We start from the raw sequence: 57,671 nt of genomic DNA, 5'->3' as shown, positions 1-57,671 counted from the left end.
TGTAACGAATGGGCACATATGCCCCGCATTCTTTGTCGAAGGTCGCAGACCGCTAGCAAGCGGTAGGTCTCGCGACAAAAAAGAGGGCCCCGACGGGACCCTCTGATCAGGCATGGCGGGATGTAAGGGACTTGAACCCTCGACCTCCGACGTGACAGGCCGGCGCTCTAACCAGCTGAGCTAACACCCCGTTCATTTGGTGCGGAAGCTATTCTACCCAGAAGCCCTCCCCACTGTCTAGGGCAAAGCATGAAAAAGTTTCGTCCATCCACGCTCCATAACTACGCGAGCGACACGGCGGTCGTGGTGCCGGCGTCATCCGTGACCAGCAGGTCCGACCCCGAGAGCTCGACCTTGACGATCTGGCCCGGGCCGCCCACCGGACGCTCGTCGGCATCGACCACCTGCGCGCCCACCGAGCCCGTGCCCACGGTGTAGGCGAGCACGTCCCAGCTTCCGTCAAGGTTCTCCGGAATGATGATCGCGCCGTTGTAGAGCACGAGCTGGACGGGCGTGCCCGAAAGCTGCATGTAGGTCTCGCCTGACTGGGCGTCTGGCGTCTGGCCCACGAGGGCGTACGTGCCGTCGTCCTGCCGCCTCAGCGAGAAGGTCGTGCCCTGGTAGGTCAGGGTGCCGTCTGCGGCGGTCTGGGTCTGCTGGGTCCTCTGCTGGGGGTCCGGCTCGTCGGGCGGCGCGACGAGGCAGCTGCGCAGGAAGAGGAGGCCCAGCACGATCATGAGGCCCGCCGCCACCATGATGAGCCAGTGCTTGCGCAGCTGCGCCATGAGGGAGGGCGCGTCGTCGGCCCCCCCCTGCGAGCGGCCCAACACCCGCGGGCGGTTGCGGCCGGTCAGGCGCATGTCGTCTCCCAGCCCCGTCCGCCTCCATGACGACGTGGAGTCGGGGGATATCCTCCCGATGTTGTCCCTCGTCTCCACCGTGGCGCCCTCCCCCGACGCGATGCGGCTGAACGCCCCCGTCGATTGGGGGTCGACACCGATGGGGCGTGGGGCGCCCTGCTCGTCCAGGGGGCCAACCGTGGGCAGGCTGGACGAGAGTCGTGCCCTGTCCGTTTTTGCGTGGGCGGCGTGCTTCCCCCTTCGGGGGGCGGCGTTGACGTCTTGGGCCATTGCCAGACCTCCTTGCGCGTTGGCGCCGGGCTGGCCCGGCGTGTTGCCTATATAGTACGCCGCTCCTCGATGGCGCGGCCCAGGGTCACCTCGTCTGCGTATTCAAGATCCCCGCCGACCGGCAGGCCGCTGGCGAGGCGTGACACCCTGACGCCCAGAGGGGCGATGACCCGCGCGAGGTAGGAGGCGGTCGTCTCGCCCTCGACGTCGGGGTTGGTGGCCAGGATGACCTCGTCGACGCCGCCGTCGGCCAGACGGACGAGCAGCTCGCGCACGTGGAGCTGGTCGGGGCCAACCTTGTCCATGGGCGAGATGACACCGCCCAGCACGTGGTAGAGGCCGTGATAGCTCCCCGTGCGCTCGATGGCCGAGACGTCGCGGGGCTCCGAGACCACGCAGATGGCGGAGCGCTCGCGCGACGCGTCGGCGCAGATGTCACAGGTGTCTCGCACCGCGTAGGAAAAGCAGATGGGACAAAAGTGCACCTGCTGCTTGACCTGCATGATCGCGGACGAGAGCCGGCGGGCCGTCTCGACGTCCGACTCGAGGAGCCAGTAGGCGATGCGCTGGGCGGACTTGGGGCCGATGCCGGGAAGGCGCCCCAGCTCGTCCAGTAGGCGCTGAAGCGCACGGGCGTCCTCTGACGGGCGCAGTCCGCCCGCATCTCCTAGCAGCGACACTAGAAGAGCCCCGGCATGCTCATGCCGCCGGTGACGGCGCCCAGCTGCCTGTTTGCCGCCTCCTTGGCGCTCGAGAGGCATTCGTTGACCGCCGCGACGACCGTGTCCTGCAGCAGGTCGACGTCCTCGGGGTCAAGGGCGTCAGGGTCGATGGTGACGGACGTGATGCGCATGTCGGCCGTGCCGGTGACCTTGACCAGGCCGCCGCCGGCAGACGCGGACACCTCGATCTGGCCGAGCTTGTCCTGGGCGTCGGCGAGCTGCCTCTGCATCTTCTGCGCCTGCTTCATCATCTGCTGCATGTTCATGGGAGTCCTCCTCGGACGCTGGTTCTGCCGCGTGTGAGAGCCTCAGCTTACCTCACTCGCGACGAGTCCGCCCCATGGCGCCGTCCTCGCCACCGGGCTTCTCCACGCTTACCGTGACGCCCTCGCCAAACACCTCCGTGAGCATCGCGAGCAACCCCTCCATGCCGTCAGGCGTCGATGACGTCGCCTGCGGCGCAGGGGTGGGGGCGCCGGCCGCCGGCTGGCTCGAAGACGACGGGGCCCCGGCCGCCCGAGAGGAGACGGGCGCACCATCCGGCGCGTAGGTCTGGGTCTGAGCCTGTGCCGTGGCAGGCGTCTCTCGCTCGTCCGGGCAAGGGCGCGTCGCCTGAGAGGCGGGGGCGAAAGAGGTGGGGGGCGACGGCTCGCGGGGCGGCCCCTCCTCAAAGGGAACCTCCCCATAGCTCTCCAGGGGCACCTCCTCATAGGCGGGGGCCTGGGCCTGCCCGGCAGAGTCGGGGGCCGTCCGCGCGGGAGTCACCGGACCGGCGGGGGTGGAGGGGGCCAGCGGAGGCACGCTCGGCGCGTCCGTGACGGGACGCGGTGCGTCGGGGCGGGGTCGGTCGTCGCTCGCCGGGGCTGGACGCGCGGACGGGGACGACGCGCCCCGCGCCGTCGGGGCGAGGCCGAGGCCCGCGGAGCGTGCCTCGACATACACAAGCTGCCGCGCGCCAAAGACGGAGGCCACCGCCTCGTCGACGCCTTGACGCACGTCGGTGCGCTCGAGCATGTTCATGACGAACGAGGAGCCCTTGGGAAGCTGGATCAGGAGCCTGCCGCCGGTGTCCTCGCGGGCGACGGACGCCCTCAGCAGCGAGGCGCGCGAGGGGTTGGTCCTCAGCAGGACGTCCACCACCTGCCGCCATCTGCGCTGAAGCTCGCCCGCATCCGTCACGGCGGCCCTCTCGGGCGACGCCGCGGGCGGAGGCGAGACGGGCGCGGGTGGCACGTCGGGACGATCCGTCGGGACGGGCGCGGGGGTGCCGGGTGCCGGCTGGTCCGAAGACGACGGGGCGCCAACCGCCCGAGGGGGGGCGGGCGCGGACTCCGCCGTCCGCGATGCCGCGGGAGCCGCCCTCGCCGGCGAGGGCGCCGTCATGCCGCCCCTTTCGACAGCGGACGCATCGGCGCCGCCGTCCGAGGCCCCGGCGTCGCGAAGGCGTGCCGAGAGGGCCACGACGGTCCCCTCGAGCTGGGCAAGCTGGTCCGCAAGGGCCTCGAGCGTCAGGTCCGCCCGGGGGCGGGCGATGCGGGTGAGCGCCACCTCGAGGGTCAGGCGCTGGTTGGTGGCCACGCGCATCTCGTTTGAGGCGTCATTCAGGACGGCGAGGGCATGGGCGACGCAGTCGGGAGAGCCAAAGGCGAGCGCCTCGTCATGCCTTTGCGCACGCCCCTCGTCGTCAAGGTCGAGCGCCAGGGCGTCCGGACCCGCAACGCTGACGACGTACACGTCCCTCAGGTGGGCGGCGAGCTCACGGGAGAACTGCAGCAGGTCGCGCCCGTCGTCCACGAGCCTGGAGACCTTGTCGAATATGCCCGGCACGTCCCGGCGCGCGATGGCGCAGGAGAGCTCCACGAGCTGCGAGGTGGTCACCTCGCCCAAAAGGTCGCGGGCGGCGTCGAGCGAGACGTTGCCCCCGCCAAAGGTGGAGAGCTGCTCCAGCGTGGAGAGCGCGTCGCGCATGCCGCCGCGAGCATGACGAACCACCAGGTCGAGGGCCGCCTCGTCGTAATCGAACCCCTCGCTGCCGCACACCTCCTTAAGATGGGCGAGGATGGCGTCGTGGCCGATGGGGCGAAAGTCAAAGCGCTGCACGCGCGAGAGGATGGTCTCGGGCACCTTCTGGGGGTCGGTGGTGCACAGCACGAAGACCACGTGAGGGGGCGGCTCCTCAAGGGTCTTGAGCAGCGCGTTGAACGCCGCCGTCGTGAGCATGTGCACCTCGTCGATGACGTACGCCTTGTAGCGGCCGCGGACGGGTGCGAAGGCGACGCGGTTGATGATCTCCTCGCGCACGTTGTCGACGCCCGTGCGGCTCGCGGCGTCAAGCTCCAGCACATCCGGATGCTCGCCCGCCGCTATGAGGCGGCACTGCTCGCAGCTGCCGTCGGGAAGGTGCCCCGCACCCCGCTCGCAGATGAGGGCCTTGGCGAGGATGCGCGCCATGGTGGTCTTGCCCGTGCCGCGAGGGCCGCAGAACAGGTAGGCGTGGCTGATACGCCCCTCGAGCACCGCATGCTCGAGGGTGGACACGACATGCTGCTGGCCCACCACGTCCGCAAAGGTCTGCGGACGGTACTTCCGATAGAGAGATTCCATGGCACCTCCGGCTCGCCATACTCGGATTACCAGTATAGCGATGAGCCAAAGGGCGGCGCGCGGCAGGCACGCATGGCAGCAGATGCACGGGCGGGATGACGCCGTGCGGACGCGACGGGCGATAGGCTCGCGCCTTATGCCCCCATCCGCCTCTTGAGCCTCAGGGCCGCCTCATGCGGGTCCTTTGCGCTTACGATGGCACGGCCGACGAGAATGACGCTGGGCCTCTCGGCGACGACCCGGTCGATGGTGTCGGCGTTGACGTTTCCCACGACCCCCACCTCCGCCTGGGGCAACAGCTCCCTCAGGTCGTGCAGGTCTTTCAGGGGGGTGGCTTCGCCGCCCTCCCCCCGATCCGACACCAGGCTCCTCTCGTCGGCGACGCGACTCAGCCCCGAGGGGACCACGAACGCGTTGATGCCCAGGGCGACGAGCTCCCGCGCACGGGCAGCCACCTTGTCGGCGCCCGCGAGGTCGGCGATGACCGTGCCGCCGCAGGCGTCCGCGACGCGGCGCACCGCCCGGAAGGCCTCGTCCGAGGCGACCCCCAGCACCGACACCGCATCGGCCCCATATGAGAAGCAGGTGCGCGCCACGTAGCCGCCGCTGTGAAAGATCTTGGCGTCGGCCAGCACCAGCTTGTCGGGAAAGGCATGCTTGACGTGGCGCACGAGCGACAGCCCCTCCTCCACAAGAAGCGGGTAGCCCACCTCGACGACGTCAACGACGTCCTGCGTCGCGTAGACCAGATCGAGGCAGTCCTCCACGTTGGGGACGTCAAGCGTCAGCTGCAACCTCATCGTTTGTCTCCTTCTCGCGAGAGCGGTCGAACCGCCCTGGGAACCATCAGTCAGTCGCATCCACTATTGCGCAGGTTAGCTGGCGAATCGAGCTTTTGCTCGGGTGACGGCTGCGCGACGGACGCAAATGGGTGATACTGGTGGGCATGGATACCACATTTGCCGAGCTCGGGCTAAACGAGCAGATACTTGAGGGCGTCGCCGCGCTGGGGTTTGCGACGCCAACCCCCGTGCAGCGGGAGTCCATCCCCCAGATCCTGGCAGGCCGCGACGTCGTCGCCTCCGCGCAGACCGGCACGGGCAAGACCGCTGCCTTTGCCCTGCCCATCCTCCAGGTGATCGCCGACACCTCGCGTCGCGCGCGCCTTGAGCGTGAGGGAGAAAGGGGTGCGGGCGACACCCCGCCATCCGGGGCCTCACCTGCTCCGGACGACATCGCCGCGGACCCGACGCCTGCCGGGACCGACGAGGACGGGCCGACCGTGCTGGCCGACGCCGTCAAGGGTCCCGGCTCCGTCTCGATTCGCGTGGACGACGAGGGCAGGCCGGTGCGCCGTCGGCGCAGGCACCATCGGCGCCGGGCCACGGCGAGTGACGGGGAGACCAGCGAGGGGACCCCTCGGCCGCAGCGCACGGCCGATGCTGCGAACCCGGCCGAGAAGGCGCCCTCACGACCCGCCGACAGGCGCAAGGCTCGCCGGCGGCGCTCGTCCTCACGCAAGGGGGCGCCGTCTCGCGACGTTTGCGCCGCCGACCCCAACGCGCAGCCATTTGGTCCCTTTGCGCTGGTCGTCACCCCCACCAGGGAGCTCGCCTCGCAGATCGAGCGGGTCGTCTCGGTGGTCTGCGAGAAGACGGGGCAAAAGGCCGTCGTCGTCATGGGCGGCACCAAGTTTGACCGTCAGATTCGCGAGCTTGAGGCCGGCTGCGACCTGCTCGTGGCCACGCCGGGTCGTCTCATCGACCTGTTCGAGCATCAGCACGTGCGCCTCGACGAGGTCCGCTGCCTGGTGCTTGACGAGGCCGACCGCATGCTCGACATGGGCTTCTGGCCCAGCGTGAGGCGCATCGTCGCCGCCTGCCCGCGCGAGCGGCAGACCCTGCTCTTTTCTGCCACCATCCCGCCGTCCATCAAGGGCACTGTGGACGCCATGCTCAACGACCCCGTGAGGATCGAGATCGCCCGCGTGGGAGAGACCGCCGACACCGTTGACGAGCACCTGTGCTGCGTGACGCAGGGACAGAAGCTGCCGCTGCTCGAGGCCCTCGTGGCAAGGGGCGGCGCGTCGGGGCAGGTGCCCGAGCGCGTGCTGGTGTTCTGCCGCACCAAGATGCGCGCCGACATGCTTGAGACGCAGCTCAAGGCCAACGGCAGGCGCGTGGGCGTCATGCACGCCGACCGGCCGCAGCGCGCGCGCGAGCGCGCCCTGAGCGAGTTTCGCTCCGGCAAGCTCCAGGTGCTCGTGGCAACGGACGTCATGAGCCGCGGCATCGACGTGAGCGGCATCGACGCCGTCGTGAACTTTGACGTGCCCATGGACCCCGAGGACTACGTCCATCGCATCGGCAGGACCGGGCGCGCCGGGGCGACGGGCCACGCGTACACGTTCGTGGCGCCCGACGAGATAAGCCCCCTGCGCGAGATCGAGTACTTTACCAAGAAGCTCGTGCCTCTGTGGGACCTCGAGGGCTTCTCGTACGACGAGGGGCGCATCCTGCCCAACCCCGCGCGCTCGACCGAAAAGCCCACGCGCAGGCTCTTCAGCGGCTCGCGCGGGCGAAGCCGCGGCGGCAGGTACGGGAGGCACTACTAGCCCCCGGCCCCGGCGGGGCAGGCCGCGCGACAGGCCGGGCGGCCCATCACCTACGGCGGAAGGCAGCTCCCATCATGAAGCAGGCACGGCAGTTCCCGCGCGTCATCGTCACCAAGAAGGCAGCCCGCGCGCTCAAGGGCGGCCACCTGTGGGTGTACGCCGGCGAGGTCATGCGCCTGGAGCCGGCGGCGGACGGGAGGCTGGCCGTCGACGGCGACGTCGTGGACGTGCTGGAGGAAAACGGCACCTGGCAGGGGGCGGGCCTCTTCTCGCCCGCCTCGACGCTGCAGGTCAGGATTGTGAGCAGAAACGCCAACGACCGCTTTGACGACGCCTTCTGGAGGCGGCGCCTCCGGTGGTCGTGGGAGCACCGAAAGACGACGATGGGTCGTCGCCTCCTGCCGGGCGCCGAGCCTGACACCAACTGCTGCCGCATCGTGTTCTCCGAGGCGGACGGGCTGCCGGGCCTGGTGGTCGATCGCTATGAGGACGTGCTGGTGACGCAGGTGGGCACCGTGGGCATGGAGCGTCTGAGGCCCGTCATCTACCCCCTGCTGCTGGACGTCCTCGCCGACGACGGCGTGCGCATCCGCGGCATATTCGAGCGCAACGACGCCCCCTCCCGGGCCAAGGAGGGCCTTGGGGCCTATAAGGGCTGGTACGAGGGAATTCCCGGCATCGCGGGCGGGGCCTCGGCGGCTGCGGGCGCGCACGTTCTCGCGCACGAGAACGGCATCGCCTACGACATCGACCTCGAGAACAGTCAGAAGACGGGCTTCTTCCTGGACCAGAAGTACAACCGTCGGGCGGTGCGCCAGATCGCGGACGGCAGGCGCGTGCTTGACTGCTTTTGCCACGTGGGGCCCTTTGGCCTGAACGCGCTTGCCGGCGGGGCGTCCTACGTGCGCTTCGTGGACGCGAGCCAGACGGCGCTTGACCTGGCGCGCCAGAACGCCCGCAGGAACGGCTGGCTGGAAGACGGCCGGGACGCAAACAAGAACGTGGGTTTTACCTGCGCAAACGTCCTGGAGTATTTGCCTCGCATGATGGGGGACCCCACGCTGCCGAGCGCGGAGGGAGGCCCCTTTGACCTCATCGTGCTCGACCCGCCCGCCTTCACCAAGAGCCGGCGCACCATCAGGCACGCCGCGCGCGGCTATCGCGAGGTCAACGAGGCCGCCCTGCGCCTGCTGCCGCGCGGGGGCTATCTCGCCACCTGCAGCTGCAGTCACTTCATGACCCGCGACGGCCTGGCCCAGGCCGTCGCCGAGGCGGCTCACGGGGCGCAGGTCCAGCTCAAGCAGGTCGAGGAGCGACAGCAGGCTCCTGACCACCCCATCCTGTGGGGCATGCCCGAGACGCACTACCTGGACTTCTTCGTCTTTCAGGTCGTCTAGGCGCCGACGGGCTAACGATACTCCAGCTCGCCGAAGTCCTCCGCGAGGATGGTCGTGAGCGTGCCGACGTCAAGGTTGCCGCCGCTCACCACCAGGGCCACGTTGCGGCCGCCGACCTTCTCGGGATGGTCGTGCACGGCGGCGACCACCATCGCGCTGCCCGCCTCGAGGGAGAGCTGCTCGCGCTCGATCATGTACTTGAAGGCGGCGCGGATGGAGCGCTCCGTCACGAGGACGAGCTCGTCCATGAGCGCGGGCAGCATGTCAAAGGCGATCTGCCCCACGCCGCCGACGATGGCCTCGCACACGGTGTCGCCCGCGGTCGGGTAGCGGCCGTAGCAGACGCCGTCTTTAAGCGACTGGTACATGGCGGGACACGCCGCCGTCTGCACGCCCACGATGCGCACGTCGGGCCGTATGCTCTTGGCGGCCAGGGCGATGCCCGTGATGAGACCTCCCCCGCCGACGGGCACGACGATGGTGTCGATGTCGGGATTCTGCTCAAGTATCTCGATGCCGATGGTCCCCTGACCGCAATAGACGCGCGGCTCGAACTCGTAGGGGTCCACGAAGAACATCTCGTTGCGGTCGATGTAGTTGATGCCGAGCGTGATGGAGTCGTCGTAGTCGCAGCCCAGGGCCATGGAGCGAGCACCGTAGTAGCGTATGCGGTCGGTCTTTGAGCTGGGCGTTCCCACGGGGACGACCACCAGGCAGTCAGGGATTCCCAGCTCGCGCGCCGCATAGGCCACGGCGACGCCATGGTTGCCCGTGGACACGGTGCCCACCCCGCGCCCGCGCTCGAGCTCGGTGAGCTGCGCCATGGTGTTGAGGGCGCCGCGGACCTTGAAACTCTTGCCCAGCTGCTGGCTCTCGAGCTTGAAGAAGTAGCGCCGCTCCTCGGTGTTCAGGTAGACGGACTCCTCAAGGGGCGTGCGCCTGATGCGGTCCCTGATGCGCGCGTACGCGTCCGAAACGTCACCCGCCGTGAACCATGAGCGCATCGAACCTCTCCGCCACCCTTTCATGTCTGCCGAGCGCCGTCCTCACGAGCGTGACCAGGGCGGCGTCACGGGGCGCTTTGACCTCATGCCATGCATCACGCGTGCGGGCGACATGGGAGGATTGTCGCACAGTTACCAATGCGTGCGCCGGACGATTTGGCGAGCAAGGCCATCGGCCTGACGGGTCGAGACCGCCCGCTCGCAGCGCGCGCGAGCGTCGTGTGGCATGCCTAGGGGCGCGGGCCCTCCCCCCGCCCCGAGCACGCTTCCCGACGCCGCTCGCGAAAGAAGTCCCTCAGCAGGTCCGACGCCTTGTCCGCCAGCACGCCGCCGGTCGCGTCGAAGCGATGGTTGAGGCGCGCGTCGCGGCTCAGGTCATAGAGCGACCCCAACGCCCCGCCCTTGGGGTCCGGCGCGCCAAACACGCAGCGATCGATGCGGGCGTTGACCATGAGGCCCGCGCACATGAGGCAGGGCTCCAGCGTCACATACACGGTGCATCCCGAGAGGCGCCAGTGGCCCAGCTCGCGGGCCGCCCCCACCATGGCGAGGAACTCCGCGTGGGCCGAGGGGTCCTCGTCCCGCTCGCGACGGTTGTGGCCGCGCGAGACCACGACGGGCTCGGGCGCCTCGTCCCAGGAGGCGGCGGGCCGCTCCGGGCTGACGTAGGAGGGGCTGGCAGGGTCCTTGGCCGCCTCGTACACCACGACGGCCCCTATGGGCACCTCGCCGTCGCGGGCGGCCAGGCGCGCCTCGGCAAGCGCCTGGCGCATGTAGCGCTCGTCATCCAGAGGCACCGCGATTCGTCCTTTCTCGGGGGCAGGGCGTATATGTTGTAGGATATATCCGTCGCCCGTCGGAGGGGTGGCAGAGTGGTCGATTGCAGCGGTCTTGAAAACCGTCGAGCGGCATCCCCGTTCCGAGGGTTCGAATCCCTCCCCCTCCGCCATCTGCGCCTTCTGCCGCCGCACGTCCCTACGGGCCTGATCCCGAACATCCTGGGGTCCTGGGTCAGCGCGCGGACGCTCCTGCTATAATGGGCCGTAACCATTGATTGGATGCCGGGCCAGCCATATCCCGGCCAACGAGATGGAGGTCACCATGCCCCTCGTCATCATTGCCCTGCTCGCCGTCGCCGCGGTTCTGGTCATGTGGTTCATCAACATCTACAACGGCATCGTCACCAAGGACAACCGCTGCGACAACGCCTGGCAGACCATCGACGCGCAGCTCCAGCGTCGTAACGACCTCATCCCCAACCTCGTCGAGACGGTCAAGGGGTACGCGGCGCACGAGTCCGGCACCTTCGAGGCGGTCACCAGGGCCCGCTCGGCGGTCATGTCCGCCACCTCGCCCGAGGAGAAGATGGAGGCGTCCAACGTCCTCTCCGGAACGCTCAAGAGCCTGTTCGCCGTGGCCGAGAGCTACCCCGAGCTCAAGGCGAACACCAACTTCCAGCAGCTTCAGACGGACCTCACCGACACCGAGAACCGCATCGTCTATGCCCGCCAGAGCTTCAACGACTGCGTCCTCGAGTACAACAACGCCATCGAGACCTTCCCCGGCAACATCGTCGCCGGCAGCAAGTTCAAGATGCGCCAGGGCTTTGAGGTCACCGATGCCGCGGCGCGGCAGTCTCCGCAGGTCAAGTTCTAGCCCGCACGCCCCCAAGGGCACGTCTGGCCCCGCATCCTCGTGGTGCGGGGCCTTTCTTGTCGTGCGTCGTCAAGCGAGGCCCTTGATGGAAAGGTCGCCCGCGGGCGGCCTTTTTGGACGTGCCGTTTCACGACGTTTTTGCGATGGCGCGGATGCTACCCGAGCAGCGCACGCACCGTGCCGACGAGGTCGGCCGCAGTCAGGCCGTACTCCTCCTGAAGGTAGCCGGGAGTCCCCACGGACCCAAAGCGCTCGACGACGCCGTGACGCCTGAACGGCGGCGTGACTCCGGCCTCGAGCAGCGCGGACGCGACGGCCTCGCCCAGGCCGCCTATGACGCCGTGGTTCTCGAAGGTCACCACGGCCCGCTTGCCCGCAGCCTCGGCGACGAGCAGGTCGACGTCAAGCGGCTTTATGCAGAACATGTCAATGACCTCGCAGGAGACGCCCGCGTCGTCAAGCGCGTCCGCCGCGGCGAGCGCGTCCTTGAGCAGCTGGCCCGCGCTCACCACCAGGACGTCCTCGCCCGGACGGACGACGTTGCCCCTCCCCAGCTCAAACGTCGATCCCTCCGCATACAGCTGGAACGACTCCTTTCTGCCCGTGCGCAGGTAGTTGATGCCGCCGCGCGCCGCGAACGCCTTGAGCGTCCAGGCCATCTGGACGGCGTCGGCGGCGTCGGCGACCACGGCGCCCGGAATGGTCCTCATGAGGGCGACGTCCTCGTAGGTGGTGTGCGTGCCGCCGTTGGCGCCCGCCGTGAACCCGGGATCGGAGCCCCAGATGTGTATCGTGTTGTGCGCGTAGCCGCCCGCCATGAATATCTGGTCAAACGCGCGGCGCGTCGCGAAGGGGCCAAAGCTGTGCACAAACGGCACGAGACCCTCCGAGCTGAGGCCCGCCGCCATGCCCATCATGTTGGCCTCGGCAATGCCCACCTGGACGTAGCGCTCGGGGTGTGCCTCCCGAATCTTGGTGGAGAGCGACGCGCCGCCGAGGTCCGCCTCGAACATCACCACGCGCTCGTCCTCGCGCATGAGGTCGATGAGCGTGTCCGCGAACGTGTCGCGGTAGGGCTTGCCTGCGGCGCCCACCTGTCGTGAGAGCTCAAACATCCTGCTCGCCCCCCTTGATCTGAGCCTCGAGCGCGAGGACGGCCTCGTCGGTCGCCCGTCGTATCTCGTCGTTGTTCCATTTCATGGAGTGGTTGTCGGCCGCCCGCTCAAAATAGGCGACGCCGGCGCCCTTGATTGTGTCGAGCACGATGCAGTTGGCGCTTGCGTCGTTTGCCTTGGCGGCGTCTATGGCGGCGTCTATGGCGCGTATGTCCTGGCCGTCGACGCGCTGCGTCATAAAGCCGAACGCGCTCATCTTCTGCGCGAGGTCAAAGCCCGGCAGCACCGCGGCCGTGGGACCGTCCAGCTGCTTCTTGTTGTCGTCGATGAAGACGATGCAACGCGACAGCCGGCGCCCGGCGATGAACTGGAACGCCTCCCAGCACTGTCCCTCGTTGAGCTCGCCGTCCCCCACGATGAGATAGGTGTACGCCGCCGACCCCTTCATCCTGAGCGCCAGCGCGATGCCCGCCGCCTCGGACGTGCCCTGCCCGAGCGACCCGGTGGTGGCGTCGACGCCCGGCGTCTTGAGTCGGTCGGTGTGCGAGGGAAGGCGCGTCCCGCCGTCGTTGAGGGTGAGAAGCCACTCTCGCGGAAAGAAGCCCCTCTCGGCCAGCACCGAGTACATGACCGGCCCGGCGTGTCCCTTGGAGAGGACGATGCGGTCGCGTCCCTCCCAGGTCGGATCGGCGGGGTCATGCCTCAGGTGGTGGGCGTAGAGGTCCGCCATCAGCTCGACGAGCGACAACGAGCCTCCCACGTGCCCGTAGCCGCGGTGCCGAAGCATGACGAGCACGTCCTTGCGCAGCTTGGCGGCAAGAAGCGTCGCCGCCCGCTCGGTCTGTTCGTTCACGATTCCTCCCCTCTGGCGTCCGCACGCGCGTGCGCCCCCGTTTCGCGCAAGCGTGGACCGGCCCTGCCGACGAGGCAGGACAAACCCATGAAAACGGGATCGTAGGCAAAGAGCCGCTGCGGGCCAGGCGAACTTATCGTCTATTGTTGAGAGGGCGCTAGGCCAGGTGCGCCTTGAGCTTCTCCTCGAGCTCGGCCTTGTCAACGATGTTCTTGAGGACGACCTTCTTCTCGTCGGGAATGCTCGACACGAAGTCGGCGAGATCGCCGCCCACGATGAAGAGGTCGGCGGCAGTGGGGTTGATGTCCGAGATGGTGGTGTGGTCAACCTCGATGTCCCCATGGCCGAGCTTCTTGAGGACCTCCTCGGTGTTCATGTGAACCATGAGGCTCGATCCCAGGCCCGACCCGCAGGCGCACATGATCCTCCTGATTGCCATGACGTTCTCCTTTGGTCAGGTGGCGCCGGAGTGCTACCGGCGCCACAGACGATCCATGACGTGAGTCTACCCACGCGCGGAAGGGGGCGGGACCAGGCCCGCCCCCAACGACGACGTCTACTCGCCAGCCGCGTCCTTCTTGGGGGCGACGTAGTTGTAGACGATGGGAAGCAGGTACAGCGCGACGCAGACGACCGTGAGGACCAGGCCGCCGGTGACGGAGACCATGTTGCCGAAGATGATGCCCATCCACGAGAAGTCGGCGTCCGAGAAGGTGCTGCCAACATAGCCCAGCTGGGTGAACACGGGCATGCAGATGGCCGGCAGGAAGGTGATGAGCAGGCCGTGGACGAAGGAGCCGGCCACGCAGCCCTTCCAGCCTCCCTCGGCGTTGCCAAAGACGCCTGCGGTGGCGCCGCAGAAGAAGTGGGGCACGACGCCCGGCAGGATCAGCGCGACGGGAAGGGCGGCGTTGCAGCCGATGAGGATGAGCAGGCCCACGATGCCTCCGATGAAGGAGCTCAAAAAGCCGATGATGACGGCGTTGGGCGCATAGGTGAAGGCGACGGGGCAGTCGAGGGCGGGCTTGGCGCCAGGAACGATCTTGTCCGCGATGCCCTTGAAGGCGGGGACGATCTCGCCGATGATGAGGCGCACGCCAGACAGGATGACGTAGACGCCGCCGGCAAAGGAGAGACCGCAGGTGACGCACCAGACGATCCAGTTGGTCGTGGTCTCCTGGCCGATGTTGAGCAGGACGGCGAGGTGCGCGAACTGCGGATAGTTGGCCGCGAGCTCGTCGGCGGTGATGCCGGCGGGAACGGCGCTGAGCAGGCCGCGGGCGATGGCGATGCCCGTGACGATGATGAAGAAGATCATCATGGTGAGGCCGATGGACACGGTGGTGTCACGTAGGAAGATGAGGCGCTTGGGGAAGTTGATCTCCTCGGTGCTCTTGCTCTTCTCCTTGCCAAACAGGACGCGAGCGACCTGGCCCGAGAGCCAGTAGCCGATGCCGCCAAAGTGGCCGAGGGCTATGGAGTTGCCGCCCGTTACCTTGCGGAAGGTCACCTGGCAGTACGCAGGGGAGAGGACCATGATGAGGCCCAGCAGGCAGCCGCCGGCCAGATAGAGCTCAACGCCCGTAAGGCCACCGGCGCCGCCCAGGATGACGGCGATCATGCAGGCCATGTACAGCGTGTGATGACCCGTCAGAAAGATGTAGGGCATGCGCGAGAAGCGGGCGAGGACGATGTTGAAGACCATGCCCAGCGCCATGATGATGGCCGAGGCGGTGCCAAAGTTGGTGAGGGCGTCCGCGACGACGGCCTCATTGTTGGGAACGACGCCCTGCATGTTGAAGGCGTAGTTGAAGATCTCACCAAACGCGAGCAGCGACCCAGACTGCAAAAACGCGGCGCCCGCGGAGAGCACCAAAAACCCCACGATCGTCTTGAGCGTGCCCTTGATGATGTCCTCGACAGGCTTTCCCTGCAGGCACAGGCCCAGCAGGGCCAGCAGGCCGACGAGAATGGCGGGCGTTGACAGAATGTTGATGACGAAGCCAAGTACTGCCATTATTCCTCCTCCATGTGGTAGTGGGTTGTTCGTGTCGTCCCGTCACGACGCCTTCGTCCGGCGGGGCGCTCGGCACGAGAGGTTGGGCGCTAGGCGCCAAAGTCTACGAACAGGTGATACACCTCGTCCGCCGTGGCGGCCGTGGCGGCCTTCTCGATGTTCGCGGGGTCGGCGAACATCGTCGCCAGGATGCGCATGACGTCAATGTGAGAGTTGGGATCCTGCGCCGCCAGCGTCACGAGCACGCGGACGGGCTCGCCCGGCTTGTACTCGACGCCCTTGCGACAGATGGTCACGGCAAGCTGCTGCTTGATGACTCCCTGCTCGGGACGCCCGTGCAGCAGCGCCAGATCAGGGGCGAGCGCAAAGTAGGGGCCAAACTTGTGGACGTTTTCGATGATGCCGTCAATGTAGGCGCTCGAGACGTAGCCCCCGTCAACGAGGGGCTGGACGGCCACGTGAATCGAGTCCTCCCAGTCCTTGCAGGCCTCGACGATCTGCACGTTCTCGCGCTGAAGCATGTCGCTCATCGTCACTCCCATGCCACTTCCTCCTTTCCTGGTCGTTGAGCCGGCCCGGACGAGACTCCCCTGTCGCCCTGCCGATCTCCAAGCTGGTATTTCCAACTATCTTCGTAATGCGTACACATTGTATTCCAGGTTTTCCTTTTCTTGTCAAGAAAATTCCATTAACTGAACGTTCTGCCCCCTAGGCGGGACGGTCATATGTGGGGTTTGTACTAGAATCAGGTACCTGTTTCCCGCGAGCGGGACAGCTTGCCTAAGGTAGTGCTTGTCTAGGGCACTGCGTGCCTCAGGCGGCTTTGTTCGTTTTCCTGAGAGACCGGGAGTGTCGCACCTTGTTCCGTCGCGAGCGCAGAGAGAGGATCGTCGCCCTGCTGGAGGAGCGGGGGTCTGCGACCGTGGAGGAGCTGGCCGAGCTCTGTCATGCCAGCGTCGACAGCATCCGCAAGGACCTTCAGCAGCTCGTCCGCGAAGGTCGCTGCGAGCGTTACTACGGGGGCGCCAGGCGCATTGGCCCCCCGCCCGACCAAGGGACGCCCAACCAGGGGGGTCCTTTGGGCCAGGGGGCGTTTGGCCAGGGCGCCGGTGCCGACGACGCGCACGCGAACGAGAACGAACTCATAGGCGGCCCCAGCCTCGTCCCCACGGCCCTCCCCTCGGGCACGAGACCCTGGCCGTGGGACAATCCCGCGCCCTCGACCGAGCCCGTCTCCGCCTCACGGGGGCGCCCGGACGTGGTGAGCCAGGAGGCGCGCCTCTCGGTGGCCCGTCGGGCCTATCTCGAGATCAACGACGGGGACGCCGTCTTCCTTGACGTCTCGCGCACCAACGCCCTGCTCGCGGACCTGATTGCCCAGGGCGACAAGCACGTCATCGTCACCACCAACATGATGGAGGTCATCCAGCGGCTCTCGGGCAAGCCCCACGTGACGCTCGTGAGCACGGGTGGCTACCTTAACGTGCAGCTCAATGGCTTTTTGGGATCGGCGACTATCAGTCTGCTGGAGCCGCTGCTCTTCTCGAAGGCGTTCATCGGCGCCGACGGCGTCAACCTGACGAACGCGGCCGTGACGACGGACTCCATCGACGCAGGCGAGGTCAAGGAGCGCGTCATCCATAACGCGTCCTACCCCTTCCTGCTGGCGGAGGAGCAGAAGTTCCGCATGAGCCATCGCTTTCGTTTTGCTACCGTCACGGACTTCTGCGCGGTCATCACGGACACCGATGACCCCGAGATTCTCGCTGGAATCGCGCGCCAGGGCGTTGCGGCCCTGCGAGCCCTATAAGCCGGGGGCAGACGCTCGACGACCCTGCATGCCGGCAGAGGCGGCGAGAGGCGCGCCGGCGGGGCGCCCCTCTTGGACAGCGTCTCGTAAGGCTTTGGTATTCATCCTCGTCACCGGCATACCCCCGTGTACAATTAGGAGCGGCCGGTCGGCGCAAGGCGCTCGTGCGGCCCGTCCCGTCAGCAAGGAGAAGGGTCCTTGATGAAACCTCGACCTCACAGTCGCTGACCCCTCGATGGTTCCCTGTTGGTCTCATCGTGGGGTGCCCCCGAACGCCACGGCCCGCGCGTCCGTGCGAGGCGCGCCGCGCCAGACCAACTAAGGAGCTCGCATGATCTACTTGTCCCAACTGGTGGGAAACCCCGTGTACGACCTCAACGGAGAGCGCATCGGCAGGGTCAACGACCTTGGCATCGCCACCGGTGAGGTCTTTCCCCGCGTCACGTCGCTCGCCGTCGAGGGGCCCGGCAGGACCCCCTTCATGATCAGTTGGAGAAAGTACGTCGACTCGTTTGACGAGAGCGACGTCCGCCTCAAGGTGGTCGCCACCGACATACGCTTTAGCTACCTTCAGCCCGACGAGGTCCTCATCGCCCGCGACCTGCTCAACAAGCAGATCGTGGACACCCGCGGCGCCCGCGTCGTGCGCGTGAACGACCTCAAGCTCTCTGACACCAGCTCGTCCCAGCTGCGTCTGCTGGGAGCTGAGGTGGGCGTTCGCGGCATTCTGCGCTCCCTCTCCCCCGCGCTCGAGCGTTTGGTCATCAGGGCGTCGCGCGCCCTGGGCAAGCCCCTGCCCGAGCGCATCATCGCCTGGAACTACATGGACCTCCTCGACCGCGACCTCTCCAACGTCAAGCTGTCCGTCTCTCACAAGACGCTTGACGAGCTGCACCCCGCCGACATCGCCGACATCATAGAGCGCCTCGACCCCCGCCTGCGCGGCCAGGTCTTTGCCCAGCTTGACGAGGAGCGGGCCGCCGACGCCATCGCCGAGCTCGAGGACGACTCGATGGCCGCCGAGCTCATGGGCGACATGGACGTCACCGCCGCCTCGCGCCTGCTCTCCGAGATGGACCCTGACGACGCCGCCGAGCTCGTCTCGGAGCTTGACTATGACAAGGCCGAGAAGCTCCTGCGCCTGATGGGCGTGAAGGAGCGCGGCGCCATCAGGCAGCTTCTGGGCTACCGCGAGGACACGGCGGGCCGCATCATGACCTCCGAGGTGGTATGGCTGGGCGAGGACGCGACCGTGAGCGACGCCAAGCAGGCCATCCGCTCCCTTGACGAAGCCTTCGAGTCGGTTCACTACGTGTACCTCAAGGACGAGGAGGGTCGCCTCTCCGGCGTCGTGAGCCTGCGCAGCATCATCTCCTTTGACGATGACGCCAAGCTGGGCGACATCGCCTACGACGACCTCGTGTGCGCCCGCCCGGACGACGACCAGGAGGACGTCGCCCTCGACATCGCCAAGTACAACCTGCTCGCCATGCCCGTCGTTGACGACGGGCGGCACCTGCTGGGCATCGTCACGGTTGATGACGCCCTCGACGTCCTCGAGGAGGAGCACGAGGAGGACCTCCAGATTGCCGGCGGCGGACGCGGCGACACCGACGGACGCAAGGGCACCAGCGGCCTGCTCTGGCTGTTGCGCAACGAGCTGTGGTTCTTCGCCTGGATGGTCGGGCTCGCCGCCCTCGCCCTCCTTATGGGCGAGGGCCGCCGCGAGCTCGTCTTTGCCCTTGGGGCCGCCCTGCCCGTCGCTGTCATCGCGGCGCTCGACTCGGTGAGCTACACCACCAACTTCTTCATCGAGAACGACCCCAATGACGAGGACGCGCCGTCGTTGGCAGGCTTCGCCCTGAAGGGCGTCGGGCTGGGACTCGTCTTTGCCGCCTTCGAGTCGCTCGTCGCCGTCGGCGTCCTCAGCGCCCTGTTTGGACAGGACGCCGGAGGCGTCACGGCGGGTCAGCTGGCCGTCCTGAGCTTTGGCGCCGCCGCCGCGAGCGTGCTTGCGTCATTCCTTTTGGCCCCCGTGTGCCTGAGCGTCCTGCGCTCGCGTGACGAGAAGGGCGCCGAGACCTCGGGCATCGCCCTCCAGCTTCTGGCTATGGCCATATCCGTCGCGCTGTTCTGCGCCGTCACCCTCGCCCTCGTGGCGGGGCTGGGGCTGTAGCATGGCGGCCGCCACCGACCGAGGGGGCCGCAAGGCGGGCAGGCTCGCGCTGCTCGCCGCCATGGGCCCGGGCATCCTGACGGCGCTGGCCGGCAACGACGCCGGCGGGGTCGCCACCTATTCCACCGCGGGAGCCACCTTTGGCTTTGGCATGCTCTGGACGGTGCCCCTCATGTGCCTGCTGCTCATCGTGGTGCAGGAGACCTCCGCCCGCATGGGCTGCGCCACCGGCAAGGGCTTCGCCTCCCTCATTCGCGAGCGCTTTGGCATTCGCATCTCCGCCGTCGCCATGCTGTCGCTCATCGTCTCCAACTTTGCCGTCACGCTTTCCGAGTTTGCGGGCATCGCCTCGGGCATGGCGCTCTTTGGGGTCCCCACCTGGGCCTCGGTTCCCATCGCCGCCATCACCACCTGGCTCTTGGCCGTGTCGGGGTCATACCGTCACATCGAGAAGATCCTCCTGGCCATTGGCCTCGTGTTCGTCACGTACATCGTTGCCGGGGTCATGGCGCATCCCGACTGGGGGGAGGCCCTTCGCTGCACCCTCGTTCCGCAGGCGTCCGCAGACCCCAGCTATATCTCGCTTTTGGTGGCAAACGTGGGAACGACCATCTCGCCTTACATGATCTTCATGGTGGCGAGCAACGTCGTCGAGAAGAACCTTGGCGCCTCGGACATCCCCGGGCAGCGGGCCGACAACGTGTCGGGTGCCATCTTTGCGGAGATAATCACCTGGTTCATCATCCTGACGACCGGTGCGGTCCTCTTTCCCGCCGGCATCCTGGTCAACAACGCGGCCGACGCCGCCCAGGCCCTCGTGCCCTTGGCCGGGCGCTATGCGTCGGCCATGTTTGCCGCAGGGCTCGTCGGCGCCTCGTTCTTGGCCGCCTGCGTCATGCCCGGCATCACCGCAGGGGCCCTCTGCGAGGCCTTTGGGTGGGAGCGCGGCATCAACCGGCGCTGGCAGGAGGCGCCAGTCTACTACGGCACCATCGCCCTCATCACGCTGGCGAGCGCGGGCCTCGTCCTGCTGCCCGGCGCGGACCTCTTTGGCATCATGATGGCGTCCCAGGTCATCAATGGCGTGCTGTTGCCCGTGCTGCTGCTGTGCATGGTCACCATCGCTGACGACCGCCACATCATGGGCGAGCACGCCAACGGGCGACTGTGGAGCGGCCTCACCTGGTTCACCATCATCGCCGTCATCATCCTGACGGTGGTCATGTTCGCCTTCATGGCCCTGGGCTACTAGCGCGCACCGCAAGACGCTCGCGAGGGTACGCCCGAGAGAGGCGCTCGGCGGCGCCTGGCTGTCGCAGCCGCGCTGCGGAAGCTACTTGCTGGCGCGCTTGTACTCGTCCATGAACGAGCCGAACATGCCCTTGGTCCTGCCCAGCTGTCGGCCCAGGGTCTTGCTCCCCTTGTCCAGCGCGCGAGCCGCCTTGTCATCCGCCTTCTTGGCGACGGCGGCGCCGCGGACCTTGGCGCGCGCGTAGCCCTCCCCGGCCTTGGCCGCCACGCCGCCCGTGAGCTCGGACGAGGCGACCTCGTCCGCCACGACCATGTAGCCCTTCGCATAGCCCCTAACGAGCGCGGCGGGAATGGGCAGGGCTCCAACGAGCGTCTGCGCCACGCCGCCGTCGCCCACGAAGAAGCACTCGACCTGCCCCGTCGTGGCGTCAAACGACGCGTCGCTCACAAAGCCCAGCTCGCGGCCGCCCTCGGTGCGCGCGTCCATGCCTGACCAGATGATGCAGCGGTCCCAGTCAAGGCCCAGGCGCGTCTGGGCCGCCTGGTCGGTCCCCTCCTCGAGGTTGGTGATGGCGAGCGTCTTGTCACGGCGCTCGAGGGCGTCGAGCGCCACAAAGACGTCGGGGCGCTTGATCATGCCGGCGATGTCGGGGCGGCGCACCATGACGCCCACCACGCGCGTCCCCTCGGGCGAGAAGACCGCCGTCTTCACGCGGCCAAAGCGTTTGCCTGCCCCGCCGCCCTTGGGAACAACCACCTTGAGCTTGTCGAGGTCACTCAGCCTCGTCATCATGCGCGCCTCCTCATATGCCCCATGGCCGCCCGCCCAGAGAGCCCTCGTGCCCGCGTCGGACAGAAGAGGGCGGACGGGGCGTGAGCGCCGCCCTCGTCCGCCCGCAGGCAGAAGCCATGACCGTGCCCCTCACACGCCTACGTGCCCGCTTACTTGCCTTCCTCGACGTCGTTGGGGTCCTCGGCCGTCGCGGCGTCGCCGTCAACGACCTCCACGTGGACCGACACCGCCTCCTGGACGTCGTCCTTGACGTCTTCCATGCCCTCGGCAACCTTCTCCGCGACGCTGTTGACGGCCTCCTGAACCTGGGACGACGTCGTGCTGACCGCGTCTGACAGCGACGACCTCAGCTGGTCCATGCGCTCGCGGGCCAAGTCAACCTTAGCGCGAAGCTCGTCGGTGGTGGCGTCCACGTTGGGCCGGACGCTGTTGATCTTGTCTCCCACGACGCGCGAGCTGCGCTCGTAGGTGTCCACCGCGCTGTCCCAGGCGTCGTTCATGGCGTCGGCCACCCGGGCGCGGCTCTCAGAGCCCGTTCGGGGCGCCAGCAGCAGTCCTGCCATCACGCCAGCCGCAGCACCAAAGATGCTGCCGACGACAAATCCAAGTGTTCCCCTTGCGCTCATGACGTCCTCCTGTCGTTAGTCAAGCTCATTCGGCCAAAGTTGGATGCCCTCAAAACCTCCGCTCGCATCTTGTGCGCACGCGACGCCCGCGGGACGCTCGGTCGCCGTGAGATGATCACCTCACTCTGTGGGGACCGGGAATATGCTCCTCGGGAGCGACGTCGTATTCGTCGTCACCCTCGTCCGCGGCGGCGGCCGTTGCGTCCCCCGACGCTTCGTCCTCCTCGGCGCCGTCTTCCTCTGCGTCGTCGCCACCTGCCACGACGCCTTCATCCGCCGCAGGCTGCAAGGCGCCCTCGTCCCCCCGGATGGCCGCGACCTCGCCCGCAACGAGGTTCTGCTGGGTGAAGGGAGAGGGGGCTGTCGCAGGGGGCTGGGGATGCATCAGCAGCTCCGCGAACTCGCTGTCGTAGGGCTCGTCCTCCGCGTCGGCGTCAAGGCCCTCGTCGGCGTCGGCGCTAACGCGCCGCTCGCCGGGACGCTGCGCGGGGATGCGGGCGGTGTCCGAGAGAGTGCTTCCGTCGGTCTGGGCGACGTCCGGCGGCTCGGGGCCGTCGGCTGAGGGAGCGCCCTCGACCGGCGTCGTCGCGTCGGGCTCGTCGCTTTGCCGGGTGGCGTCACCCCTGGCCTCGACGCGCGCCGCGGCCGCCTGCGCGGCAGCCTGCTCCTGGGCGATCTGCTCGGCAAGGTCGCGACGCCCCTGCCGGGAGCGACGCTCGGCCTCCTCTTGGGCGCGGGTCTCGGCCTCAAGGCGCTCGGCCTTTTCGCGCTCGGCCTGGCGGGCCGCCTCGACGTCCGCCTCCTCTTGGGCACGCAGGCGCTCCTGGGCCTCGTACTCGTCAAGATCCACCGCCCAGGACGGCGTCGCCGCCTTGCGCTCGTCAGCCTCCTCTTGGGCCCGGCGGCGGGCCTCCTTTTCGGCCTCAAGGCGGTCCGCCTCCTGGCGGGCACGGGCCTCGGCCTCAACCTCCGCGCGGGCCTCGGCGATCTCGGCCTCGCGCCGGGCGATCTCGGCCTCGCGCTGGGCGAGGGCACGCTGGTACTCGGCGTCAACCTCGGCCCTCAGGGCGTCCTCCACCTCCTGGCGGTAGGTCACCTCGTGAATCTCGCCGATGTTCTGGACCATGCTCGTGAGGCCCGACACGATGGCCTCAACGTCGGGCGCCGGTTCGGCTCCGCCGCCAAAGGCCCAGTTGGCGATCCACACGGCGCTCGAGAGCGCCCCCATGACCAGCACGTCGTCGGGGCAGGAGAGCTCGATGTCAAAGCTGCGCTCGTCTTCCTCCACCGGGTAGGTCTTGCCCGAGCTTATGTCGGCGGAGGCGCTCGACTGCGAGAGGAGCTCCACGGTCATGTGCTCAAGCAGGTGGGCAATCTCGGTGTCGCCCATGACCCCCTTGAACGACTCGTCCCGGTCGCCCATGCACACATGTTCCACGATATGCGGCATGAGGTAGTAGATGCGCGTGGTGGCCACGAGGTCGTCGCTGGTCATGAGCGGCGCGTCCTGCGTGACGTAGATGCGCGCCGTCAGGTTCTCGAGGCCAACCTTGACGCGCTTGATTTCGAAAAGTGCCATGGGACGGGACCTTCCCCTTGCGCTCGCTTGTACGCAGCCATTGTACCAGTGCCCACGCCACCACGCCCCGTGGGCGCGGTGAGGGGCCTACGAGGCGGCGTCGGCATCCCGTGAGGCGCCAGGCTCCTCAGGGACCTCGTCGTCACGAGGCTCGGGCGCGCTCACGCGCAGCATGGACACGCGCCGGCCGCGCATGGACTGCACGTGAAACGTGTAGCCGTCGATCACAAACTCGTCTCCGGGGCGCGGCAGGCCGTCCGCCACGTCGATGACGAAGCCGGCGATGGTCTCATACTCCTCGGAGTCCTCGATGGGCCAGCCCAGCTCTATGGAGTCGTCAATGGGAAAGCGCCCGTCAACGAGCCACTCCCGGGCCCCCAGCTGGGTAAGGTATTTGTTGTCGGGGTCAAACTCGTCCTCGATCTCGCCGACAATCTCCTCGACGATGTCCTCGACCGTGATGACGCCCGCCGTGCCGCCGTACTCGTCCACGACGATGACCATCTGGTCGTGGGCGCTGCGCATCTCGGAGAGCAGGGGGATGATGTCCTTGGTGTCCGGGACGAAGTCGGGCTTGCGCATGTGGCGGCGGATGCTGTCGGCCTGGGCGTGGTCGTCGAGCACGGGACCGATGAGGTCCTTGATGTGGGCTATGCCCACGATGCGGTCAAGGTCCTCGTGATACACGGGAACGCGCGAGTAGCCCGTCCGGCGCATGACGGCGAGCACGTCGCCCACCGAGCTGTCGTCCTCCATGAACGTGACGTCAACGCGCGGGATCATGACCTCGCGGGCCTTGGCGTCGCCCAGGTCGATGACGTCGTGAATCATGGACTTTTCCTCGTCCGTGAGCTCGTCGGAGCCCCTGACCAGGTAGCGGATTTCGTCCTCAGAGACGTCCTGCCTGTCGTCGGTGCTCTTGATGTGCAGCAGGCGGGCGAGGCCGTTTGCCGTGGAGGCCGTCAGCGCCACGAGGGGGCGCGTGAGCACCGCAAAGCCATTGATTGGGCCGACGACGCGCTTTGCCACGGCCTCGGCGTCCGCCATGGCGATGCGCTTGGGGACGAGCTCTCCCACCACGATGGAGAAGTACGACACCACGAGCGTGATCAGGACCGTCGCCAGGGCCTCGGAGAGGTGGGCCTCCACGCCCCACAGCGCGATCTGGGCGCCCAGGGGACCCGACAGGCTCGTGGCGGCAAAGGCCGAGCTGAAGAAGCCCAGCAGGGTGATGGCAACCTGGATGGCGGCAAGGAAGTGCGCCGGGTCCTCGACGGCCACGGAGGCGATGGCGGCCCGTTGGTCGCCCTCCTCGGCGTCGTGGTCCAGCAGGGCCTTGCGCGCCGTCGAGAGCGCCATCTCTGACATGGAGAAGTACCCGTTGGCGATGGTGAGAAGGACGGTCACCACTATGGAGATTGCGATGTTCATGCGCCTGGGCGCACCTTTCGTAGCGGCGGGGCGGCGGGGCGCAGCGACCGCCCCGGCAGGGAGGCTTCCTCGTCCATGGTAGCAGAACGAGGCGGCGGCGCCGGCACGGGCGGCGGGCGCGGAATCTCGGCGCAGTCGCGCCGGAACGTCAACGGCCGCCTTGGCCCCTCGGGGCGCCAAGCGCCTCGCGCGCCGTGCGCACGAGATACGAGAGCTCCTCCACCCTGAGCGCCGCAGCCAGCAGCAGGTAGGCGGCAGAGAACGTTACGAGCTGCGCCAGGATCGTGACCCAGGGGCCCAGCGCCAGCGCACCCAGCGGCGTCGCGCAGAGCGCCGCTGCGGCCGCCAGGCCAAAGGCCGGAGCGATGTCGCGCAACTGATGAAGATAGGAGTACCCCACGATGCGCTTGTTGGGGAAGGCGTTGATGAAGGTGCAGAAGACGTTGGAGAGGGCCGCCCCCACCACGATGGCGTCGATGCTCCTGAGCCCAAAGGCGGCGACGAGCAGGATGCCGAGGCCCACGACCACCTTGACGACCTCGAGCCTGAGAAACACGTCGCTGCGACCCATGCCGTTGAGCACCTGCAGGTTGGTGGTGTGGATGGGCAGCAGCGCATAGGCGAGGCAGTAGAGCTGAAGGTAGGGCACGGCGGGCCCCCACTGCGCCCCGAGGAGCGCCGGCACCAGCCGAGGGGCCACCAGGGCAAACCCCGTCATGGCCGGCACGACGAAGAAGGTGCTCGTCTTGAGCGCGCGACGCATGAGCCGACGCACCAGGGCCACGTCACCCTGCACGCGCGACACGGCGGAGAGCATCACCGGCTGGATGACACTGTCGAGAAGGGTGCCCAGCTGCTGGGGGTACTTCTTGCCCTGTGACACCAGGCCCAGCTGAGACCCCGTGAACACGCGGCCTATGACGAGGTCCGAGACGCTCTGGTTGGCCTGGTCGAGCAGGCCCGACGCTAGGAGCTTCCAGCCAAAGCCAAAGAGGCGACGGGCCCGGTGGGGCACAAAGACGGCCCGCGGCTTCCAGGGGATCTGGGCGGCGAGCACCGCGCACTTGGTGAGCTGGTAGGACAGCTGCTGCACCACGAGGGCCCAGAGCCCGCCCCCCATGAGGGCGCAGCCTATGCCCAGGACGCCGGAGGTCGCGGCCGCGCTCACCGTGGAGCGAAAGGTCTTGTGAAACTCCAGGTTGCGGGCGACGATGGCCTCCTGGATGGCGTTGAACGCGTTGATGACCAGCACCAGCACCAGCACGCGCAGCGGCCACAGCATGTCGGGCATGCGATAGAACCCCACGACGGCGGGGGCGGCAAAGAAGACGAGCGCGCACAGGGCCGCCGAGACCACGAGGCTCATCCAGAACACGGTGTCGTAGTCGTCCCGCGAGATGTCGGGCGCCTGGATGATGGCCGTGTTGAGCCCCGACTGCACGATGACGTTGCCCACGTTCACAAAGACGAGCATGATCGCCAGGGAGCCAAACTGGGTGGGCGAGAGCAGACGCGCCATGACCACCTGGACCACGATCTGGATGACCGCGGAGCCCCCCTGCTCAAAGAGCTTCCAGAACAGGGACGTGATCGTCCGCGACTTGAGGTCCTTCTGTGCCATGCGGCCCCTTCTCCCAAGATGTCCCGTGGCGCGTGTTCCCTAGATTCTAGGCGAGAAGGGAGGGCGTCCTGGCGCGGCGGCCAGAACGCCCTCCCCCACGCGTCTCACCAAAGCGCGCCTGACGCTACCTGCCTTCCGCGCGACGGCGGGCGTACTCCTGGGCAAGCTCCTCCTGGACGTCGTGGGGCACCTGCTCGTAGCCCGACACCTCCATCTCGAACTCGCCCGTGCCGCGCGAGAGGGAGCGCAGGCGCGTGGCGTAGTCGGTGACCTCGGCATACGGAACCGTTGCCTCGACGGTGGTGTGGCCGGCCTGGGCCCCCTGCCCCGAGGTGGCGCCCATGCCCTCGACGCGACCGCGCGAGGCCGAGATGTCGCCCATCACGGAGCCGGCATAGCTGTCGGGCACGGTGACGGACAGGTGCGCCATGGGCTCAAGCAGCACGGGCTCGGCCTGGGCGACGGCCTTCTGGAAGCCGATGCGCGCCGCCGTCTTGAAGGCCATCTCGTTGGAGTCGACGGGATGATAGGAGCCGTCGTACACGGCGACCTTGACGTCAATCATGGGATAGCCCGCGACGACGCCGTCGGTCATGGTCTCCTGGACGCCCTTGTCGACGGCGGGAATGTAGTTGCGCGGGATGTGGCCGCCCACGACCTCGTCCACGAACTCGTAGCCCGCGCCGGGGTTGGGCTCGACGCGCAGCCAGCAGTCGCCGTACTGGCCGGCGCCGCCCGTCTGCTTCTTGTGGCGTCCCTGGGCGCTGGCGACGCGGCGGATGGTCTCGCGATACGGAATGCGCAGCTTGACGGTGTGAGCCTTGACGCCCGTGCGCTCCTCCAGCCGGTCGAGGAGCACGGAGACCTGCGCCTCGCCGATGGCGGATACCACCGTCTGACCGGTGTCCTCGTCCCTGGTGACGCTCAGCGTCGGGTCCGCGTCGGCGCTCTTCTCGAGGAAGGCGTACAGCTTGCCCTCGCTGCCGCGCTCGTCAGCCTCTATCGCCGCGCGATACAGCGAGTTGGGGAAGCGGAAGGCGGCCGCCTCGACCTTGCCGGTGACCGAGAGCGTGTCGCCGGTGAGGGCGTCGAGCTTGGGCACCACGCAGACGTCGCCGGCGGCGACTTCCTGCAGGTCGCGAGTCTCGCGGCCCATCATCTGATACAGGTGGCTCAGGCGCTCCGACTTGCGCGTGCGGGCGCAGGTGAGCTCGGTGCCCGGCCTCACCGTTCCGGCCAGCACCTTGATGAAGGACAGCTTGCCGTTCTGCTGGTCCTGGAGGCTCTTGAAGACGAAGGCGACGGGCCTGTCGTCGTCCGGCGAGATGTCCAGCTCCTCGCCGTTGACCAAGGGGACGCGGCCGTAGTCGGCCATGGTGGGGAACCACGCCGCGATGCCCTCCATGAGCGCGATGACGCCCTCCTCCTTGACGCAGGAGCCCGCGAACACGGGCACGAAGACGCGGTCGATGATGGCCTTGGCGAGCAGGCCCTCGAGCTCCTCGGTGGTGACGGGCTCGCCCTCGAGGTACTTCATCATGAGCTCGTCGTCGGCCTCCACCACAAGCTCCACGAGCTGGTCGTGGGCATGCCGGGCGGCGTCCAGGTAGTCGGCGGGCACCTCGCCCACCACGGGCTTGCCATCCTCGAGATGGCGCGACGTCAGATGGATCACGTCGATGATGCCCGCGAACGCGTCGCCCGACCCTATGGGCATCGTGACGGCGGCAAGGCGATTGCCGTAGCGCTCCTGGGCGGTCAGAAGGGCGGTGTCCCAATCGGCGTCGGGGCGGTCGAGGCGGTTGATGAAGAGGGCCCGGGCGATGGAGAGGTCCTCCGCCGCATACCAGAGCCTCGTGGTGATCGTGCCGGGGCCGGACGCGGCGTCCACGACGAAGACGGCCGTCTCGGCGGCGGCCAGCGCGCCGTAGGCGTCGCCCACGAAGTCGGGATAGCAGGGGGCGTCAAGGACGTTGATGCGGCAGCCGTCATACTCCACCGGCGCGATGGTGGTCGAAATGGAGAAGCCGCGCGCGCCCTCCTCGGTGTCATAGTCGAGCGTGGGCTTGGTGCCGGCGTGGCCTCCCAGGCGGGTCGTCCTGCCCGTCAGGTGGAGCATGGCCTCGGCCAGCATGGTCTTGCCCACGCCGCCTTGGCCCACGAGAGCGAGGTTCTTTACCTTGGTGCTTGCAGCCATGTTCCCTCCTCAAGCCCGTCTCGCCCCATGCGGGGGCAGGGCATCAGTACGACACGATGCCTTCAACATATCCGTGGCCCCGGACCGCCAACCCCACGTTTCGGGCGACGCGGGCAAGGGCGCCGCAGGCGCGACGTGTGCCCGTCAGATCGCCCCTACCAGCGGCGGACCTTCTCGACGTTCTCGCGGATGTGCGCACAGCTGGCGTGGAACTTCTCCTGCTCGCGCTCGTCCAGGGCCAAAGGAAAGAGGCTCTCGGCGCCGTTCGCGCCGACCACGGCGGGCAGCGAGGTGTATATGCCGCTCTCGCCGTAGACATCGTCCAGAAGGACGCCGCAGGGGGTGATGAGCTTGGAGTCCTGGATGACGGCCTTCACGATCTCCGTGGCGGCGTTGGCCACGGAGTACTCGGTGCAGCCCTTGCCGGCGTAGGTCACGTAGCCGCCCTGGCGGGCGGCGTCCTCGATGGCGTCCTTGTCAAACGTGAAGCGCTCGGGGTCGCTCCTCTCAAGCTCGGCCAGGGGCGTGGCGCCAAAGGACACGTGCGACCAGGCGGCAAACTGCGAGGCGCCGTGCTCGCCGAGCATCCAGCTGGTGATGGAGGTGGGGTTGTAGCCCGTGACGTCGGCAAGGGCGTGGCGCAGGCGGGCCGAGTCGAGCGCGGTGCCCGACCCGATGACGCGGCGCGGGTCAAGCTCCGCCAGCTTCCAGATGAGGGTGGCCACGACGTCGCAGGGGTTGGCGATGGTGACGATGACGCCCTCGTAGCCCTTGAGGCGGGGCGCCCACGACGCCGTCTCGTCCGAGGTGCAGAACAGCTCGCCGTCGCGGTTGCCGGCGGCCTGGGCTATGTGCCCTGCGGCGTTGACCACGACGTCGCAGCATATGAGGTCCTCGTAGCGGTCGTGACAGTTGTACACACGCGCCTGGCGGGGGTAGAAGGGCATGGCGTCCTGCAAGTCGTTGACCTCGCAGGCGACCTTGCTCTCCTTCACGTCAACGCAGTAGAGCTCCGCCGCCAGTCCCTGATAGAGAATCGCGTTTGCCACGTGCGCTCCCACGTGGCCCATGCCGATGATGCCGATCTTCGTTACTGCGCTCATGATTCTCCATTCCTCGTCATGTGAACGTGTTGATGGTCCCCGGTGTGCGGAACTGGCGCGCCGGGCTCCTCTGGCACCGAAACGCCTGGCGTTTCGGCCGGCGCGGGGGGCGCCTATGGCGTCGCTGGGGGCTCCGCGGCAGGCCCGTCCGCTCGCGCCGGGCGGGCCTCGACCACGTTTGGCGTGTATCCCGGCAGGAACTTCTCCTCGTAGAACGACTTGGGGATGCTCACGGGATACCGGCCGTTAAAGCAGGCCGCACAGTAGCCGCGGTCGGGCACGCAGGCCAGGAGCCCCTCGATCGAGAGAAAGGCCAGCGAGTCGGCGCCGATGTAGTCGCGCACCTCCTCGACGGACTTGTTGGCGCTGATGAGCTGGTCCTGCGTGGCCGTGTCGATGCCGTAGAAGCAGGGCCACACGACCTCCGGCGACGCCGAGCGCAAGTGCACCTGGGTGGCGCCCGCCTCGCGTAGCATGCGCACGATCTGCTTGGACGTGGTGCCGCGCACCACCGAGTCGTCCACCATGAGCACGCGCTTACCGGCCACCGCGTCGGCCAGGGCCGTCAGCTTGAGGCGCACGCCCCGCTCGCGCAGCTCCTGGGTGGGGGCAATGAAGGTGCGCGCCACGTAGCGGTTCTTGATGAGCCCCGTGCCAAAGGGCAGGCCCGCCTCGGCGGCAAAGCCCTCGGCCGCCGGCGTGCCGCTGTCGGGAACGCTGATGACCAGGTCGACATCGGCGGGCGCCTCGCGGGCGAGCTGGCGGCCCATCTCGTGGCGAACCTTATAGAAGGACCTGCCGTCCTGCACGGAGTCGGGGCGCGAAAAGTACACGTCCTCAAAGATGCACGTTGCCTCGCCCCGCTGGGCGACGCCCTCCTCGCTGGAGATCCCCTCGTCCGACACGCGCAGCACCTCGCCGGGACGCACCTCGCGCACGAAGCGGGCGCCCACGATGGACAGGGCGCAGGTCTCGCTGGCGACCACCCACTCGCCCTCGCCGAGCCTGCCAAGGACCAGCGGCCTGATGCCCAGGGGGTCCCTAAAGGCGTAGAGCGCGTTCTCGCGCACGAGCACCACGGCGTAGCCGCCGCGCACGAGCTGCATGGTGCGACGGATGCCCTGCCTCAGGTGGCTCGTCCTGCTCGTGAAGTAGCCTATGAGACGGGCCATGACCTCGCTGTCGGTGTCCGAGCGAAACGGGATGCCCGCGTCGATGAGCTTGTGGCGCAGCTCGTCAAAGTTCACGAGGGTGCCGTTGTGGGCCAGGGCGATGACCACGTCACCGATGGTGGAGAGGTGCGGCTGCGACGACTCCCAGCCCTTGGCGCCCGCCGTCCCGTAGCGGCAGTGGCCGATGGCCACCTTGCCCTGCATGGCCTGGAGGTCCTCGTCCTTGAAGACCTCGGTGACAAGCCCCAGGTCCTTGCGGACGAGCACCGTCTTGCCGTTGCCCACCGCGATGCCGGCGGAGTCCTGGCCGCGATGCTGTAGGGCCCTCAGGGCAAAGTAGGTCATGCGCGACACGTCCTGACCGGGGGCCCAGATGCCAAAGACGCCGCACTCCTCGTGCAGGCCGGTCATGCCGGCGTGATGCTCGGCCGCGTCGCAGGCGGTCATGGACGATGCTCTCATCGCGTCCCCTTTGCGCAGGCTAGAATGGTGGATGCAACGCATCTAGTGTACGGCAAGCCCCAGCGCGGGCCGGGCATGCGTCGGAAGGTCGTAACATGGGATATCGCACCTACACCTGCCCCATCGCCCGCCGCTGCGGAGGATGCGAGTGGCTCTCGGTGCCCTATCCCATCCAGCTTCGTCGCAAGCAGAAGTCCTTGGAGAGGCTCTTTGGGGACATCTGCCACGAGGACGGCTGCCAGATATCGCCCGTCCGTGGCATGGAGGACCCCCGCGCCTTCAGGATGAAGGCGGCCGCGCCCTTTGCCCCCGGCCCAAAGGGGCGCATACGCACGGGCTTTTATGAGGGAGGCTCGCATCGCATAGTCTGGTGCGAGCGCTGCCTGGTGGAGGACGAGCGGGCGCGGGCGGTCCTCAACGACGTGGCGCGCGTGGCGGAGCGCCTGGGCATTGCCGCCTACGACGAGGATCGCGGTACCGGCGTGCTCAGGCACGCGGTCCTTCGCTGCGGCCATGCCACGGACGAGACGCTGCTGACCCTGGTAACCAACGGCGAGCGGCTCCCCCGCGCGAGGCGCTTCGTGCGGGAGTTGCTCAAGCGCCACGGCGAGCTCACGAGCATCGTCCAGAACGTCAACACCCGACGCACCAACGCCATCCTGGGCCAGCGCTGCCGGACGCTGTACGGCCCCGGCATCATGCGCGACCGGCTGTTGGGCTGCACGTTTGAGATAGGCCCCACGAGCTTCTACCAGACGAACCCGCGGCAGACGGAGCTGCTGTACTCCCTGGTCGCTGAGGGCGCGCGCCTCTCTGGGGGCGAGAGGGTCCTTGACGCCTACTGCGGCTGCGGCACCATCGGCATCTGCCTGGCCAAGGCCGTGCGGGAGGCAGAGCGCCCCCAGGTGCGCGTGACGGGCGTCGAGCAGGTCTCGGGTGCCGTGGCGAGCGCGCGGCGCAACGCCGCGGCCAACGGGCTGAAGGACTGCTGCACCTTTGTGAACGCCGACGCCACGGAATACCTGCGCCGGGCCGCCGTCGCTGCCGGAGGGGCCACGCCGGACGGGGACGGCAGGTTTGACGTCGTGGTCATGGACCCGCCGCGCGCGGGGTCCACACCCGCCTTCATCGCCAGCGTCGCGGCATGCGCGCCGAGGACGGTCGTGTACGTGAGCTGCAACCCCCAGACGCAAGTTCGCGACCTGGCCGAGCTGCGCCGGCACGGCTACCGCGTGACCGACGTCACGCCAGTGGACATGTTTCCGCACACCAAGCACGTGGAGACGGTCTGCTTATTATCAAAACTTGATGTCAGAGTCTCAGAAAGAAAAGCTGTATAAAAATACTTGAATATCACTATAATTCAGAGCTTAATTATATATTTTATCCTTTAAACCCTGTATATTTATTAAAATCAAAAATCACGATAAATTCAGTGCTAACACGACTTTTAAACAGATTCCGCAAACGCTGTTTTGATATACCAGTAATAGATTTCGCAAGTTTTACGATTTTCCATTGAAAACAAACACAGGCAGAAATATGATGTTAACCTCACCTAACATATGAGAGAGGCCGTGTGGCTGCTTATGTTGAATTAGAAATTCTTATCGCCAACACGATGAGCGAGTCGGATTTTAAAAAGGCGCTTGAAATCTCCCGAAGGCTTTATTAAAAAAGGAAATGGGCCGTGAAAAGAACTGAGCATTTACCAATTTTCGGCATAGGCCCTGTGTGTGTTGCTTCCATTATTTTACCGACACTTGTGGCGGTGCTGTTAAGGAATAATCACATATTTAAGTCAGGAAGACTGACAGCTCTACGAATACCACTAATCATTGTTGGAGTATTTTTTATCATTTTTTCTGCTTATATATGGATACAAGCTGTCATAATATCAAAACTTGATGAAAATATCAAAAAGAACAATTTGATAACATCAGGAATTTATGCCTGGGTCAGGCATCCGGTTTATTCTGCTTTTATGCTTCTATGCACGGGCATTCTTCTTGTTGTTGGCAATGCCTGGTTCTTCATCCTCCCGTTTCTTTACTGGCAGCTCTTGACTGTGTTCATGAAACATACCGAGGAAAAATGGCTGAAAGATTGGTACGGCAAGGCCTATGAAGAGTACTGCAGGCGCGTTAACCGCTGTTGGCCACGGGTGCCGAAAAAATCAGAAAAGAGCTGGCGAAAAGAATCTGAGGGTTCATGAATTTGGACAAGAAGAGATAGGTATGGCTTTCAATTAGATGGTAAATAAAACGGAGGACAAAATGACTTTAACGTATAAGGTAGCAGCAAGCATGGTAAGACTTCTGGGCGTAAAAAACATATTCAAAAAGTCCAAGGAAGATATATTAGAGTTTGCTAAAAAACAAAATGCAAGGTCTACCTTTGATATTGGCAAGGCGCTAAAAAGGGCCCGCAGAAAGAACTATTTTCTCTTCGACAGAAACGTAATGGGGCATAGGATTCTAACTTATCAAAAAAATGAAAATCCAGCAAAAGGAGCGGTACTTTATCTTTTTGGTGGAGGAATGATCACGGGACCTGACAAGTTAGATTTTTCTCTCTCAGAAAGAATAATGGAACAAACGGAAAAAGACGTCTGGTTCTTATTCTACCCCCTTTGCACGGCAGATAAAAATATAAAAGAGACGTATGAAGTTTGCTTTGAAACGTATAAAGTCATGACAAAGACCTATAAGGCAGAAAATATAAGAGTATTGGGCTTCTCATCAGGAGCCTGCTTGGCCATTGGGATCTCTTTACATAACAACTTCCTGGGCAAGCCTTTGCCGATGCCCGGCAAGATTATTGCAGTTTCTCCAGGCGGACTTCCAAATAATAACTGCGCTGAAAGTAACGAGATTTGGGAAAAACTAGAGGCGCTCAGCCCAAAAGATATCATGATCGATCCTGCCTACTTCAACACCGCGAGAGAGATAATGGCAGGGAAGGAAGATGTGCCTGAATATATGCTTGATGGGACAAGCGGAAACTTTTCGGATTTTCCAAAGACCTATTTTTATTACGGTGAAAATGAGTGCCTGTATGCCTACGCGGAATATTTTGAAAAAGCAATGAAAAAATATGATGCCCTGCCTGAGGTTGTTGTAGGGGAGGGGATGTGCCACTGCTACCCCTTGCTAAGATTTTTTAGAGAAGGCCGAGAGGCGCAGGATAAAATCATTGAATTATTAAAGTCTTAATATAAGTACGAAAGTGGAGACGTAAAGATATGAGAAGCCAGGACCATTATCTATGCGAGGGTAGCTCAAGGTAACGCATGAAATGTACGGAAAGAAAGGGTTGGAAAACCCATGCTTCTAATTGAAGCCGCCATTTTATGTTCTTCATTTTTTTGTCATGTTTTTTAGGTACTGGCACAGACGAGAAAAATTTAAGGAATTACCTGTCCTATCCTGATGAAGTTCAAAAGCGAATCAAAGGGATCGAAGAATATCGAGGAAAATATAAGGAAACGGACAGATTCACCACCTAGTTTATACATTTTCTACTATTTGCTGTTTTATTTTTAATTTTTGGAATAGCAATACGTCAAACGAACGTTGTGCATAACTTCATAGTTGATAACGGTGTAGATGCCCGTCACCGATGACGTCCGGAGGCCGTTGGTGGCGGGCAGCGCTTCATCAGCTCCTGCACCGCAAACTTTCCGCTCGCGGCGGCGAGGGGCAGCCCGCCGCCGGTCTGAACCCATTGGCTGGCAAGAAACAGGTTCCTCAGGCCTGGTACGGTACTCTTGACGTACAGCGGCTTGTATCCTTTGAGAGCGTTGAAGCTCATGTAGGCTCCCTGATACGCACGGCACCATCGGGCAAAGGTTAACGGGCTGTAGGTGTTCAGCAGGACAAGCCTTCCCCTTACTGCGGGAAAGCGACTTTCGATGCGCTGTCTGAGGGTCTCAGCCAAGGCACGTTTTTCTTCCTCATAGGTTGTCTTTGACAGGGAGCTCCAGTAGGCAAACGAGCTGTTGTTCAATAGCACGTTGCACTGAATCACCCGCTTGTCGGCAGGAAACAGCGTCTTGTCGTAATCGTACAGCCGTATGCCGCACAGGTCTTTGCTTTCTCCGGCCACCGTGTAGGGCTCGCAGGAAAACACCACCGACCCCTTGGGAAGATGCAGGTCATCCTCTCCCAGGACGCCAAAGGCTGCCTGGTAGCCGGTGTTGGCCACATATCCTTCGGGGTGTTCGTACATGGTTCTTAGGTTCCTGTCCAGATATGTTTCGGACAGAATCTTATAGAACAGCTGGTACGGATCGGCGGCCCATACAAAGGCCTCGCCGGTGATCGTCCGGGCGTCTTTCAGCTGCACGCCGCATAGACGCCGCGCGTCAACCTTGGCGGCGGTCACGTCGGCGTTGCACTCAACTGAGCCGCCCAGGCTTTGATAGCGTTCCAGCATTCTCCTTACCATTCCGACAGAACCGCCCTGCGGTATGCCGGCGCTGCCGCTTGAATAAAAGGCGTAGGAGGTAAGCAAGGTGATCGCGAGGAAGTCCTTGGGGAAAAAGGCGCCCATCATGCGCCTGATCAAGGGATTGTTGAACCTTTCTACCAACTCGGCAATCGTCAGGCTCCCATAGGTCTGATAGGCCCTTGAGCCCCCCCTCATGCCCATGGCCATTTTTAGAAACTGGAACACGTTCATATGGGCCACAGACGTCTCGCAAGGTGGCTGTATGCACTCAAGCTGTCGCACCGAATCAAAGAAGGCATTAATCTCCCGTGCGTCTTCTGGCGCGACGGAAAGAAGCTCCGCCCTACTTTTTTCAAGGTCCCTGGCAAACGTCAGGGTTCTGCCTTCGGCTTGCAAGGTATAGAAGGCTGGTTCGTAGTAAAGGTCAACATCGGCAGTCAGCACGCCCAGCTCGCTCCAGAGCTGATGCAGAGGGTTTTCCTTGTTGCATCCAACAAGCCAATGTATACAGTTGTCGATATGATAGCCCTGGCGATTCCAGCCTGTGCACTCACCGCCGACCATCTGGTTCTTTTCGAGGATTAGCGTCTTATAACCTTGTTCTTGAGCTAGGATTCCGGCGCTTAAGCCAGAGATTCCTCCGCCTACAATCACAAGATTATTCATATCTCCGCACCTCTCTACGTATTGCGTCAATTATACGCCGCGCGCCAGGTACGAGAGCGCGACCCTGCGGCACCTTGCGTATACTTTGTATGAAAGGTAGGTTTTTTCATACAAAGGAACCCTACTGCATGAGGGAGGACGCCCATGAAAGCACAAGTCTCAGCGTCAACGCATGACCAGCCCTCACCTGACGAGGGCGGCGGGCACCGGGGTCTGTACGTGTGGACAGCAAAGGTGGGCACCAAGGGGCAGATCGTTCTTCCCAAGGAGTCCCGTGACGTGTTCAACATCGCCAGCGGAGACACGGTGCTGCTGCTAGGTGACGTCAGGCGAGGCATCGCGCTCCTGAGCGGCGCGCAGATGGAAGAGGCGCTCCTGCGGGTTCACGGCGCCATGGAAGAGGGGTCCGATCTCCCATGAGGGCCCTCAGGGTCATCCTGGCGGTTGGCGCCATGCTCTGCCTCGCGGCAGCTGGCCTGGCCTGGCACACGCTCACCTATGACTACGGCAACGACCGGTTCATGGCGTCACGTGGCGCCCAGCTTGGCTTTGCCGAGAAGACCTACCAGACCCCCGACGGGCGCACGATCGCCTATCTGGAGGGTCCGGACGCTGGCGAGCCGCTGCTTCTGATCCATGGGCAGATGGTCTCCAAGGAGGACTACGCCAAGGTCCTGCCCGAGCTGTCGCGCCGCTACCACGTCTTTGCCGTGGACTGCTACGGCCACGGCGGATCGTCCAAGGACCCCAGCGCCTACAACATCACCACCATCCGCGACGGCCTCGTTGACTTCATGGATGACGTCATTCGGGCAAGGACGCTCGTCGCGGGCCACTCCTCCGGCGCCCTCATTGCCGCCGCCGTTGCGGCCGCCGCCCCAGGCCAGGTGAGCGGCCTTTTGCTTGAGGACGGCCCCTTCTTTTCGACGGAGCCGGGCCGGGCGCAGAACACGCTCTCGTACAAGGAGTTCCGGACGATACACGACTTTCTCGCCCAGGACGAAGAGACCAACTACACTCGCTACTACCTCTCGCACAGCTACATGAGCACGCTCTTTGACAGCGGGGACGGCAATACCTGGGAGCCGTTGGTCAAGCGGCCGTTTTCCGAGCGCATAGACGAGGGCGGCGGCGGCATGCCCATCGTGTGGTACTACCCTCCCGAAGTCGGCCTCAATAGCCTGGTCTTTCTGACGCGCAATCTCCAGGATGGCACGGGTGCCTATGACCTACGTTTTGGGGACGCCTTTTATGACTTCTCCTGGTTTGTTGGATTTGATCAGGAGCAGACCCTGCGGCAGATATCCTGCCCCACGCTCATCCTCCACGTTGCCCCGTCAAGCGCGACCGCCCCGAGCTATTACGACCGGCGGGGGGTCCTCATCTCGGCGATGGACGAAGATGACGCGCGGCGCGTTCACGCGCTCATAGCGAGAAGCGAGCTTGTTGAGGGATACGCCTCGCGTCATGACATTCACGACGAGCTTCCCCAGGAGTACGTCGATGCCGTCAATCGGCTGGCGAACACGGCCGGCGGCCGGTAGCGCCGTATGGCGCGCGGCGGCCGGTTACCCGACCGCCGCGTCTTGCTCACGTCTTTGCGGGCCCCGGTCCCACGTTGACCGGACCCTGACTTGTGCCGCCCGGCCTACGCGCGCTTCTTGTGCCGGCGCCCCCTACGGGCAAGAAGGGTCCCACCACCGATGAGGCCCAGCGCGCAGGCGGCAAGATAGCCTGCGGCGGGGCTGGTATCGTCATCGGTCCTGGGAAGCGCGACCTGGGCGGGCTTTGGCTCGGGATAGACGTTGGTAAAGACGGCGCCGGCACCACCCTGCGCCGAACCCAGGTCAACGTCCCGCACCGCGCCGTCGCGCGTGACCGTCATCGTGCTCTTGGTCACCTTGAGGACGCCCGCACCAATGTCCTCGACCGTCACCGTGAGCGTGTACGTCGCGTCGTCGTAGGCACAGCTGGCATCACCCTTGGTCTCGGTGAGCGTATAGGTGTAGGTGCCGGGCATGGTGAAGGTGATCTGGCCAAACGTCGTGGAGCCCTCGCCCGTCACGTGCACGACCTTGCTGCCGTCCGTGGCGTCCGCGGGCATCGGGAAGGCCGGATCCGTGGGCCTCAGGACAAACTCAAAATTGTCGGGCGTCACGGGAGCCGGGCCCTCGATGCGCTTCCGCGCGAGGGGCTCATAGCTCGTGGGCGTGGGGGCATAGGTGTTGGTGACGGTGAAGCCCTCCTGGATGCTGCCCTCGATGCCGTCCGTCAGATAGCCGGCGATGGGATCCTCGGTCACGGCGTAGTCGATGGGCACGCCGTTGACGTACTCGGGAAGGTCCGCAAACTCGTGGCGCCAGCCGGAGGCCTCGTCCATCGTGACCGCGTCAACCTCCTCGCCGTCGGCAAGCAGGTGAATCGTGACGCTCTTGGCGGCCGGGCCCACCCACTTCTTCTGGACGGGAATGGTAACGGTGCCGGTAAGAGTGTTGGTGATCGAGGCGGTGTCCTTCTCGACAGTCGCCGGCTGCGTGGCCTCGTAGTGCTCCACCGCGTCCTCGGTGACGGTGTAGGTGATGGCCTTGCCGCCGGCATTTACGCGCACGGAGCCAAAGCTGCCCTTCCAGCTGCCGTCCGGGCCGGCGACGAGCGCCAGTGACTTGACCTTGGTGCCGTCGGCCAGCAGGTTCAGGGTGATGGACGAGGGACGCAGGCTCCGTCCGTCGTTGTCATCGACCCAAGTCTTGGTGACGTTGATGATGCGCTCGGCCGGCTTGTGGGTGTTGGTGATGGTAAAGCCCTTGGACTGCGAACCCGTGACGGAGCAGCTATAGCCCTTAGGCACCGCGGTCTCCGCGACGCTGTAGGAGATGGCCTTGCCGTCGCCGTCATAGGTGTCAAGGCCCTCAAACGAGAAGGCCCAGGAGTCCGTCGCCGTGAGCGTGGCGGTCTTGCCCGTGTCTTTGCCGTTGGCGCGCAGGCTCACAGTCACGCTCTCGGGCCTGATGCCGTCCTGGTCGTTGGCGTCATCCCAGACCTTGGAGCCCTTGATCTGAATCTTGGGGTTGACGAGCTTGTTGGTGACGGAGCGGCCGTCCGCCCCGTAGGTCACGGCAAAGTCCTTGGACGCCAGCGTCAGCGTGCCGTCCTTCTCGCCCTGCTCGCGCACGGTGTAGACGTAGGCCTTGCCGGCGCCGTCGTACAGCACCAGCCCCTCAAACGTGGCCTGCCAGTTTCCGGCGGCGTTAAGGGTCCGGGTTGTGCCGGTGGCGACGCCATCGCGCAGGAGCTCGAGCGTTACGAAGAGGTTGGCCGTGCCCTGGGGCGAGATGCCCGCCCAGGTCTTAGTGACGGTCAGGTCCTTGGTGGGAACGAAGACCCAGCGCCCGTAGACGGTCTCGTCCTTGCGGATGTTGAGCGTGGTGATGATGTCGGTGCCGTCCTGCTCGTGCGTCCAGCCCGCAAACGTCCAGTAGCCCTGGACCTCCTGGCCGTCCTTGGTGGCTCCCGACTGGGTGGTCGTGAGCGCCGTTGCCAGCGTCTGGGTGGCGTCATATTCGATGTCACTGACACTTGCAGGTGTGGTGCTATCCCCTGGCGTGCCGTAGACGGGGTCGGGCGAGACCACGTAGTTTAGGGTGTAGGTCTTAGTTGCCTTGTGATAGGTGGTCTCCGAGGGGATGTCCTTGTCGTGGCCCTCGACGGAGGTGATGCGCGCCGTGTTGACGAAAGTCGTTGACCGCACGAGATCGTCCGTGAGGGCCGTGGGGATGCTGAGCGTCATCGTGGCGCCCGCCGGCAGAGAGCCAATGCCCAAGCTGAGCGTACCGTCTTTTTCTGAGGCGGACACCGAGGTCGCCGTGGTCAGGGTGGCGTTGTTAAGCTTGAGCTCGGGGCAGGTCACCTTGATCTGGTCGCGCAGCACCGAAAGGCCCTCTGGGATGGGGTCTTCTATCACGATGTCCCTGAGCGCCAGCTCTGTACCCTTGTTGGTAACTGTGAGCGTATAGGTCACGGGCGTGCCCTTGATGTTGTCAATCTGGGTGGGCGCGTCCTTGGTGCCCGTAGCGGGCTCGGAGGCCTTGTGAAGCTCAAGGTCATAGCCCAAAAGCTTGATCTTTGCAGAGGCCTCATAGGGCTCGACCTTGTCGCTTGCAGAGGCAGCCTCACCTACAAAGGTGCGAGCCATCGCATACACGGGATTGACTGCCTGCTTGCCTACAAGTGTCTCGTCTGTAGGTGCCACCATATGCACATATGCGCTGGCACCAGTGCCGTAGTTCAGCGAGAAGTCGTTGCCCTTGTTCGTCTTTGTGCAGTCTATAGCAATGGCCTTGATGCTGGCCTTGTTGGCGGGCTCGGTGGTGCTCCACATGCTCGTGTTGGAGATGTCCATCTGAGCTGCTGTAGGCACCTTGGTGGCATAGTACACCACAGGAGCACAGGTCTCGCCGGGGTGGTTCCACGACTCTTTTGCCTTGATGGAGCTCAGGTCAACCCAGTCGAACGTGCCCCTCCAGGCGCTGGCCTCGGTTGCAGTGCCGTTATCGAGGATGTCATAGAACACAAGGTCATCGGTGCGGGTACTGTTAGATGCGCCAAAGAAGAGCTGATAGGAGTACTTGTTGCCTAGATACTCACTTGTCTGGTTGCCGTAGAGCTTGTCATGGTCATTGGCAACCTTCTTGGAGACGCCCGACTGCTTAACCGTGACGGGGTTATAGTCAATGTAGGACTGTGTGAGAGCCCATTCTGTGGGGTCATCCTTGATGAGGTCTTGGTAGTACTGCCGATTAAGATAACTGGGATTGGTAAATGCCCCCGACAGGTCTTTTTTGGTAGCACCTGACGTATCGTGGAAGGCAACAGTGTTGAGTACCTTGTTGCCGCGGTCAGCCACGTTGTGGTAGGAGTTTGCAAGCGGGTAGCGAAGACGCAGTCCAGACCCATGATTGCCCAGCCTGGCGGTATCCGTCATCTCGTCGGGTATCGTGACCTCAACAATCATCATCGTAAGGCCCGAGCCCTCCCAGTTTTCCTGAAAACGCACGGAATAGCTGTCCTTGGGGAGCCTACCGTAGCCCCAAGGGCCGATGAACATCTGTACCTGCGAGGCGTCCACCGAGGTTCCAGCGGGAAGCAGGTCATAAAATACGCCCGACGTGGGAATGTAGGGCTTAAGATAGCTTTTGTCCTTATAGCCCGTGTCCCACAACGAAGAGTAGGTTCTAAACCAGACATCATTCCAGCGCGTCTGAACGCCCGTGGCGGCATCGTCTATAAAGTATGTGCCGTCAAGCTGCGATTTTTCAAGGTACGTAGTAAAGGTGAGACCTCTGAGCTGTGCGGCTGCGACGCGCGCATCCTGATAGAGCGTGTTAACGCTACTCTTCTGCTGTCCGCCCTCAGACAGGCGCAGCGAGGCGCTCGTGGCGAGGGACGTGGACTGCTCTGCCTGCATGTCTGCAGCAATGAGACCCTTGAGGTGTGCGGTGGGGTGAAGGACCAACGTGGTGGCTGCCGTGAGGGAGGTGCGGAAGTACTGGCTGTGCACGCGATACTTGAGTCCCACAACCGAGTCGGGAAGTGTCAGCTTTGCGCCCTTGGTGGGCTCGCTGCCGTCGGCGGGCGTGAAGGTATAAGTGGGCGTTGTGCCCGTATAGTTTACGCTGAGAGTACCGAAAAGCTCAAAGTTGGTGGATCCGGCCTTGCGAATGAGAATATCGGTGGCACCGAGCTTTTCGCCGTCGGTTCCTTGTCCCGAGACAAGCTGCCATGTTCCTTGGGTCCCAGGCGTAGCATCTTGACCAGAGAGTCCAAAGGACACCGACGAGTAGCTATAGTCTGCATCTTCAAGCTCGCTCATCGTAGGCAGCACTTCGCTGGCAGGACGGCGCTCTCGGAACTTGTTTGTGGTCACGACGCGAGGGGTTTCCTCCTCCACCTCGGCCACGTAGGGCGTAACGCTGTACGTCTCGGTTGCCGCGTCCCAGGTGGGCGTGGTCGGGGGTTGAAACGCTGCCCGCGTGGTGAACGTCGGCCGCGACTGAACCGTGAGGGCGGCGTCACGTCCCTGCGCGATGAACGTCTGGGCAAACTGGTACCAGTCATACTCGCTCGACATGCGAGAGTTCTTGGTAATGCCCAGCTCTCCGCCATAGGGCCTTACGTACACGGTAGCGTCTGCCTCAGCATACTTTTTCTCGCGGGTGATACCGTTGGACTGCGTCTCTTGGACGGAGACCTTGTTGTGCACCGGAAGGCCGTCGTGCTGAAGGTCCACACCGCGTGCTTTGGCCTCCTCAAGCAGTGAGATGGGATAGCGCTCAAGCAAAGCAAAACGGGTAATATTGTTCGAGGATTCGAAACCATTGTTCCAAAGCCAACTCTCAGACCACGGGTTGTTCTTTCTGAATTCAGGGTCAAGCTGCTTGAGCATGCCCACGTTGGGCTCATCTGTGTAGCTGCGCCAGCCCTCCTTGGTAATGTCTGTGTAGGAGCTATCAGTTTTGCTGTCGAGATAGGCAGGCTGCTCAAAACCATACTTTTGCCACCCGTAGCGCTGGATACCGATGAGCTCGCCGTCCTGCTGCTCCTGTCTGAACATATAGGTGTAAGGAATAGTGTTTTCCCAGGGACGTGTGACATCGGCGTGCCAGATCACATAGAAGTACTGGTCTGCGTCAGCGGGCTTGGCTCCCCAGGTGTTTTGCCAAGCAAGGTAGACCCCGTCGTCCGGGGTGAGGTCGGCGTGCTTGAGCGCTACGCTCATATCCTTGTTCTTGTTGCGCAACTCTGTCGTGAGAGTCTTGGTCTCGCTGACCTCGTTGGTGCCGTCAGCATCCTTATCAACGGAAAGGGTCGCGTTGTAGGATTCGTGGCAGATGCCTGCCCCGTCTACCCTCACGTGGCTTGCCGTGAACGAGAACGCCTGCTCAAAGTAAAACTGGGCGCCTCCCGCAAGGGTGTTGTAGTTGGTAACCGTAAAGGTGCCGTCGCCGTTGTCCACGTAGTTAAAGTCGGCGCTCGTGGAGGTCTGAGGTGCCTCAACGAGCTGCCATTTAAGCGTGGGGAAATAGGTTCCGCTGTGAATGATGCTGTAGTTCACGTTGCTCGTGCCGTCCCAGCCCTTATAGAGGGCTGCGGGCACGGTGATCTTGATGCTGCCGGGAGGGAAGGTCTCACTTGCAGGGGCATTGATCTTGAGCGACACGGACGCTGCTGCCGTGAGCGAGCCACGGTTGTTTACGGGATGAAAGATGAGGTTGGTGTGGTTGGGGTCGGTCGCATCGTCGTAGCTGTAGGCTGTGACGCCCGAGCTTACGGCGTTGGTCCAGTTGATGTTGAAGTCAAAAGACGACGCCGGGGCGGGCGCTCGCAGAGCAGGAGCACTTACCACCTGGCCCTGCTCGAGTGCGTCCTCGTGTGGCGCGGCGGGCGCGTCTGACGGCGCTGGATCGCCGTCCGTGATGCCGGCATCATCGGCGGCGGGCTCGTCTCCCGCCGACGGAGCGGAGAGCTGCTCCTGGGCGGCGGGATCGGAGGCGCCTAGCACCTCGGCGAGGGCCGGCGCGACCAGCAAGGACAGCACGGCAACGGGAACCAGAACCATAAGTAGCAGATGAATCAGACGGCGGGCTGAAGAGCGTCTCATGTTTAAACCCCAGTTTTCTGACAATACGCCAAATTGCATTATGGCACATGCCAGGAAGCGGGACCTGCCCGATGGCCCATGTATCTGCTTTTTGTCCTGAGCGGCGGTGGGGCGCGGCGCTTGGGCGCTAGCCCTGGCGGACGCGCACCTTGCCGTCAGCGCCCACGCTCACGCGCCCCTCGGCCAGAAGCTGGATGACGTCGGGAAGGAGCTCGTGCTCAAGATCGTGGACGTGCCGCTCAAGCTCATCGACGGTCCAGCCCTCATCCACCTCAAGGGGGCGCTGGGCAATGATGGGCCCGCAGTCATAGCGCTCGTCGGCAACGTGGACGGTGACGCCCGTCACCTTGACGCCGTAGTCGTAGGCGTCCTGGATCGCATGGGCCCCCTTGAAGCTGGGGAGCAGGGCGGGATGAAGGTTGATCACGCGGTTCTTGAACGTGCGCAGGATGGGAAAGCGGACCATGCGCATGTAGCCCGCCATAATCACGTAGTCAACCTTAGCCCGAAGCAGCGCGGTGGCGATGGCCTCGTCGGCCACGAGGGGGTCCTCGTAGAGCTCCTTGGAGAGGCTCATGGTCTGGATGCCCGCGGCCTCGGCACGCCTGAGGCCGGCGGCGCCAGGACGCGAGGAGATGACGATCGCAATCTGGGCGTTCAGCGTACCTGCGGCGATGCGGTCGATGATGGCCTGGAGATTGGTGCCGCCCCCGCTGATCAGGACGCCAAGGCGCAAGGGCGCGGGGTCGGGCGACCCCTGCGCGGGCCGCGGGTGCTGAGAGGCTGGCACGGACGGGACGGCCTGCGGTCCCTGCGCGGGCTTGGGAGCGCTCATCGGTACGTCACCGCGCCGGAACCCGGCACGCACTCTCCCATGACGAAGGAGGAGAGCCCCTCGGCAACAAGCGCGGAGCGCACCGCCCTTACGTCCTGGGGGGCCACGACGAGGCTCATTCCCACGCCCATGTTGAAGGTCTTGTAGGCCTCGTCGGGCGTGAGCCGCGCCGCGCGAACGCAGCAGTCGATGATGGGAGGCACGTCCCAGGAGGGGGCGCGACAGTCGTCCCAGGAGCATCCCGCCGCGCCGCCGCGGTCAACGACCGCGTCGACGGAGGGAGGCAGCGCCCGGTTGAGGTTTTCCGTGATGCCGCCGCCCGTGATGTGCGCCATGGCGCGAATGGGCGAGCCGGCCTTGAGGGCGCGCACGAGGGCGCCCGCGTAGATGGTGGTGGGACGCATGACGGCGTCAGCCAGAGACTCCCCTCCCAGCTCGTCAAGGGGCCGCTCGAGCTCTCGCGGCGTCTTTCCCTCTATGAGGACCTTGCGCACCAGGGAGTAGCCGTTGGAGTGGATCCCGCTGGAGGGCAGGCCCAGGATGACGTCGCCGGGGCGGACCTTGTCGGGCCCGAGCATCTTGGGACGGTCCACGACGCCCACGACGAAGCCCGCGAGGTCGTAGTCCGCGGGGTCCATCACGCCGGGATGCTCGGCCATCTCGCCCCCAACGAGGGCGCAGCCCGCGCGCCGGCACCCCTCGGCGATGCCGGCGACGATCTGGGCCATCTGCTCCGCCTTGAGCTTGCCCACCGCCACGTAGTCGAGGAAGAAGAGCGGCTCCGCGCCGACGGGGACGACGTCGTCCACGCACATGGCAACCAGGTCCTGCCCCACGGTGTCATGGCGCCCCAGCAGCCGGGCGATGGCGAGCTTGGTGCCGACGCCGTCCGTGCCCGAGACGAGCACGGGGTCCTCCATGTCCTTGAAGCCCGCCATCGAGAAGCACGACCCAAAGCCTCCCAGGCCGCCTATGACCTCGGGGCGGGTGGTGGAGCGCACCGCGTCTTTGATGGCCTCGACGGCGCGGGCTCCCTCATCCACGTCAACGCCGGCGTCCGCGTAGCTCACATGCCTCTGCTCGTTTGAGCCCATGCCGCTGCTCCTCTCGTGCCCGCGCACGGGCCGCCGGGGGCGGCCATGCGGGCGTGGTGCCTCAGGTGGTTTCTCAGTCGGACGGCGCCGAGACGACAGCCTCGTCCTTGGGAACGCACACGAGCACGCTCCTGCCGTTGGTGCCGTCCTCGGTGTAGTACTCCTTGTAATAGTTGCAGGTGACGAGTGAGAGCACGTGACTGGCGCCCTGGACGACCTGCGCGGCGTCTGGGCGCTTGGTGACGGCCTTGTCGAGCAGGCCCTGAAGGTAGGCGCGGCGCTCGTCGTCCGACGCGAAGCTAAACGTGCGGACGGTCTGGTCGTCGGCGCGCGCGTAGTACATGAGCAGGGGCTCGAGCTCGTAGGCACCCTGCTCGGTAACGTACCAGACCGTGTCCGTCCGGTCAAAGGCCGCCTGGTCGTCCAGGGCGGCAATCTGCTCAAACATCGTTCCGTTGAGCAGGTGATGGCCATAGATGATGCTCTGGGCGTCCGTCATGCCGGGCGCGGCGTTCTGATAGTCGAGGAAGAGCTGGCCGCTCAGCAGGTAGTTGCCCTCGGCCGAGTGGCGCAGGTAGCGCTCGTTGTCATCGGCCTGGTAGACCGCGTAGTTTATGGTGGTTCCCGGCACGTAGAGCCAGCCCACGACCTCGTCGTTGATGGCCTTGAGACCCGCCCAGTCAACCTCGGGCGCGCGGCTGGGCTGGTCCCAGACGGTGGCGTAGGCGGCGAGCTTCTGCTGCTCTACGTCAACCTCGTGGTAGCGCCACTGGTTGAAGCCCCAAAGGCCCGCCGCGACGAGCAGCATCACGACGCCCACCACGATGAGCACCGTGGAGGCGACGTTGCGGGCGCTGCGGGCGGAGTGAGGTGCAACGCCTGGCGCGGGGGTCGGCGCCGACGCGGGAAGCGGCGCAAAGACCTGCGAATCCGTCGTCGAGGCGGACGGCGCCGGCGCGGCCACGGCGGGCCTCACGCCCTGCGACTTCGGGGGCTCGGCGTCGCGGCGCAGGTGCTTGCTCGTGCCCTGACCCATGCGCTAGCCCTCCGCCATCTGACGCTTGAAGTCAGCCATGGCCTGGGCGTATCTCTCGTCGGAGGTGGCGAGGACCTGCGTCGCGTAGATGGCGGCGTTCTTGGCGCCGTTGATGGCGACGCAGGCGACGGGCACGCCCGAGGGCATCTGGACCATGGAGAGCAGGGAGTCCATGCCGCCGAGGTCGCTCGTCTTCATGGGAACGCCCACGACGGGCAGCGGGGTGAAGGCCGCGACGACGCCGCCCAGGTGGGCCGCCTTGCCGGCGGCTGCGATGATGACCTTGAGGCCGCGGTCGCGCGCGGACGAGGCCCAGGCGTGAACCTTGTCCGGCGTGCGGTGGGCCGAAGCGATGACGAGCTCATAGGGCACGCCGAACGCCTCGAGCTGCTTGGTGCAGGCCTCCATGGTCGGCAGGTCCGACTTTGATCCCATGATGATTCCCACGAGGGGCTTCTGCTCGCTGTCTGCCATGCGTTCCTCCAAAGGGCTCTGCCTGCGGGACAAGACGGCGGCGGGCTCGGCGCGGGCTCGCTCGCCTCATGTGCAGCACCAGTATACGTGCACTTCTTTGACGCGTCTTTGCACATTTGCCGGCGTTGCCCGCAACGTTACCCGCGCGACACGGTGCGGCCTGCGCGTCCGGACGCGTTGCCAGCCGCGCGCGCAACGCCTATGCTTGCTGCCAAGCATCGGTCCACAAGTCCATGTGAGGAGCATTCATGTCAGAAGCAAGGGACCAGTATCTGTACGTTTGCTCGGACGGCTACATTCCGCGCGTCGCCGCCGTGCACGACCTGTGCGGGTATGGAAAATGCTCGCTGGGAGTGGCCATTCCCGTCCTGTCCGCCGCCGGCTGCGACGTGTGCCCCGTGCCCACCTCGCTCTTCTCGGCGCACACCAAGTTCCCTCACTTCTACATGCACGACACCACCCCCATCCTCGACGAGTACCTTGACGCCTGGGCAAAGGAGGGCGTGGCGCTCGACGCCGTCTACTCGGGGTTCCTGGGCTCCGCGGAGCAGGTGGGCGCCATACGGCGCCTGTATGCGGAGCACCCGGGGGCGCTGCGCGTCGTGGACCCCGTGATGGGCGACGGCGGCACCACCTACCCAACCTACACGCAGGACATGTGCCGTGCCACGGCCACACTCGTGTCGGGCGCCGACCTCCTAATTCCCAACCTCACCGAGGCGTCCATCCTCACCGGGCTTCCCTACGAGGGCCAGGACGTCAGCGACGAGCAGGTGTCGAGGCTGGGCGCGGCGCTCCTTGAGATGGGAGCCAAGAACGTCATCATCAAGGGCGTCGTCCGGGGCGACGGCATGATACGCAACTATCTGATGGAGGCGCAGGGCGCGGGGGCACCCCGGGCGTTTGCCTGCGAGCTCTTGCCCTTCATGCTTCACGGGACGGGCGACCTGTACGCGTCCTCCCTACTCGCCGCCGTCATGGCGGGGCACAACCTTGACGACGCCGTGGCCTTTGCCGGCGCCTTCGTGCACGACGCCATGGTGGTCACGAGGGTCCAACCTGACTTTGAGCTGCGCGGCGTGAGCTTTGAGAGCGTCCTTGGCAAGGTGACTGCGCTCGTCGCCTAGCCGGCCTGGCCGGGTTCCGCCGCAGCTCAACACGGCCGCGGCGGGACGTCACAGAGGGGCATCGTGTGGCAGTCGCCGCCGAGGGCCTCGCTACGAGCGCTTCTGGGCCTCTAAGCTGGGCGTTTCTGAAGTCGCGTCTGCGCCCGCAGAGGAGTCGGCGGTCGGGGCGGCAGAGCCGCTCGCGTCGCCGGTCCCCAGGATGCTCGAGAAGATCGCGTTGGGGGTGATGGACGACGTGATGCTGTCGTGCAGCTGCTCGGCCGTCTGGGAGTCCACGCCCGAGATGGCGCAGTTAAAGCGCACGCCGCTCGCGGTCGTCGTCTTGGTCCAGGTGAAGGTCATGAGCGTCTTGAGGCTCCCCGCAGGCTTGAGCAGGCCAAACAGCCCGGCCTGCTTGATCTTGCCCGCATCGTCCTGATAGACGTTGACGTGGTAGACCACCGTGTTGACGTTTTGGTTGAGCAGCGCGTTGACCGAGAAGGCCGCCGCCTGGATCTGCGAGCCCGCAAAGGACTCGAGCGCATTCGCCGAGGAGATGTCCGTCACCGTGACCTCGATGCGGTGGGTGTTCTCGTCGGCCTCCTGGACGCTGAAGTCGGTCGGGAACTGCGTGAAGCCCGTCCCCCATTCCACGCCATGGTCCAGGGCCTGGTACACGGTGTTGATGTTGACGTTCTCCGCCAGGTCTGCCGTGGTCGCGCGACGCACGAGGGTGGTGACCAGCTGGAGCGAGACGACGCCGACGAACAGGACGATGACGAAGGCGACGGCGGTGCGGGTGATCTTGCGGCCGACCGTGGAGCCGGAGGGGTCGGCGTCGGAAAGCGGGTCAACGTTGACGCCATGTCGGCGAGAGCCGCTCAGCCTGTCCTGGGCAAGGGCGGTCTCCTCGTTGGTATGGCCCGTGTCGTCAACCGTGCCGAAGAGCCTCTCGGCCTCGTGCGCGTCGAGGGTACCCTTGGGGATGGGCGCCAGCGCCCTCTTTCTGCCAGCCATGCAACTCTCCTGCCTGTGACCACGCGGCGACACAAAGGGCGTCGCCCGGTGTCGCCTGCGGGCACGCGAACCAGTATAGTGGTGCCGCGTCGCTTCGTTGAGCGATGATGCCGACCTTACCGGTCGTTGGGGGCGCCCTCGCTCCCCTGCGGCTCCACGCCACTCTGAGATGGTACCATCCGGTGGGCTATGGCGTCGCAGACAAGGGCACCTACCACGGTCTTTGCATCCTCTATGCGCCCGTCGAGCACCGCCTCGACCAACTCGCGCAGCTCCACGAGGTCCACGTTGATGAACTCGTCGGCGTCTGGGTTGGAGTCCGCAAACGTGAGGTCCGTCGCCATGTACAGGTGAATGCGCTCGTCGCTGAACCCAACCGACGGGACGAGCGTGGTGAGAAACGCCATCCTACCTGCCGTGAGGCCCGTCTCCTCGCAAAGTTCCCGCCGTGCCGCCTCAAGCGGGTCCTCGCCAGGCGCGAGCTTTCCGGCGGGGATCTCGACCGTCACCCGATCGAGCGCCGCGCGGTACTGTCGCACCAGGCAGATGCGCCCCTCGTCCGTAAGGGCCACCACGCCAACGGCGCCCGGGTGGCGCACTACGTCACGGCGCGCCTCCCGGCCGTCTGGCAGGCGGTCGAGCAGCACGTCAACGTTAAAGAACTGCCCCTTCCACGCGACGTCCTCGCCGATGATGCGCTCGGCGAGGCCCTTGTCGCGCGGGTCGTCGTCGCCCAGCGCGAGGCTGCGGCGAAGAGGGGCGCCGGACTGATGGTCGTGCGACGGGCGGTTGCCCTCAAAGGTGAGGGCGTCAACGCGCGCGCGAACGCCCTGTGCGGCGTGGGACAGCTCCTCGTCAAGCGAGGGGGGCTCCGCGCCTGCGAGAAAATCCCTTCTTGGACCGCTGACGTGCGTGTCCTCGCTCATGTATGACAATCTCCTTTGGCGCGGGTCGGCTGTGGGGACCGGCAGGTCCGCTAGAGCCGCTCGCGGCCCTTGATGGCCTTGATGCCTATGTCGTGCCGATAGGTCTTGCCCTCGAAGCTGATCTTGTCGCAGGCCTCGTACGCCCTGTTGCGCGCATCTTCGAAGCTCGACGCCACGGCCGTCACGTCAAGGACGCGCCCGCCGTCGGTAAGGACGGCGCCGCTCTCGTCGAGGCGCGTCCCCGCGTGGTACACGGTGACGCCAGGGAGCGCCTCGGCCTCGTCGATGCCCCTAATGAGCTTGCCCCTCTCGTAGGAGCCGGGATATCCCGCGCTCGTGAGCACCACGCTCACGGCCCAGTCGTCCTCCCATGCCACCATCGAGGGGCTCAGGGTGCCCGCGTCGCAGGCCAACAGGCAGTCAACCAGGTCGGCGCGCATGCGGGGCAGCACGACCTGGGTCTCGGGGTCGCCAAGGCGGGCGTTGAACTCCAGCACCTTGGGACCGTCCTTGGTGAGCATGAAGCCGCCGTACAGACAGCCGCTGTACGTGACGCCTTCGTCGCGCAGCTGGTCAACGACGCGCTGCTCTATCTGGACCATGCGCTCGAACTCGCCGGGAAGCAGGATGGGGACGGGAGAGTAGACGCCCATGCCGCCGGTGTTGGGGCCGCGGTCGCCGTCCAGGGCGCGCTTGTGATCCTGCGAGGTGGCCAGGGGCACCACGGTCCTGCCGTCCGTGAGGGCCAAAAGCGAGCACTCCGGGCCCTCAAGCAACTCCTCCACCACGACGGTTGAGCCCGCCGCGCCAAAGGCGCCCGAGAAGCACTCGTGGACGCCCGCGAGGGCCTCGGCAGTGTCCTGGGCGACGATGACGCCCTTGCCCGCCGCCAGGCCGTCGGCCTTGACCACGCACGGGCCCCCAAGCGAGCGGACGTGGGCCGCGCAGGCGTCCTCGTCCGTAAAGCTCTGCCACGCGGCCGTGGGCACGCCCGCACGGGCCATGACGCCCTTTGCGAACTCCTTGGAGCCCTCCATGCGGGCGGCGGACGCCGAGGGGCCAAAGACCGGGATGCCGGCAGCGCGCACGACGTCGGCCACGCCCGCGACCAGGGGAGCCTCGGGACCTATGACAACGAGGCCCACGCCCCTCTCGCGGGCGAAGGCGGCGAGCGCGGCGCCGTCGGACGCGTCCACGTCTGCCCTCTGGGCCATCTGGAGCATGCCGCCGTTGCCAGGGGCGACCCAGAGCCTACCCGCGCGCGGTGAGGCCGCCAGCTTGGTGAGCAGGGCGTGCTCCCTGCCGCCGGAGCCTACGAGGAGGATGTCAACCGTGCCGTCTGCTGCGCTCATGCGACCGTCCTTATGACGTTGGGTTGGGGTCGAGTCCGTGGTCAGGGTCCTGGTTGGGTCCAGAGTCGCTCGTGGCGCGGGGGCGCCGTGCGTCGGGATTCGTCCCTGGCGCCGAACCCGGCTCCGTCAACGAGGGGCCGGCGACGTCCTGAAGCTGTATCAGCGCCCTCAGCTCGTCGGCGGAAAGGAGCCGCGACGGGGCGTAGACGACGCCCGCGGCGCCGCTGCCCATCTTCGCGAGGGTGTCGGGGTGGGCCTCAAGGACGCCGGCGCACTCCTTCTGAAACTCGTTGGTGTCAAGGTGCTTCTCGATGACGGCGAGCAGCCACGAGTCGCCGGCGCGCAGGCCCGCGTAGGTCAGCGGACCCACCTGGCGAGAGTACGTGCTCATGGTGCGCGCGATGTTGCCAGCAAGGCGGGCGAGCTCGGTGGAGCGCGAGAGCTCGCGCATCTGCCCGCTCTCGTCGGAGACGAGCATGCGTCGAGTGCCCGTGGCGCGCAGGCGCAGGCGGTTGGCCTCGCCCAGGATCTTCTTGCGCAGAGCCAGCTTCACCGTGTCCGCGGTGGAGGCCCCCGGGTCCTTGAGGGGAATGATCGCCAGGCGAGAGGCGCGCGACAGCTCTATGGCCCGCTGGGTCGCCTGGGCGGGACTCATCCCGCCGTCCCGGTCGGCGACCAGGCGGGCGAGCACGAGCGTCACCTGGGAGGGAGGGCAGGCCAGCTCGATGAGGCAGGTGTTGACCCGCGACACGCGCCGGGCCGCGCGCTGGACCACGGCGGAGACGTCATGGCCCGCGCGTGCCGCGTGAAGCACGAGGACGTTGGCGCTTCCCGCGTCGGCAAGCTCATTCAGGACGCCCACCAGGTCGTCTTCGCCGGGCACCAGCGACACGCCCTTGTCCTCGCCCTTTGCCTGGGCAAGGCGCGAGAGCAGATCGAGCGCCTCCACGTCGAGGCCGGCACGACGGCGCATGCCCTGAGGCGCGGCCGAGAGGGACAGCGTCCTCACCCCCGCAGCCGCAAGGGCCTCGGGGGCAAGGTTGCAGGCCGCGTCACAGACGATGGCAAAGCGGGCGGCACCTGTGGAGGGAGCGGGGACGGGGGCGCGCACCGTTAGTTCCAGTACCGGTCGATCGTCTGCTCGCGGTCGGGACCCACGGTGATGATGGAGACCCGCACGCCCGCCAGCTGCTCGAGGAAGTCGATGTAGTCCTTGGCCTCGCGCGGAAGCTGGTAGAAGTTCCTCACACCCGAGATGTCGCACTTCCAGCCCGGCAGCGTCTCGTAGACGGGCTTGGCGTGATAGAAGACGCTCTGGTGCTCCGGGACCGTGCGATAGGTGACGCCGTTGCACTCGTAGGCGACGCACACCTTGATCCGGTCGAGGCAGCCGAGTACGTCGAGCTTGGTGATGGCCAGGTCGGTGAGGCCGTTGACGCGCGCCGCGTAGTTGACCACCACGGCGTCGTACCAGCCGCAGCGACGCTTGCGCCCCGTGGTCACGCCGTACTCGTGACCGGCCTCGCCCAGCTTGTCTCCCACCTCGTCAAAGAGCTCCGTGGGGAAGGGACCCGACCCCACGCGGGTGAGGTAGGCCTTGGCGATGCCCAGCACGCGCTGGATCTGGGTGGGTCCCACGCCCGAGCCGGTCACCGCGCCGCCCGCCGTGCAGTTGGACGACGTGACAAAGGGGTAGGTGCCATGGTCGATGTCGAGCATGGTCGCCTGCGCGCCCTCAAAGAGGATGTTCCTGCCGTCCTCGAGCTGCTCGTTGAGAAAGAGCGAGCTCTCGACGATGTAGGGGCGGATGCGCTCGGCAAAGGGCAGGTAGGTCTCGCAAATCTGGTCCACGGTGTAGGTGGGCAGCTCATAGACCTTCTCGAGGATGGGGTTGGTGTAGGCGAGCGCCGCCTCGAGCTTCTGGCGGAAGATCTTCTCGTCCAGCATGTCCTGGACGCGCAGGCCCGTGCGGTTCATCTTGTCCATGTAGGTGGGCCCGACGCCGCGCTTGGTGGTGCCTATGAGGTTTGAGCCGAGCTTCTTCTCGTGGGCGCCGTCCAGGTCCTTGTGATAGGGCATCACGATGTGGGCGTTGCCCGAGATCTTGAGGGCGTCGCAGCTTATGCCCTGGTCCGTGAGCATGTCGATCTCGCCAAGGAGCACCTCGGGGTCAACAATGCAGCCGTTGCCGATAACGGGAAAGGCGCCGTCATACATGACGCCCGAGGGCACCTGGTGCAGCGCCAGCTTGTGGCCGTTGGCGATGACGGTATGGCCGGCGTTAGCGCCGCCGGCGTAGCGGCACACCACGTCAAAGTCTCCGGCGATGAGGTCGGTGACCTTGCCCTTTCCCTCGTCGCCCCACTGGGTGCCGACCAAAACTGATGCTGGCATGCTGTCTCCTTATATGGTGTGCGCCTCGTCGCCCCTGCGGCGAGCGCCCCGCTACCGGCACGATTATAGGCCACCTGCGCGCGCGACGGCCACCTGAGGGCGCACCCTTCGTCGCAACCTCAGGTGGCAGGCTGGGCCGCCCCGTCGGGCGTCACGGGCGCCAGCGGGCGGCGATGCGGGCAGTCCGTCACTCGGAGTGCCGGGTGTCCACCTCCACGAACTTGGTGGAGCTGGGCAGGAACATGAGGGGCACGATGTCCAGCGGGCCGGAGCGGTTCTTTGCGATGATGAAGTCCGTGACGCCAAGGTCGGGGCGGTCCTGGCGCTCGGCCTCCTCCTCGTTCATGGAGCGGTCAAGCAGGATCACGATGTCGGCGTCCTGCTCGATGGAGCCGGACTCACGCAGGTCAGAGAGCTGGGGGCGCTGGCCCTTGCGGTCCGTGACCTGGCGGTTGAGCTGCGAGAGCGCCACCACGGGCACGCCCAGGTCCTTTGCCATGATCTTGATGCCGCGCGACATCTCAGATACCTCGGTGGCGCGGCTGTCGGCACGCCTTCCCGACGGGGGCGACAGAAGCTGCAGGTAGTCAACGAGCACGATGCCCTGCTCCTTGCCCTTGAGCATGCGGCGGGCCTTGGCGCGTATCTCGGTGACCGTGGTGCCGGGCGTATCGTCGATCATGATGTCAAAAGTCGAGAGCTCATAGGTGGCCTGGACGATCTGGTCCCACTGGTTATCCTTGATGCGGGCGCTGCGGATGGCGGACAGCGGTATCTTCGCCTGGGCCGAGAGGAGGCGCTGGGCGATCTCCATCTTTGACATCTCGAGGGAGAAGAACGCCACCGAGGCGCCCTTGGCGGCGGCGTTGACGGCCAGGTTGAGGGCGAAGGAGGTCTTTCCCACGCCCGGGCGGGCGCCTACCACCACCATCTGACCGGCGCGCAGCCCCTGGAGGCGCGCGTCGATGCCGGGGTAGCCCGTCTGCACGCCCAGGATGCCGTCGGGGTTCTGGCATGCCTCGCTCAGCTCCTCGTACAGGTCTTCCATGGCGGCCGAAAGCGTCACGTAGCTGTTCTTTACCGCGCGGTCCGTGACGCCCATGAGGAGCTTCTCGGCCTCGTCAACGACCTCCTTGGTGTCCTCTGGGGCGTCAAAGGCCAGGCTCGATATCTTTGACGAGGCGACGATGATGTCCCTGAGCGTCGCGTCGCGGCGCAGCATCTCGACGTAATGGGGCCAGCTGACCAGCGCGGTGCTCTCCTGGTTGAGGTCGATGAGGTAGCTGGCGCCGCCCACCTTGTCAAGCTTTCCCTGGCTCTTGAGGTGGTCGGCCAGCGAGATGACGTCGATGGCCTTGCCCGTGGAAAAGAGCTCCGAGACCGCGGTGAAGATGAGCTTGTGGGCATAGAGGTAGAAGTCGCCCTCGCGCAGCGAGGTCAGACACTCCTGCAGCGCCTCGGGCATCATGAGCATGGCCGTGAGCACGGACTTCTCGGCCGCCGGGCTGTGGGGCATGACCGAGCCCTGTCGGGCGGGCGCTCCCTGGCGGGCGTCATACTCGTCATACGGTGCAAACTGGTCGCTCATGCGCTCCGTCCATACGTCGTCAGCGGCCCGGGTCGCCATCAGGGACGCCGGTGGGTATGGGTATCCAAACCCCTTCGTACCCGTATTGTCAACCATGCGCGCTACCTGGCGCTTGTTTAAAGGTCTCACGCCGTACCGTGCAGTTTGTCACTTTTCTACGTTTTCAACAACTTTTGCTATTTTGTGAGCGTCGAGTTTTCAACATATGCGGCGCCACACAAGCCTAGGGCGGCGATTGAGGGTTTGTATGGGGCAACTACCTGGGATGATGCGGACGTTCGTGACGTTTTACCTGGTAAACGTCATGAATGGAACATTGTCCGAAAAAAGGGAGGGAACCGTCGCCAAACTGCTGGCATAGGTTCCCTCCTCGAACGTTTACGAGCCTCTTACGTGCGGCTTTCAGCTCCACAAGGCACGTTGTTCAAAAACTTCGCCCTGTTGACAAGGACGGGGGCGCTACTCGGTCGCCTCGGCGGCGTCGGTCGCCTCGTCCTCGACGGGGGCGTCCTGGGCCTCGCCGGCCTCGACCTCCTCGGCAGGGGCCTCGTCCTGTCCCGCGTCCGCACCGACAAGGACGCTCACCTTGGCGTTGATCTCGCGGTACAGGTTGACCTCAATGTCGTGCCTGCCGGCGGTCTTGATGGCCGCGGTGCGCGTGATGCGCTTGCGATCGATCTCGACGCCGAGCTGGTCGCGAATCGCGTCCGCGATCTGGCTGGTGGTGACCGAGCCAAAGAGCTGGTTGTTCTCGCCAACCCTTGCCTCGACGAACACCGACTTGTCGTTGAGCTTCGCGCACGTGGCGTCGGCGTCGGCGATGCGCTTCTCCTCGCGCTTCTCGATATTGCTGCGACGCTGCTCCAGCTGCTTGATGTTGCCCGGGGTGGCGGGCTGGGCGATCTTGTTGGGGAACAGGTAGTTCTCCGCATAGCCCTGGGTGACCTCTACCAGGTCGCCCTCACCGCCCTTGCCCCTGAGCTCATCCAAAAGGATGACTTTCATGGGTACTCCTCCTGATCGTCGGACCTAGTCCGACCAGTTGCCTGTTGCTTGCACGCTAGCCGCGGTTGCGGCCGCCGCGACCGGAGACCACGGCGACGGTGTACGGAAGCAGTGCCATCTCTCGCGCGCGCTTGATGGCGAGTGCGATGTCATGCTGATGCTGCGTGCAGGCGCCAGTGACGCGGCGCGGCTTGATCTTGCCGCGGTCGGTCATGTACTTGCGAAGGAGCTGGGTGTCCTTGTAGTCGATGAACTCGACGTCCTCCTTGCAGAACTGGCAGTACTTGCGACGCGGCTGGCGCTGCTCAACTTGCCTTTGCTTAGCCATGTCTTGTGCCTTTCTCTGGCGGCGTTAGTGCCGCCTCGTAAATCCTAGAACGGGATGTCCGTGTCATAGACGTCCGCGGAGGGCGGCGTCTGTACGGGGGGAACCTGCGGTTGGGGGGCGGCAGGTGCGCCGGGGGCCGCGGCGGCGTCCTGGGGCGCGCCGTAGACAGGCTGCTGGCGTCCCTGACGCTGCTGGCCGCCCGTCGCGCCGTCGGCGCCGCGGGCGGAGAGGAACTCGACCTCGTCCACGACGACCTCGAGCTTGGAGCGGTTCTGCCCCGTCTGGCGGTCCTGCCACTGGCTCCAGCGCAGCTTCCCCTCGATGGCGACCTTGGTGCCCTTGGTGAGGTAGCGGGCCAGCGCGTCGGCGCGGGCGCCGAACATGACGCAGTCCACGAAGTTGGGCCGG

47 protein-coding genes and 2 tRNA genes are annotated in these 57,671 nt (G+C 65.4%); 13 read left to right on the top strand and 36 right to left on the bottom strand.

From position 1 onward, the window contains the following. Positions 1–113: 113 nt before the first annotated feature. The 6 genes from HMPREF2826_RS02600 to HMPREF2826_RS02575 all read right to left on the bottom strand — a co-directional run bounded on the left by HMPREF2826_RS02600 (position 114) and on the right by HMPREF2826_RS02575 (position 5,256). Positions 114–190, bottom strand: a tRNA-Asp gene (locus tag HMPREF2826_RS02600). 91 nt (positions 191–281) lie between these two features. Next, positions 282–1,130: a hypothetical protein gene (locus HMPREF2826_RS02595; RefSeq protein WP_070638938.1), complete on the bottom strand. Its 849-nt coding sequence runs from the start codon at positions 1,128–1,130 to the stop codon at positions 282–284. Positions 1,131–1,177: 47 nt separating this feature from the next. Then, entirely contained in the window at positions 1,178–1,810 is a 633-nt protein-coding gene (gene recR, locus HMPREF2826_RS02590; RefSeq protein WP_246824660.1) for a recombination mediator RecR, read from the bottom strand. After that, positions 1,810–2,118 carry a YbaB/EbfC family nucleoid-associated protein gene (locus tag HMPREF2826_RS02585; RefSeq protein WP_058270775.1) on the bottom strand — a complete coding sequence of 103 codons (309 nt, stop codon included), beginning with the start codon at positions 2,116–2,118 and terminating at the stop codon, positions 1,810–1,812. The genes recR and HMPREF2826_RS02585 overlap by 1 nt, the downstream gene beginning before the upstream one ends. 52 nt (positions 2,119–2,170) lie before the next feature. Then, a complete protein-coding gene (dnaX, locus tag HMPREF2826_RS02580) occupies positions 2,171–4,456 on the bottom strand; it encodes a DNA polymerase III subunit gamma/tau (RefSeq protein WP_070638936.1) in 2,286 nt (761 codons plus the stop codon). Between the two features lie 134 nt (positions 4,457–4,590). After that, entirely contained in the window at positions 4,591–5,256 is a 666-nt protein-coding gene (locus HMPREF2826_RS02575; protein ID WP_070638934.1) for an orotidine 5'-phosphate decarboxylase / HUMPS family protein, read from the bottom strand. Positions 5,257–5,402: 146 nt separating this feature from the next. Between HMPREF2826_RS02575 and HMPREF2826_RS02570 the strand changes: the two genes are divergently transcribed. Both HMPREF2826_RS02570 and HMPREF2826_RS02565 read left to right on the top strand, forming a co-directional pair. Next, a complete protein-coding gene (locus tag HMPREF2826_RS02570; RefSeq protein ID WP_070639050.1) occupies positions 5,403–7,070 on the top strand; it encodes a DEAD/DEAH box helicase in 1,668 nt (555 codons plus the stop codon). A gap of 74 nt (positions 7,071–7,144) precedes the next feature. Beyond that, positions 7,145–8,467, top strand: coding sequence for a class I SAM-dependent rRNA methyltransferase (locus HMPREF2826_RS02565; RefSeq protein ID WP_070638931.1), 1,323 nt, complete (start codon positions 7,145–7,147; stop codon positions 8,465–8,467). 11 nt (positions 8,468–8,478) lie between these two features. On the opposite strand, the gene HMPREF2826_RS02560 is transcribed toward HMPREF2826_RS02565, so the two are convergent. Next, the gene (locus tag HMPREF2826_RS02560) at positions 8,479–9,471 is read right to left on the bottom strand and encodes a threonine ammonia-lyase (protein ID WP_070638929.1); all 993 of its coding nucleotides are present in this window, start codon (positions 9,469–9,471) and stop codon (positions 8,479–8,481) included. A gap of 230 nt (positions 9,472–9,701) precedes the next feature. Next, entirely contained in the window at positions 9,702–10,268 is a 567-nt protein-coding gene (locus HMPREF2826_RS02555; RefSeq protein ID WP_371440565.1) for a nucleoside deaminase, read from the bottom strand. A 61-nt stretch (positions 10,269–10,329) separates the two neighbouring features. Between HMPREF2826_RS02555 and HMPREF2826_RS02550 the strand changes: the two genes are divergently transcribed. Both HMPREF2826_RS02550 and HMPREF2826_RS02545 read left to right on the top strand, forming a co-directional pair. Then, positions 10,330–10,420, top strand: a tRNA-Ser gene (locus tag HMPREF2826_RS02550). Between the two features lie 152 nt (positions 10,421–10,572). Next, positions 10,573–11,127: a LemA family protein gene (locus HMPREF2826_RS02545; protein WP_058271250.1), complete on the top strand. Its 555-nt coding sequence runs from the start codon at positions 10,573–10,575 to the stop codon at positions 11,125–11,127. Between the two features lie 155 nt (positions 11,128–11,282). Here HMPREF2826_RS02545 and HMPREF2826_RS02540 read toward each other — a convergent pair whose 3' ends face one another. The 5 genes from HMPREF2826_RS02540 to HMPREF2826_RS02520 form a co-directional block, all read right to left on the bottom strand. After that, complete coding sequence (locus HMPREF2826_RS02540) at positions 11,283–12,242, bottom strand: transketolase family protein (protein ID WP_070638927.1); 960 nt, start codon at positions 12,240–12,242, stop codon at positions 11,283–11,285. After that, complete coding sequence (locus HMPREF2826_RS02535) at positions 12,235–13,095, bottom strand: transketolase (protein ID WP_070638925.1); 861 nt, start codon at positions 13,093–13,095, stop codon at positions 12,235–12,237. The genes HMPREF2826_RS02540 and HMPREF2826_RS02535 overlap by 8 nt, the downstream gene beginning before the upstream one ends. Positions 13,096–13,252: 157 nt before the next feature. Continuing rightward, a complete protein-coding gene (locus HMPREF2826_RS02530; protein WP_058270782.1) occupies positions 13,253–13,534 on the bottom strand; it encodes a PTS sugar transporter subunit IIB in 282 nt (93 codons plus the stop codon). 117 nt (positions 13,535–13,651) lie between these two features. After that, the gene (locus HMPREF2826_RS02525) at positions 13,652–15,112 is read right to left on the bottom strand and encodes a PTS ascorbate transporter subunit IIC (RefSeq protein WP_070638923.1); all 1,461 of its coding nucleotides are present in this window, start codon (positions 15,110–15,112) and stop codon (positions 13,652–13,654) included. Between the two features lie 89 nt (positions 15,113–15,201). After that, on the bottom strand, positions 15,202–15,654 hold the full coding sequence (locus HMPREF2826_RS02520) for a PTS sugar transporter subunit IIA (protein ID WP_235815050.1): 453 nt from the start codon (positions 15,652–15,654) through the stop codon (positions 15,202–15,204). 317 nt (positions 15,655–15,971) lie between these two features. Between HMPREF2826_RS02520 and HMPREF2826_RS02515 the strand changes: the two genes are divergently transcribed. From HMPREF2826_RS02515 to HMPREF2826_RS02505, 3 genes are all read left to right on the top strand, one after another. Beyond that, entirely contained in the window at positions 15,972–16,922 is a 951-nt protein-coding gene (locus tag HMPREF2826_RS02515) for a DeoR/GlpR family DNA-binding transcription regulator (protein WP_070638921.1), read from the top strand. Between the two features lie 331 nt (positions 16,923–17,253). Continuing rightward, a complete protein-coding gene (locus HMPREF2826_RS02510; protein WP_070638919.1) occupies positions 17,254–19,098 on the top strand; it encodes a magnesium transporter in 1,845 nt (614 codons plus the stop codon). A 1-nt stretch (position 19,099) separates the two neighbouring features. After that, positions 19,100–20,350: an Nramp family divalent metal transporter gene (locus tag HMPREF2826_RS02505; RefSeq protein ID WP_070638917.1), complete on the top strand. Its 1,251-nt coding sequence runs from the start codon at positions 19,100–19,102 to the stop codon at positions 20,348–20,350. Positions 20,351–20,431: 81 nt separating this feature from the next. On the opposite strand, the gene HMPREF2826_RS02500 is transcribed toward HMPREF2826_RS02505, so the two are convergent. The 8 genes from HMPREF2826_RS02500 to purF form a co-directional block, all read right to left on the bottom strand. After that, positions 20,432–21,142, bottom strand: coding sequence for a PRC-barrel domain-containing protein (locus HMPREF2826_RS02500; RefSeq protein ID WP_070638915.1), 711 nt, complete (start codon positions 21,140–21,142; stop codon positions 20,432–20,434). A 149-nt stretch (positions 21,143–21,291) separates the two neighbouring features. Next, positions 21,292–21,768, bottom strand: coding sequence for a YtxH domain-containing protein (locus HMPREF2826_RS02495; protein WP_070638913.1), 477 nt, complete (start codon positions 21,766–21,768; stop codon positions 21,292–21,294). A 115-nt stretch (positions 21,769–21,883) separates the two neighbouring features. Beyond that, positions 21,884–23,347, bottom strand: coding sequence for a hypothetical protein (locus tag HMPREF2826_RS02490; protein WP_070638911.1), 1,464 nt, complete (start codon positions 23,345–23,347; stop codon positions 21,884–21,886). An 87-nt stretch (positions 23,348–23,434) separates the two neighbouring features. Further along, complete coding sequence (locus HMPREF2826_RS02485; RefSeq protein WP_070638909.1) at positions 23,435–24,778, bottom strand: hemolysin family protein; 1,344 nt, start codon at positions 24,776–24,778, stop codon at positions 23,435–23,437. A gap of 148 nt (positions 24,779–24,926) precedes the next feature. Beyond that, the gene (locus HMPREF2826_RS02480; protein WP_070638907.1) at positions 24,927–26,399 is read right to left on the bottom strand and encodes a lipopolysaccharide biosynthesis protein; all 1,473 of its coding nucleotides are present in this window, start codon (positions 26,397–26,399) and stop codon (positions 24,927–24,929) included. Positions 26,400–26,523: 124 nt separating this feature from the next. Beyond that, positions 26,524–28,596 (bottom strand): elongation factor G, encoded by a 2,073-nt coding sequence (locus HMPREF2826_RS02475; RefSeq protein ID WP_070638906.1) that lies wholly within the window; start codon positions 28,594–28,596, stop codon positions 26,524–26,526. A 155-nt stretch (positions 28,597–28,751) separates the two neighbouring features. Beyond that, positions 28,752–29,699 (bottom strand): lactate/malate family dehydrogenase, encoded by a 948-nt coding sequence (locus HMPREF2826_RS02470; protein WP_070638904.1) that lies wholly within the window; start codon positions 29,697–29,699, stop codon positions 28,752–28,754. 113 nt (positions 29,700–29,812) lie between these two features. Then, positions 29,813–31,333 carry an amidophosphoribosyltransferase gene (gene purF / locus HMPREF2826_RS02465; RefSeq protein WP_070638902.1) on the bottom strand — a complete coding sequence of 507 codons (1,521 nt, stop codon included), beginning with the start codon at positions 31,331–31,333 and terminating at the stop codon, positions 29,813–29,815. 95 nt (positions 31,334–31,428) lie between these two features. Between purF and rlmD the strand changes: the two genes are divergently transcribed. From rlmD to HMPREF2826_RS09005, 3 genes are all read left to right on the top strand, one after another. Then, positions 31,429–32,673, top strand: coding sequence for a 23S rRNA (uracil(1939)-C(5))-methyltransferase RlmD (gene rlmD, locus HMPREF2826_RS02460; RefSeq protein ID WP_070638900.1), 1,245 nt, complete (start codon positions 31,429–31,431; stop codon positions 32,671–32,673). Between the two features lie 350 nt (positions 32,674–33,023). Continuing rightward, positions 33,024–33,548, top strand: coding sequence for a methyltransferase family protein (locus tag HMPREF2826_RS09010; protein ID WP_083307197.1), 525 nt, complete (start codon positions 33,024–33,026; stop codon positions 33,546–33,548). A 91-nt stretch (positions 33,549–33,639) separates the two neighbouring features. Continuing rightward, the gene (locus tag HMPREF2826_RS09005; RefSeq protein ID WP_210388955.1) at positions 33,640–34,548 is read left to right on the top strand and encodes an alpha/beta hydrolase; all 909 of its coding nucleotides are present in this window, start codon (positions 33,640–33,642) and stop codon (positions 34,546–34,548) included. A 400-nt stretch (positions 34,549–34,948) separates the two neighbouring features. Here the strand turns inward: HMPREF2826_RS09005 and HMPREF2826_RS02455 are convergent, their stop codons facing one another. Next, positions 34,949–36,451, bottom strand: a complete 1,503-nt coding sequence (locus tag HMPREF2826_RS02455) for a phytoene desaturase family protein (RefSeq protein ID WP_070638898.1) — start codon at positions 36,449–36,451, stop codon at positions 34,949–34,951. Between the two features lie 144 nt (positions 36,452–36,595). Between HMPREF2826_RS02455 and HMPREF2826_RS02450 the strand changes: the two genes are divergently transcribed. After that, entirely contained in the window at positions 36,596–36,871 is a 276-nt protein-coding gene (locus HMPREF2826_RS02450; RefSeq protein WP_083307196.1) for an AbrB/MazE/SpoVT family DNA-binding domain-containing protein, read from the top strand. Then, positions 36,868–37,995, top strand: coding sequence for an alpha/beta fold hydrolase (locus tag HMPREF2826_RS02445; RefSeq protein ID WP_070638896.1), 1,128 nt, complete (start codon positions 36,868–36,870; stop codon positions 37,993–37,995). Before HMPREF2826_RS02450 ends, HMPREF2826_RS02445 begins: the two co-directional genes overlap by 4 nt. 104 nt (positions 37,996–38,099) lie before the next feature. Here HMPREF2826_RS02445 and HMPREF2826_RS02440 read toward each other — a convergent pair whose 3' ends face one another. From HMPREF2826_RS02440 to purE, 5 genes are all read right to left on the bottom strand, one after another. Next, entirely contained in the window at positions 38,100–44,108 is a 6,009-nt protein-coding gene (locus tag HMPREF2826_RS02440) for a Cna B-type domain-containing protein (protein WP_168163964.1), read from the bottom strand. A gap of 127 nt (positions 44,109–44,235) precedes the next feature. After that, positions 44,236–44,943 (bottom strand): phosphoribosylglycinamide formyltransferase, encoded by a 708-nt coding sequence (purN, locus tag HMPREF2826_RS02435; protein WP_083307194.1) that lies wholly within the window; start codon positions 44,941–44,943, stop codon positions 44,236–44,238. Further along, positions 44,940–46,037, bottom strand: coding sequence for a phosphoribosylformylglycinamidine cyclo-ligase (purM, locus tag HMPREF2826_RS02430; protein ID WP_070638892.1), 1,098 nt, complete (start codon positions 46,035–46,037; stop codon positions 44,940–44,942). Before purM ends, purN begins: the two co-directional genes overlap by 4 nt. Before the next feature lie 73 nt (positions 46,038–46,110). After that, the gene (locus HMPREF2826_RS02425; RefSeq protein ID WP_070638890.1) at positions 46,111–47,073 is read right to left on the bottom strand and encodes a class B sortase; all 963 of its coding nucleotides are present in this window, start codon (positions 47,071–47,073) and stop codon (positions 46,111–46,113) included. A 3-nt stretch (positions 47,074–47,076) separates the two neighbouring features. Then, positions 47,077–47,547 (bottom strand): 5-(carboxyamino)imidazole ribonucleotide mutase, encoded by a 471-nt coding sequence (purE, locus tag HMPREF2826_RS02420; protein ID WP_070638888.1) that lies wholly within the window; start codon positions 47,545–47,547, stop codon positions 47,077–47,079. Between the two features lie 248 nt (positions 47,548–47,795). On the opposite strand from purE, the gene HMPREF2826_RS02415 reads away from it, so the two are divergent. Further along, a complete protein-coding gene (locus HMPREF2826_RS02415; RefSeq protein ID WP_070638886.1) occupies positions 47,796–48,674 on the top strand; it encodes a PfkB family carbohydrate kinase in 879 nt (292 codons plus the stop codon). A gap of 90 nt (positions 48,675–48,764) precedes the next feature. Here the strand turns inward: HMPREF2826_RS02415 and HMPREF2826_RS02410 are convergent, their stop codons facing one another. The 9 genes from HMPREF2826_RS02410 to HMPREF2826_RS08995 form a co-directional block, all read right to left on the bottom strand. Next, the gene (locus HMPREF2826_RS02410) at positions 48,765–49,670 is read right to left on the bottom strand and encodes a hypothetical protein (RefSeq protein ID WP_070638884.1); all 906 of its coding nucleotides are present in this window, start codon (positions 49,668–49,670) and stop codon (positions 48,765–48,767) included. 116 nt (positions 49,671–49,786) lie between these two features. Beyond that, positions 49,787–50,596 carry an NUDIX domain-containing protein gene (locus HMPREF2826_RS02405; protein ID WP_083307193.1) on the bottom strand — a complete coding sequence of 270 codons (810 nt, stop codon included), beginning with the start codon at positions 50,594–50,596 and terminating at the stop codon, positions 49,787–49,789. 50 nt (positions 50,597–50,646) lie between these two features. Continuing rightward, complete coding sequence (purD, locus tag HMPREF2826_RS02400) at positions 50,647–51,948, bottom strand: phosphoribosylamine--glycine ligase (RefSeq protein WP_070638882.1); 1,302 nt, start codon at positions 51,946–51,948, stop codon at positions 50,647–50,649. Positions 51,949–51,958: 10 nt separating this feature from the next. Further along, positions 51,959–53,059 (bottom strand): hypothetical protein, encoded by a 1,101-nt coding sequence (locus HMPREF2826_RS02395; RefSeq protein WP_070638880.1) that lies wholly within the window; start codon positions 53,057–53,059, stop codon positions 51,959–51,961. Positions 53,060–53,061: 2 nt separating this feature from the next. Then, a complete protein-coding gene (locus HMPREF2826_RS02390) occupies positions 53,062–54,342 on the bottom strand; it encodes an adenylosuccinate synthase (protein WP_070638878.1) in 1,281 nt (426 codons plus the stop codon). A gap of 187 nt (positions 54,343–54,529) precedes the next feature. Then, positions 54,530–55,930, bottom strand: coding sequence for a replicative DNA helicase (gene dnaB / locus HMPREF2826_RS02385; RefSeq protein ID WP_070639041.1), 1,401 nt, complete (start codon positions 55,928–55,930; stop codon positions 54,530–54,532). Positions 55,931–56,389: 459 nt separating this feature from the next. After that, positions 56,390–56,935: a 50S ribosomal protein L9 gene (rplI, locus tag HMPREF2826_RS02380; protein WP_070638876.1), complete on the bottom strand. Its 546-nt coding sequence runs from the start codon at positions 56,933–56,935 to the stop codon at positions 56,390–56,392. 55 nt (positions 56,936–56,990) lie between these two features. Next, on the bottom strand, positions 56,991–57,263 hold the full coding sequence (rpsR, locus tag HMPREF2826_RS02375; protein WP_058270808.1) for a 30S ribosomal protein S18: 273 nt from the start codon (positions 57,261–57,263) through the stop codon (positions 56,991–56,993). A 44-nt stretch (positions 57,264–57,307) separates the two neighbouring features. Continuing rightward, positions 57,308–57,671 (bottom strand): single-stranded DNA-binding protein (locus HMPREF2826_RS08995; RefSeq protein WP_148138310.1); only part of this gene is annotated, 364 nt, incomplete at its 5' end.

This window comes from Olsenella sp. HMSC062G07 (assembly GCF_001811895.1).
Lineage (GTDB): Bacteria > Actinomycetota > Coriobacteriia > Coriobacteriales > Atopobiaceae > Olsenella_F > Olsenella_F massiliensis.
Note: the sequence above shows the minus strand (reverse complement) of the source record. Positions and strands in the feature narration are given on the sequence as shown.

Excerpts from the sequence above, each read along its gene's own strand:
- HMPREF2826_RS02575 (WP_070638934.1), bottom strand. The coding sequence starts at position 5,256 with ATGAGGTTGCAGCTGACGCTTGACGTCCCCAACGTGGAGGACTGCCTC.
- HMPREF2826_RS02470 (WP_070638904.1), bottom strand. The coding sequence starts at position 29,699 with ATGAGCGCAGTAACGAAGATCGGCATCATCGGCATGGGCCACGTGGGA.
- HMPREF2826_RS02485 (WP_070638909.1), bottom strand. The coding sequence starts at position 24,778 with ATGAACATCGCAATCTCCATAGTGGTGACCGTCCTTCTCACCATCGCC.
- HMPREF2826_RS02410 (WP_070638884.1), bottom strand. The coding sequence starts at position 49,670 with ATGGCTGGCAGAAAGAGGGCGCTGGCGCCCATCCCCAAGGGTACCCTC.
- HMPREF2826_RS09005 (WP_210388955.1), top strand. The coding sequence starts at position 33,640 with ATGGTAAGACTTCTGGGCGTAAAAAACATATTCAAAAAGTCCAAGGAA.
- HMPREF2826_RS02445 (WP_070638896.1), top strand. The coding sequence starts at position 36,868 with ATGAGGGCCCTCAGGGTCATCCTGGCGGTTGGCGCCATGCTCTGCCTC.
- HMPREF2826_RS02405 (WP_083307193.1), bottom strand. The coding sequence starts at position 50,596 with ATGAGCGAGGACACGCACGTCAGCGGTCCAAGAAGGGATTTTCTCGCA.
- rplI (WP_070638876.1), bottom strand. The coding sequence starts at position 56,935 with ATGAAAGTCATCCTTTTGGATGAGCTCAGGGGCAAGGGCGGTGAGGGC.
- HMPREF2826_RS02565 (WP_070638931.1), top strand. The coding sequence starts at position 7,145 with ATGAAGCAGGCACGGCAGTTCCCGCGCGTCATCGTCACCAAGAAGGCA.
- dnaB (WP_070639041.1), bottom strand. The coding sequence starts at position 55,930 with ATGAGCGACCAGTTTGCACCGTATGACGAGTATGACGCCCGCCAGGGA.
- HMPREF2826_RS02390 (WP_070638878.1), bottom strand. The coding sequence starts at position 54,342 with ATGCCAGCATCAGTTTTGGTCGGCACCCAGTGGGGCGACGAGGGAAAG.
- purD (WP_070638882.1), bottom strand. The coding sequence starts at position 51,948 with ATGAGCGCAGCAGACGGCACGGTTGACATCCTCCTCGTAGGCTCCGGC.
- purM (WP_070638892.1), bottom strand. The coding sequence starts at position 46,037 with ATGGGCTCAAACGAGCAGAGGCATGTGAGCTACGCGGACGCCGGCGTT.
- HMPREF2826_RS02570 (WP_070639050.1), top strand. The coding sequence starts at position 5,403 with ATGGATACCACATTTGCCGAGCTCGGGCTAAACGAGCAGATACTTGAG.
- HMPREF2826_RS02440 (WP_168163964.1), bottom strand. The coding sequence starts at position 44,108 with ATGAGACGCTCTTCAGCCCGCCGTCTGATTCATCTGCTACTTATGGTT.
- HMPREF2826_RS02595 (WP_070638938.1), bottom strand. The coding sequence starts at position 1,130 with ATGGCCCAAGACGTCAACGCCGCCCCCCGAAGGGGGAAGCACGCCGCC.
- HMPREF2826_RS02455 (WP_070638898.1), bottom strand. The coding sequence starts at position 36,451 with ATGAATAATCTTGTGATTGTAGGCGGAGGAATCTCTGGCTTAAGCGCC.
- HMPREF2826_RS02530 (WP_058270782.1), bottom strand. The coding sequence starts at position 13,534 with ATGGCAATCAGGAGGATCATGTGCGCCTGCGGGTCGGGCCTGGGATCG.
- HMPREF2826_RS02520 (WP_235815050.1), bottom strand. The coding sequence starts at position 15,654 with ATGGGAGTGACGATGAGCGACATGCTTCAGCGCGAGAACGTGCAGATC.
- HMPREF2826_RS02450 (WP_083307196.1), top strand. The coding sequence starts at position 36,596 with ATGAAAGCACAAGTCTCAGCGTCAACGCATGACCAGCCCTCACCTGAC.
- HMPREF2826_RS02505 (WP_070638917.1), top strand. The coding sequence starts at position 19,100 with ATGGCGGCCGCCACCGACCGAGGGGGCCGCAAGGCGGGCAGGCTCGCG.
- HMPREF2826_RS02540 (WP_070638927.1), bottom strand. The coding sequence starts at position 12,242 with ATGTTTGAGCTCTCACGACAGGTGGGCGCCGCAGGCAAGCCCTACCGC.
- HMPREF2826_RS02425 (WP_070638890.1), bottom strand. The coding sequence starts at position 47,073 with ATGGGTCAGGGCACGAGCAAGCACCTGCGCCGCGACGCCGAGCCCCCG.
- purN (WP_083307194.1), bottom strand. The coding sequence starts at position 44,943 with ATGAGCGCTCCCAAGCCCGCGCAGGGACCGCAGGCCGTCCCGTCCGTG.
- HMPREF2826_RS02560 (WP_070638929.1), bottom strand. The coding sequence starts at position 9,471 with ATGCGCTCATGGTTCACGGCGGGTGACGTTTCGGACGCGTACGCGCGC.
- HMPREF2826_RS02480 (WP_070638907.1), bottom strand. The coding sequence starts at position 26,399 with ATGGCACAGAAGGACCTCAAGTCGCGGACGATCACGTCCCTGTTCTGG.
- HMPREF2826_RS02495 (WP_070638913.1), bottom strand. The coding sequence starts at position 21,768 with ATGAGCGCAAGGGGAACACTTGGATTTGTCGTCGGCAGCATCTTTGGT.
- purE (WP_070638888.1), bottom strand. The coding sequence starts at position 47,547 with ATGGCAGACAGCGAGCAGAAGCCCCTCGTGGGAATCATCATGGGATCA.
- HMPREF2826_RS02475 (WP_070638906.1), bottom strand. The coding sequence starts at position 28,596 with ATGGCTGCAAGCACCAAGGTAAAGAACCTCGCTCTCGTGGGCCAAGGC.
- purF (WP_070638902.1), bottom strand. The coding sequence starts at position 31,333 with ATGAGAGCATCGTCCATGACCGCCTGCGACGCGGCCGAGCATCACGCC.
- rlmD (WP_070638900.1), top strand. The coding sequence starts at position 31,429 with ATGGGATATCGCACCTACACCTGCCCCATCGCCCGCCGCTGCGGAGGA.
- HMPREF2826_RS02500 (WP_070638915.1), bottom strand. The coding sequence starts at position 21,142 with ATGATGACGAGGCTGAGTGACCTCGACAAGCTCAAGGTGGTTGTTCCC.
- HMPREF2826_RS02585 (WP_058270775.1), bottom strand. The coding sequence starts at position 2,118 with ATGAACATGCAGCAGATGATGAAGCAGGCGCAGAAGATGCAGAGGCAG.
- rpsR (WP_058270808.1), bottom strand. The coding sequence starts at position 57,263 with ATGGCTAAGCAAAGGCAAGTTGAGCAGCGCCAGCCGCGTCGCAAGTAC.
- HMPREF2826_RS02510 (WP_070638919.1), top strand. The coding sequence starts at position 17,254 with ATGATCTACTTGTCCCAACTGGTGGGAAACCCCGTGTACGACCTCAAC.
- HMPREF2826_RS02525 (WP_070638923.1), bottom strand. The coding sequence starts at position 15,112 with ATGGCAGTACTTGGCTTCGTCATCAACATTCTGTCAACGCCCGCCATT.
- HMPREF2826_RS02490 (WP_070638911.1), bottom strand. The coding sequence starts at position 23,347 with ATGGCACTTTTCGAAATCAAGCGCGTCAAGGTTGGCCTCGAGAACCTG.
- HMPREF2826_RS02545 (WP_058271250.1), top strand. The coding sequence starts at position 10,573 with ATGCCCCTCGTCATCATTGCCCTGCTCGCCGTCGCCGCGGTTCTGGTC.
- dnaX (WP_070638936.1), bottom strand. The coding sequence starts at position 4,456 with ATGGAATCTCTCTATCGGAAGTACCGTCCGCAGACCTTTGCGGACGTG.
- HMPREF2826_RS02415 (WP_070638886.1), top strand. The coding sequence starts at position 47,796 with ATGTCAGAAGCAAGGGACCAGTATCTGTACGTTTGCTCGGACGGCTAC.